Origin of the sequence: Lysobacter sp. TY2-98 (assembly GCF_003367355.1) — a bacterium.
Lineage (GTDB): Bacteria > Pseudomonadota > Gammaproteobacteria > Xanthomonadales > Xanthomonadaceae > Cognatilysobacter.
Window position 1 is genome coordinate 2,898,574 of record NZ_CP031413.1, and the last position, 57,671, is coordinate 2,956,244.

39 protein-coding genes and 1 pseudogene (2 of these 40 only partly in view) are annotated in these 57,671 nt (G+C 68.5%); 30 read left to right on the forward strand and 10 right to left on the reverse strand.

Annotated elements, in window-relative coordinates:
- From DWG18_RS14035 to DWG18_RS14045, 3 genes and pseudogenes are all read right to left on the reverse strand, one after another.
- Positions 1-927: the 5' portion of a ribonuclease H-like domain-containing protein gene (locus DWG18_RS14035; RefSeq protein ID WP_115647763.1), read on the reverse strand. The gene continues 84 nt to the left of window position 1, outside the view; the window shows 927 of its 1,011 coding nt (coding positions 1-927); the start codon lies at positions 925-927; its stop codon lies beyond the left edge, outside the window.
- A 59-nt stretch (positions 928-986) separates the two neighbouring features.
- Positions 987-3,365 (reverse strand): annotated as a pseudogene (locus DWG18_RS14040) (DEAD/DEAH box helicase); the annotation flags it as partial.
- A 169-nt stretch (positions 3,366-3,534) separates the two neighbouring features.
- Entirely contained in the window at positions 3,535-4,026 is a 492-nt protein-coding gene (locus DWG18_RS14045; protein ID WP_115647765.1) for a hypothetical protein, read from the reverse strand.
- A 227-nt stretch (positions 4,027-4,253) separates the two neighbouring features.
- Between DWG18_RS14045 and DWG18_RS14050 the strand changes: the two genes are divergently transcribed.
- On the forward strand, positions 4,254-5,021 hold the full coding sequence (locus DWG18_RS14050) for a L,D-transpeptidase family protein (RefSeq protein WP_115647766.1): 768 nt from the start codon (positions 4,254-4,256) through the stop codon (positions 5,019-5,021).
- 4 nt (positions 5,022-5,025) lie between these two features.
- Here DWG18_RS14050 and DWG18_RS14055 read toward each other — a convergent pair whose 3' ends face one another.
- Together DWG18_RS14055 and DWG18_RS14060 are read right to left on the reverse strand one after the other, a co-directional pair.
- Positions 5,026-6,927: a beta-propeller domain-containing protein gene (locus DWG18_RS14055; protein WP_115647767.1), complete on the reverse strand. Its 1,902-nt coding sequence runs from the start codon at positions 6,925-6,927 to the stop codon at positions 5,026-5,028.
- Positions 6,928-7,057: 130 nt separating this feature from the next.
- Positions 7,058-10,741 carry an indolepyruvate ferredoxin oxidoreductase family protein gene (locus DWG18_RS14060; RefSeq protein WP_115647768.1) on the reverse strand — a complete coding sequence of 1,228 codons (3,684 nt, stop codon included), beginning with the start codon at positions 10,739-10,741 and terminating at the stop codon, positions 7,058-7,060.
- 218 nt (positions 10,742-10,959) lie between these two features.
- Here DWG18_RS14060 and DWG18_RS14065 point away from each other — a divergent pair, with 218 nt between their 5' ends.
- From DWG18_RS14065 to DWG18_RS14085, 5 genes are all read left to right on the forward strand, one after another.
- The gene (locus DWG18_RS14065) at positions 10,960-11,607 is read left to right on the forward strand and encodes a tetratricopeptide repeat protein (protein ID WP_115647769.1); all 648 of its coding nucleotides are present in this window, start codon (positions 10,960-10,962) and stop codon (positions 11,605-11,607) included.
- Between the two features lie 129 nt (positions 11,608-11,736).
- On the forward strand, positions 11,737-12,111 hold the full coding sequence (locus tag DWG18_RS14070; protein ID WP_162823868.1) for a hypothetical protein: 375 nt from the start codon (positions 11,737-11,739) through the stop codon (positions 12,109-12,111).
- Complete coding sequence (locus DWG18_RS14075; RefSeq protein WP_205289365.1) at positions 12,108-12,905, forward strand: hypothetical protein; 798 nt, start codon at positions 12,108-12,110, stop codon at positions 12,903-12,905. Before DWG18_RS14070 ends, DWG18_RS14075 begins: the two co-directional genes overlap by 4 nt.
- A 176-nt stretch (positions 12,906-13,081) precedes the next feature.
- Positions 13,082-14,008 carry a diacylglycerol kinase family protein gene (locus tag DWG18_RS14080; protein ID WP_115647771.1) on the forward strand — a complete coding sequence of 309 codons (927 nt, stop codon included), beginning with the start codon at positions 13,082-13,084 and terminating at the stop codon, positions 14,006-14,008.
- Entirely contained in the window at positions 14,008-14,844 is an 837-nt protein-coding gene (locus DWG18_RS14085) for a metallophosphoesterase family protein (protein WP_115647772.1), read from the forward strand. The genes DWG18_RS14080 and DWG18_RS14085 overlap by 1 nt, the downstream gene beginning before the upstream one ends.
- Before the next feature lie 45 nt (positions 14,845-14,889).
- Here the strand turns inward: DWG18_RS14085 and DWG18_RS14090 are convergent, their stop codons facing one another.
- A complete protein-coding gene (locus DWG18_RS14090; RefSeq protein WP_115647773.1) occupies positions 14,890-15,093 on the reverse strand; it encodes a hypothetical protein in 204 nt (67 codons plus the stop codon).
- Between the two features lie 344 nt (positions 15,094-15,437).
- On the opposite strand from DWG18_RS14090, the gene DWG18_RS14095 reads away from it, so the two are divergent.
- Positions 15,438-17,177, forward strand: a complete 1,740-nt coding sequence (locus DWG18_RS14095) for a ShlB/FhaC/HecB family hemolysin secretion/activation protein (RefSeq protein WP_115647774.1) — start codon at positions 15,438-15,440, stop codon at positions 17,175-17,177.
- Between the two features lie 11 nt (positions 17,178-17,188).
- Positions 17,189-22,315, forward strand: coding sequence for a YDG domain-containing protein (locus DWG18_RS14100; protein WP_115647775.1), 5,127 nt, complete (start codon positions 17,189-17,191; stop codon positions 22,313-22,315).
- 69 nt (positions 22,316-22,384) lie between these two features.
- On the opposite strand, the gene DWG18_RS14105 is transcribed toward DWG18_RS14100, so the two are convergent.
- Positions 22,385-23,872 carry an AAA family ATPase gene (locus DWG18_RS14105; RefSeq protein ID WP_115647776.1) on the reverse strand — a complete coding sequence of 496 codons (1,488 nt, stop codon included), beginning with the start codon at positions 23,870-23,872 and terminating at the stop codon, positions 22,385-22,387.
- Positions 23,873-24,036: 164 nt separating this feature from the next.
- Between DWG18_RS14105 and DWG18_RS14110 the strand changes: the two genes are divergently transcribed.
- The 12 genes from DWG18_RS14110 to DWG18_RS14165 all read left to right on the forward strand — a co-directional run bounded on the left by DWG18_RS14110 (position 24,037) and on the right by DWG18_RS14165 (position 34,601).
- On the forward strand, positions 24,037-24,513 hold the full coding sequence (locus tag DWG18_RS14110) for a histidine phosphatase family protein (RefSeq protein WP_115647777.1): 477 nt from the start codon (positions 24,037-24,039) through the stop codon (positions 24,511-24,513).
- Positions 24,510-25,055 (forward strand): YceI family protein, encoded by a 546-nt coding sequence (locus DWG18_RS14115; RefSeq protein ID WP_162823869.1) that lies wholly within the window; start codon positions 24,510-24,512, stop codon positions 25,053-25,055. The genes DWG18_RS14110 and DWG18_RS14115 overlap by 4 nt, the downstream gene beginning before the upstream one ends.
- A 13-nt stretch (positions 25,056-25,068) precedes the next feature.
- A complete protein-coding gene (locus tag DWG18_RS14120; RefSeq protein WP_240318542.1) occupies positions 25,069-27,156 on the forward strand; it encodes a phospholipase D family protein in 2,088 nt (695 codons plus the stop codon).
- An 83-nt stretch (positions 27,157-27,239) separates the two neighbouring features.
- On the forward strand, positions 27,240-27,590 hold the full coding sequence (locus DWG18_RS14125; protein ID WP_115647778.1) for a hypothetical protein: 351 nt from the start codon (positions 27,240-27,242) through the stop codon (positions 27,588-27,590).
- A 77-nt stretch (positions 27,591-27,667) separates the two neighbouring features.
- Positions 27,668-27,856: a hypothetical protein gene (locus tag DWG18_RS14130; RefSeq protein ID WP_115647779.1), complete on the forward strand. Its 189-nt coding sequence runs from the start codon at positions 27,668-27,670 to the stop codon at positions 27,854-27,856.
- Positions 27,857-27,883: 27 nt separating this feature from the next.
- Positions 27,884-28,252, forward strand: a complete 369-nt coding sequence (locus DWG18_RS14135; protein WP_115647780.1) for a PDZ domain-containing protein — start codon at positions 27,884-27,886, stop codon at positions 28,250-28,252.
- A 31-nt stretch (positions 28,253-28,283) separates the two neighbouring features.
- Entirely contained in the window at positions 28,284-28,718 is a 435-nt protein-coding gene (locus DWG18_RS14140) for a hotdog fold thioesterase (RefSeq protein WP_115647781.1), read from the forward strand.
- Positions 28,719-28,767: 49 nt separating this feature from the next.
- Positions 28,768-29,568 carry a lysophospholipid acyltransferase family protein gene (locus tag DWG18_RS14145; protein ID WP_115647782.1) on the forward strand — a complete coding sequence of 267 codons (801 nt, stop codon included), beginning with the start codon at positions 28,768-28,770 and terminating at the stop codon, positions 29,566-29,568.
- A gap of 6 nt (positions 29,569-29,574) precedes the next feature.
- Positions 29,575-30,564: an alpha/beta fold hydrolase gene (locus DWG18_RS14150; protein WP_115647783.1), complete on the forward strand. Its 990-nt coding sequence runs from the start codon at positions 29,575-29,577 to the stop codon at positions 30,562-30,564.
- Between the two features lie 48 nt (positions 30,565-30,612).
- Positions 30,613-32,682, forward strand: a complete 2,070-nt coding sequence (locus DWG18_RS14155) for a tetratricopeptide repeat protein (RefSeq protein ID WP_115647784.1) — start codon at positions 30,613-30,615, stop codon at positions 32,680-32,682.
- 30 nt (positions 32,683-32,712) lie between these two features.
- On the forward strand, positions 32,713-33,339 hold the full coding sequence (locus tag DWG18_RS14160) for a YbhB/YbcL family Raf kinase inhibitor-like protein (protein ID WP_115647785.1): 627 nt from the start codon (positions 32,713-32,715) through the stop codon (positions 33,337-33,339).
- Between the two features lie 116 nt (positions 33,340-33,455).
- Positions 33,456-34,601: a hypothetical protein gene (locus DWG18_RS14165; protein ID WP_115647786.1), complete on the forward strand. Its 1,146-nt coding sequence runs from the start codon at positions 33,456-33,458 to the stop codon at positions 34,599-34,601.
- Positions 34,602-34,682: 81 nt separating this feature from the next.
- On the opposite strand, the gene DWG18_RS14170 is transcribed toward DWG18_RS14165, so the two are convergent.
- Positions 34,683-35,513, reverse strand: coding sequence for an undecaprenyl-diphosphate phosphatase (locus DWG18_RS14170; RefSeq protein ID WP_115647787.1), 831 nt, complete (start codon positions 35,511-35,513; stop codon positions 34,683-34,685).
- 173 nt (positions 35,514-35,686) lie between these two features.
- Here DWG18_RS14170 and DWG18_RS14175 point away from each other — a divergent pair, with 173 nt between their 5' ends.
- From DWG18_RS14175 to amt, 5 genes are all read left to right on the forward strand, one after another.
- Entirely contained in the window at positions 35,687-36,829 is a 1,143-nt protein-coding gene (locus tag DWG18_RS14175) for a GGDEF domain-containing protein (RefSeq protein ID WP_162823870.1), read from the forward strand.
- Between the two features lie 191 nt (positions 36,830-37,020).
- Complete coding sequence (gene glnA / locus DWG18_RS14180; protein ID WP_115647789.1) at positions 37,021-38,430, forward strand: type I glutamate--ammonia ligase; 1,410 nt, start codon at positions 37,021-37,023, stop codon at positions 38,428-38,430.
- A gap of 268 nt (positions 38,431-38,698) precedes the next feature.
- On the forward strand, positions 38,699-41,701 hold the full coding sequence (locus DWG18_RS14185) for a TonB-dependent receptor (protein ID WP_115647790.1): 3,003 nt from the start codon (positions 38,699-38,701) through the stop codon (positions 41,699-41,701).
- 100 nt (positions 41,702-41,801) lie between these two features.
- On the forward strand, positions 41,802-43,841 hold the full coding sequence (locus tag DWG18_RS14190) for a prolyl oligopeptidase family serine peptidase (protein ID WP_115647791.1): 2,040 nt from the start codon (positions 41,802-41,804) through the stop codon (positions 43,839-43,841).
- Positions 43,842-44,074: 233 nt separating this feature from the next.
- Entirely contained in the window at positions 44,075-45,340 is a 1,266-nt protein-coding gene (amt, locus tag DWG18_RS14195) for an ammonium transporter (protein WP_240318543.1), read from the forward strand.
- Positions 45,341-45,395: 55 nt separating this feature from the next.
- Here amt and DWG18_RS14200 read toward each other — a convergent pair whose 3' ends face one another.
- Positions 45,396-45,773 carry a response regulator gene (locus tag DWG18_RS14200; RefSeq protein WP_115648211.1) on the reverse strand — a complete coding sequence of 126 codons (378 nt, stop codon included), beginning with the start codon at positions 45,771-45,773 and terminating at the stop codon, positions 45,396-45,398.
- Between the two features lie 48 nt (positions 45,774-45,821).
- Positions 45,822-48,761: a PAS domain S-box protein gene (locus DWG18_RS14205; RefSeq protein ID WP_115647793.1), complete on the reverse strand. Its 2,940-nt coding sequence runs from the start codon at positions 48,759-48,761 to the stop codon at positions 45,822-45,824.
- Positions 48,762-49,090: 329 nt separating this feature from the next.
- Here DWG18_RS14205 and DWG18_RS14210 point away from each other — a divergent pair, with 329 nt between their 5' ends.
- The 5 genes in view from DWG18_RS14210 to DWG18_RS14230 are tightly spaced (at most 40 nt apart) and all read left to right on the forward strand, a layout consistent with a single transcriptional unit that may run on beyond the window.
- A complete protein-coding gene (locus tag DWG18_RS14210; protein ID WP_240318544.1) occupies positions 49,091-54,478 on the forward strand; it encodes a HAMP domain-containing protein in 5,388 nt (1,795 codons plus the stop codon).
- Positions 54,463-56,181: a response regulator gene (locus DWG18_RS14215; RefSeq protein ID WP_162823871.1), complete on the forward strand. Its 1,719-nt coding sequence runs from the start codon at positions 54,463-54,465 to the stop codon at positions 56,179-56,181. The genes DWG18_RS14210 and DWG18_RS14215 overlap by 16 nt, the downstream gene beginning before the upstream one ends.
- Complete coding sequence (locus DWG18_RS14220; protein WP_115647796.1) at positions 56,178-56,816, forward strand: histidine kinase dimerization/phospho-acceptor domain-containing protein; 639 nt, start codon at positions 56,178-56,180, stop codon at positions 56,814-56,816. The genes DWG18_RS14215 and DWG18_RS14220 overlap by 4 nt, the downstream gene beginning before the upstream one ends.
- Positions 56,817-56,819: 3 nt before the next feature.
- Entirely contained in the window at positions 56,820-57,230 is a 411-nt protein-coding gene (locus DWG18_RS14225) for a nuclear transport factor 2 family protein (RefSeq protein ID WP_205289367.1), read from the forward strand.
- Between the two features lie 40 nt (positions 57,231-57,270).
- On the forward strand, positions 57,271-57,671 hold the start of the coding sequence (locus DWG18_RS14230) for an ATP-binding protein (RefSeq protein WP_115647797.1). The gene runs 631 nt beyond the window's last position; 401 of the gene's 1,032 nt are visible here — the first part of the coding sequence; its start codon is at positions 57,271-57,273; the stop codon falls past the right edge of the window.

Genomic DNA, 57,671 nt, shown 5'->3' on the forward strand with positions numbered 1-57,671 from the left:
CTCGGCGACGCGGCGCAGGTTGCTCGACGCGCCGCCGCGGAGGTAGGTGAGCCATGCGGCGGGTGCCTGCGAACCCGGCAGATCGTCCTCGCGCAGGATGCGCAGCGCTTCGCGTTCGATGGTCGCGAGCCGGCAGTTTTCCCAGCGCCCGCGCCAACGGCGGCGCGACGGATGCAGCAGATCGAGATGATCGAGACCGTGCAGCGGGTCCTTCTGTCGCGCCAGCCGATAACGCGTGCGCAGCAGCGGCGCGTCGTAACTGCGCCCGTTGTAGCTGGCGAGCACCGTCGTCGGCGTCAGCCATGACGCGAACGTGCGCAGCATCGCCGCCTCCGCGGCCATGTTCGCGATCAGCAGCTGACGCACGCGCAAGGCGCCGTCGAACCAGTCGGCCGCGCCGATCATGAAGGCGCGCGTGCCGGTGCCGCCGGCGAGGCCGGTGGTTTCGGTGTCGAAGAACAGCAGGTGGTCCGCATCGACGTGGCCATCGCGGCGCGCGAACGCGAGCGGCAACGGCGCTTCGGGCTTCGCGTGCGTGACCTGCGATTCGATCAGCCACAGACCGGCGTCGATCTCGATGCCGGGCAGCGTGCGGTCGACATTGCGTGCGCGTGGACGCAGCAGTGGCGCGCGTTCGCGCAGGCCGAGCAGGCGGCGCAGTGCGTCGACCTCGGCGGCCTTCGGCGACAGGCGCGGTGCGTTGTCGACCTCGAGCGATGGCGCTGCATGTGGCGCGGGGTCGTTCGCGGCGATGCGCGATGTCGCGTCCTGATGCAGCACCGCATCCCAGGGTGCGACCGGCGCCGTGGCCGTCGCGGGCAGCGGCTCGCGCAGCGAGGACGGGACCGACGATGCAGGCGAGGCGGGTGTGTCCGTCGCCCCCGCCTGGCGTTTCAGTGCACGCAGCTTGTCCAGGGTCAGCGTCATGCGTCGCGCTACAGCGCGCGTGGCGCATCGGCGGGCGCGGTCGCAGCCGATGTCTGCGCGAGCAGGGTCAGCACGCGACGCGCCAACGCTTTCGGTGAGGTCGACGCATCGCGTTCCTCATCGGCCGCCAGCACCGGGCCGACGCAGGCGGGGCAGCCCGCCCGGCAGTCGCAGCGTTCGACCAGTTCGGACGCGCGCTCGACCAGTTCGCGCTGTCGCGTCCAGAGCGGCTCGCTCAGCCCCACGCCGCCGGGAAAGTTGTCGTAGAGGTAGATCGTCGGCACGAACTGCTGCAGCTCGAACGGCGCGAGTTCATTGCCTTCCGCGCCGCGCACCTGGCCGCGACCGTTCGTATCGGCGGTCGCGAACCACGCGCCGTCGCCGTTGCCGACCGCCTTCTGCAGGTCGCGTGCATCCGCCATCACCGCCAGCGTCGCGACCACATGCAGGGCGTAACCGGCGCCGAGGAAACCGTCGAGCGCGTCCTGCCGCGACGCGAACCAGGCGAGAAGCTGCGGTTGCGGCAGCTGCCACCACGCCGCGGTGGTGTGAAGTTCCTGGTCGGGCAGGTTCACCGGCCCGTAGCCGATGTTCTCGTGCGTGTAGTAGCGGATCTTCTTGTAGCCGGCGACGCGCCGCACCACATGCACCTCGCCGTGGTGCGCGCTGCCGTCGCCCGCCGTCGTGCGGTCGAACTCGGCAAGCACCTTGAGCTTGGTGTAGTCGATCGAGTCGGTGTAGTAGTCGACGAACGTGCGGGTGACGTAGGCCTTGCGGCCTTCCCAGTCCAAGCGCTCCACCTGGTACGGCGTCGACTGCACCATGTGGATCGCGCCTTCGTACAGCGTGAGCGCGGCGGCCGAGTAGTCGACCTCCGCGATGATCTGCTGGCGCCCATCGGTGCGGTCGACCACGACGAAGTTGCCGTCGGCGACGCTGCGCAGCGACACCGCGTTGGCCGGATAGCTGTCCGCGATCCACTCCCAGCGGTCACCCTCGCGATGCACGACGTCGGTTTCGGCGAGCGCCTCGAGATACAGCTCCGGTTCGATCGGGCCGAAGCGTTCGTCGGCCACGAACGGCAGCTCGAAGGCGGCGCAGCGGATGTGGTCGAACAGGATCAGCGGCTGGTCCGGCGCGATCCGCGCGTGCTCGGGCGTCGCGTCGATGAAGAATTCGGGATGGCGCACGACGTACTGGTCGAGCGGCTGCGAGTTCGCGACCAGCACGCCGAGCGACTGCTGCTGACGCCGGCCCGCGCGGCCGAAGCGCTGCCATGTGCCGGCGACGCTGCCCGGATAGCCGTTGAGAATCACGACATCGAGCGAGCCGATGTCGACGCCGAGTTCCAGCGCCGACGTGCTGACGATGCCGTCGACGTTGCCGGCGCGCATCGACCGCTCGACCTCGCGACGCTCCGTCGGCAGGTAGCCGCCGCGGTAGGCGCGGATGCGTGGCGGCTTGCGCGGGTCGTGGTCGAACACGTCTTTCAGGTATTTGGTCAGCACCTCGACCATCAGCCGCGTCTGCGCAAACACCAAGGTCTTCAGGCCGGACTTGATCGCGATGCGCGCGATGCGGTTGCTCTGCGAGCGCGCCGATGCGCGCAGGCCGAGGTCCGGGTTCACCACCGGCGGATTCCACAGCAGCACGTGCTTGTCGCCGGTCGGCGCGCCGGATTCGGTGATGGCGGTGACGCCAGTCTCGATCAGCGCCTCGGCGTGCTGTTTCGGATTGCCGATCGTCGCGCTGCACAGGATGAACTTCGGGTTCGAGCCGTAGAACGCGCAGATGCGCTTGAGCCGGCGCAGGACATTCGTGACGTGCGAGCCGAACACGCCGCGATAGGTGTGCACCTCGTCGATGACGACGTATTCGAGGTTCTCGAAGAACTGCGCCCACTTGGTGTGGTGCGGCAGGATGCCCTGGTGGAGCATGTCGGGATTGCTGACGACGATGTCGCCGTGCAGGCGGATCGCCTGGCGCGCATCGCCGGGGGTGTCGCCGTCGAAGGTGAACGCCTTGAGGCCGAGGTCGCCGGCGCGGGAAAGATCCAGCAACTCGGCGACCTGGTCCTGCGCGAGCGCCTTGGTCGGGAAGAGGTAGAGCGCCTTCGCGCCGCGCTGCATGGCCGCGGTGACGACGGGCAACGTGTAGCAGAGCGATTTACCCGAGGCGGTCGGCGTCACCACGACGACGTGCTCGCCGCGTCGCGTCGCGTCCCACGCCTCGGCCTGGTGCGAATACAGGCGATCGATGCCGCGCGACTTCAGCGCGCCGACCAGTGCCGCGGGCAGGTCGAACGGCAAGTCGACGTAACGTCCTTCGCGCCCCGGCACGGTGAAGTGCCCGGCGATGCGGTCGCCATAGCGCTGCGCGAGCGCCTGCGTCAGCCCGGCGCCGTCGCCCTTGCGCAGCGCGCGCGGGCGACGCGTCAGTGCCTGGGCGGGCGCGTCGTCCTCGAGGTCGATGCGCCCGTTACCGTCCTGCCGCGCCAGTTCGCGCCCCGTCGTCGCCATCGTTCGCCCCGTACTCGTGAGGGCGGTAGTGGGCCGCAGTGGCGTCGCAGCTTCTGAGACTTGCCTGCGGCTGAGACGGCGCGCGCGCTCACGCGGGAATCGGTACAGCCCCGCGCGACCACGCGCGCAGGCTGCGCGCGGTCGGAATGCCGATGCCGCGCGTCTTGCCATGCGTGTACAGCGTCACATGGGCGGGCGGCACGGCGAGCTGGCGCCCGACCAGGTCGCCGAGCCAGCGGTAGTACCAGTCGAGTGCGGGCAGGTGGACCAGTTCGATGACGCTGGCGACCGTGCCGCGCTCGCCGTCGCCGCCGGTGTCGGCGCGTTCGATCAGGCGATGCTGGCCGGTGCGTTCGCAGGACCAGTCGAGTGCTTCGAACGCGGGACGCGTGGCGACATCGAGGCGTTCGCCGAACGCGCGTCGCAGCTCCGCGCCCAATGCGCGGCCCACGAGCGTGACGTGCAGCTCCTTCTTCGCGTCGAAGTGGCGGCCGTCGAAGTCGAAGCCCTTCGTAGGCGGCGCATCGGCGAGCGGGAGCAGCAGGGTGTTGTCGTTCGACCAGCCGGGCCACGTCGTCATCGCGATGCTCCGTCGAGGGGTGGATGCAGTGGAGCATGCACGCGTGTCGAACGTGTGTCTCGAACCACGTCGACAGCGGATACGACGAACACGTTCAGCCGACGTGCGGCGAGCTGCACGTCGCATCAAGAAAAGCTTCAAAAAACGTCCCGATTTCGACGCGGTATTAAGCGAGCAGCGGGGATCATCAAAACGACGCTGATCGAGCGCTCGATAGCGTGGCTTCCATGAAAACGCCCGCCGAAATCCTCTGCCGCCGCGCTTCGCGCACCCTGCTTTCGATCGCCATCGCGTTCGGCGCATTGCCGGCGCTCGCCGCGAACGTCACTGCGCCGTCACCGGCCGCGACCGTGGACGCGGCGATCCCCTCGAGCGACGAGGTCGCGCTGCGACCGGGTACGTTCGAGTGGTCGCCGGACGCGGCGACCGCGACGGGTCCGGTGACGATCGTGGTGTCGCTGCCGGCGCAGATGGTGCACGTGTATCGCGGCGATGTTCGGATCGCGCGTTCGACGATCAGCAGCGGTCGCGAAGGCCACGAAACGCCACCGGGGATGTACGAGATCCTCGAGAAGGATCGGATGCATCACTCGAACAAGTACGACAATGCGCCGATGCCCTTCATGCAGCGCCTGACCTGGGACGGCGTCGCACTGCACGCGGGCCACATTCCCGGCTATCCCGCCTCGCACGGCTGCGTGCGCCTGCCGCTCGCGTTCGCGCAGCAGCTGTTCTCGATCACCGAGAAGGGCGGGCGCGTGATCGTTGCCGACGAAACCAATGCGAGCGAGGCGGTGCTGTATCCGGGCGTGCGCGTGCCGGTCGATCCGTGGACCGGGCTCGAGCGTGGCGCGTCGGGCGCACCGGTGATGGTGGAAACGGCGGACGCCACGATGACGCCGGCGCCGACCGTGGCGGGAACGTCCATTGATACGGCGCCGCCCAGCGCACCCGCGGTGACGGTCGAGACCGCACCGACGCTCGCGGGTTACTGAGGCCTTATTGCGCGACGGTCGGCGTGGCCGTCGCGACCGTCACGCGCGGTGCGAAGTCGACGCGGCGGCGTTCGCGGATCGCCGCGTCATCGACATGGCCTTCGACCAGTTCGTAGCCGAGCAGCGCGAATACGCGATCGCCGAGGAAGATCGGTCGCGCATTGCCGTACCAGTCGACGCAGCTGGCGCGGCAGGCGTCATCAAGGCTGCCGGTGTGCGAGTCCAGCGTGCCCAGGGGCGACAGCGACAGCGCTCGGTTGCGCAGATACAGCACCGACGCACTGGCACGCGCGCCAGTGCGCACGATCGGCAGGCCGAGCACACCGCTGTCGGCATCCTGCGGGCGATAGAAGAAGCCATGCGTGCGGTCGTCGCCCTGTTCGGCGTCGTGCCGGCGGTAACCGCCTTCGAGCGCCGCCGTGTCGCCGCGCAGGCGCAGGCCCGTGAACACTAGGTCGCCGTCGTCGCTGCCGACGAGAATGCCGTCGCCGCCGAGCGCGTCGATGCGTTCGAGGCGATGCACCAGCTTCATCGTCTGCACCGGTGACGTCGCGGCGTACCGCAGCACGTGCACCTCCTGCTGGCGATTGCCCCACACCCCGTCGCCGTAGATGAGCCAGTCGCCGATGAAGCGCTGGTGCGGGGTGTAGGCGGACGTGCCGGGCAGCAGGCGGAAGTCGGTGCGCGAGGCCTTGGCATCGAGGCCACCGAACGCCGTCAGCGGCACGCGCATCAGCGCGAGGTCCCGGCCGCCGTATTCGCTGCGCCACATGCGGTCGCCGTCGGCGTCGCGGGCGACCAGCACGTTGAGCCAGCCGTCCTTCTGCAGGAAGGCCATCTGGTCGGTCGGGCTGCCCCAGGCGCGCAGCATCGACGGCGCGCCACCGTCGAGCGGCATACGCAGCACGCTTGCCGACGGCGTGCCGCGTTCGTTGCGCTCCCCGGTAGTCCAGACGTAGACGGCATCTTCCGATACGTAGAACGTGCCGCCCGAGCCGCCGAGCACCGCGGTCGCTTCGCAGTCGAGTTCGGCCTTGCCGAGATCGCAGACCGACACCGTGTGCAACGCGATGTCGTCACCCAGTTCGTCCAGCCCACGGTAGATGCGCGTGGCCGGCAGCATGCGGTGGAAGCTGTCGGGCGTGGCGTTGCGCATCCAGCGGCGATAGGCCGGCATCGCGGCGCGCCAGTCGGTCCACGGACTCAGATCGCTCGGCGAATAGAACACGAGCTTGCGACCGACGAGGCGGCTCGCATAGTTGCGTGACGAGTAGTAGTCGCTGCTGCGCAGCTGGTAGGTGGCGCGATAACGCAGCGTGCCGTCGCGCGCGAGATCGAACAGGCCGACCTCCGTGCCGCCGCGCGCATAGCTGTAGCCGATCACCGCGACGGTGTCGGTGCTGACGAGCAACTCGTCGTACCAGGTGCCGGACGGGTCGACGTCCGGGCCGAATGCGTCCGCGCTGGCGACGGGCTCGAGCTGGTCGCCGCCGACGCGCACGGTGAAGAGGCGGCCGCGTCGCAGTACGACGAGCACGTCGCCCGCGCGCTTGACGATGTCGCCTTCGTCGACGCCCTGCACCTGGTTGTTGGTGATGGATTCGTTGGCGGCGACGCCCGTCGCCGCCGCGTCAGCCGCCTGCGCGGGCGTGGCGGAAGGCGCTTCCATCGGCGCCGGCGGCGGTGCCGGGGGCGGCACGGCGAATGCGGGCATTGGCTCGTCGCGTCGACGTCGCTCGGCCTCGCGCAGCGCGCGCGCATGCCAGCCGTCCAGCGCCTTCGCGAACTGCGCTTCGCTGCGATACGGCGTGAGCGTGGTGGGTCGACCTTCGGCAGGCGCGGCGCACGCGGTCATGGCGAAGGCAAGGGTGGCGACGAACACGGTGCGGAACGGGTGCTGCGACATGGCGGAGTCCCGGAAGGCGGTGTGCGAGGGTGAACGCGCGAGTCCGCCCGGCGGGGTTGGTCGCGCCGGCGGAGCATGCGCCAAAAAAAAGCCCCGCCGGAGCGGGGCTTCACATCGTCAGACGAGCGGATCAGGCGACGCGGACGAGCCGCAGCGGGTTGTCCCATTCGCGCAGCAGCTCGGCCTCGCGTGCCTTGGCCTTCTCGAGGTGCGCTTCTTTGACGTGCCCGTAGCCGCGGATGTGTTCCGGGATCGACGCGATCTGCGCGGCGAGGTCGACGTTGCCGGCATCGAGCTTGCCCAGCAGGCCTTCGAGGGTGCGCATGTAGTCGGCGATGAGCTGGCGCTCCATGCGACGCTCGTGGGTCTTTCCGAACACGTCGAACGCGGTGCCGCGCAGGCCGCGCAGCTTCGCGAGCAGCTTGAATGCGGTGAACACCCACGGGCCGTAGGCCTTCTTGACGCCGCGACCCTGCGCGTCCTTCTTCGATAGCATCGGCGGCGCGAGGTGGAAGCGCAGCTTGTAGTCGCCTTCGAACTGCTCGCGCACGCGACGCTCGAACTCGCCGCTGGTGTACAAGCGCGCGACTTCGTATTCGTCCTTGTAGGCCATCAGCTTGAACGCATAGCGCGCGACGGCTTCGGCGAGATCCGTGCTGCCCGGCGCCTTCGCTTCTTCCGCGCTGCGCACCTTCGCGACGAAGTCGGCATAGCGCTTCGCGTACGCCGCATTCTGGTACTCGGTGAGGAACTTCACGCGGCGCGCGATCACCTCGTCCAGCGAACGCGACAGACGCGCGTCGTCGAGCGGCATCGCGATCACGTTGTCGTCGGCGTGCGAGGGCACGTGGCGCAGGTCGTCGTGGTCGGGCATCACGCGCGGGATGCTCGGGCCGCCGGCCTCGTGGCCTTCCCACTGCGCGGGCGGCAGCATCGGCAGCGCGTGCGGCGTGGCCTCGGCGGCGGTGCGGCGGTTCGTCTTGAGGCCGGCCGCCTCCGCGACGGCCTGCGGATCGATCGCGGCTAGGCGGCCCCACGTGAACGCGGTCTTGTTCATCTCGATGGCGGCGCCGTTGAGCTCGACCGCGCGCATCAGCGCGTCGAACGACACCGGCACCAGGCCCTGCTGCCAGGCATAGCCGAGCATGAAGAGGTTGGTCGCGATGGCATCGCCCAGTAGCGCAGTGGCGAGCTGCGTCGCATCGACCACGTGCGGTTCGCCGCCGTCGAGCGCGCGACGCACGGCGTCGACGATGTCGGCGGCCGGGAAGTCCATGTCGGGACGCGTGGTGAACGTGCCGGGCATCGCCTCGTAGCTGTTGAGCACGACCTGCGTGCGGCCCGAGCGCACCTTCGACAGCGCCCAGTAGTCGTTGACGACGACCATGTCGCAGCCGAGTACGAGGTCGGCTTCACCCGCCGCGATGCGCACGGCATGGATGTCGGCGGGCGTGTTCGCGATGCGGATGTGCGTGGTGACCGCGCCGCCCTTCTGCGCGAGGCCGGTCTGGTCGAGCACCGACGCACCCTTGCCTTCGAGGTGCCCCGCCATGCCGAGCAGCGCGCCGATCGTGACGACGCCGGTGCCGCCCACGCCGGTGATGAGGATGTTCCACGGCTTGTCGAGCGCCGGCAGCTGCGGCATCGGCAGATCGTTGAGACGATCCTTCGCGCTCGACCCCTTCTTCTTGCGCAGCGTGCCGCCTTCGACGGTGACGAAGCTCGGGCAGAAGCCTTCGACGCAGCTGAAGTCCTTGTTGCAGTTGCTCTGGTCGATCTCGCGCTTGCGACCGAACTCGGTTTCCTTCGGCAGCACGGAGACGCAGAACGACTTCTTGCCGCAGTCGCCGCAGCCTTCGCAGACCAGCGAGTTCACGACGACGCGCTTCTGCGGGTCGACCATCTTCCCGCGCTTGCGGCGACGGCGCTTTTCGGTCGCGCAGGTCTGGTCGTAGATCAGCACCGTTACGCCCTTGATCTCGCGCAGGCGCTTCTGGACGTTGTCGAGTTCGCGGCGGTCGAGGAATTCGACGCCGGCGGGGAAGATGGAGTGATCGCTCCACTTCTCGATGTCGTCGGACAGCAGCACGATCGTCTGCACGCCTTCGGACCGCACCTGGTGCGCGATCTGCGGCACCGACAGCGTGCCGTCGACCGGCTGGCCGCCCGTCATCGCGACCGCGTCGTTGTAGAGGATCTTGTAGGTGATGTTGACGCCGGCGGCGATCGACTGGCGGATCGCCAGCGAACCGCTGTGGAAATACGTGCCGTCGCCGAGGTTCTGGAACACGTGCGGCGTTTCGGTGAACGCGGCCTGGCCCGCCCACGTCACGCCTTCGCCGCCCATGTGCGTGAACGTGTCGGTGTTCCGATCCATCCACGTGACCATGTAATGGCAGCCGATGCCCGCCATCGCGCGGCTGCCTTCCGGCACCACCGTCGACGTATTGTGCGGACAGCCCGAGCAGTAGTGCGGCACGCGCGGGAACGCGGCGCGCGGCAGTGCGAGTTCGGACTCCTTCTGTTCCATCCACGCGAGCACGTCGCGGATGTGCGAGGAGTCGTGGAAGCGCTGGATCCGCTGCGCGATCACGCGCGCGATGCGCGCGGGCGTCAGTTCCGACGTCGACGGCAGGATCCATTCGCCGCTTTCGTCGTACTTGCCGACGACCGACGGGCGCTCCGGCCAGTTGTACATCTGCTCCTTCATCTGGCTCTCGATGAAGGACAGCTTTTCCTCGACGACGAGGATGTCGCTCAATCCACGCGCGAACGCACGCAGACCGACGGGCTCGAGCGGCCACGTCATGCCGACCTTGTAGACGCGGATGCCGAGATCGCGGCAGGCGCGCTCGTCGAGGCCGAGGTATTCGAGTGCCTGCAGCACGTCGAGATACGACTTGCCGGTGGTGATGATGCCCAGGCGCGCATCGGGCGAATCGATGACGACGCGATCGATCTTGTTCGCGCGCGAGAACGCCTGCGCCGCCTTCACCGCGTACTGGTGCAGGCGCATTTCCTGGTTCAGCGGCGGGTCCGGCCAGCGGATGTTGAGCCCGCCGTCAGGCATCTCGAAATCGGTCGGAATGACGATGTCGAGCGCCAGCGGATTGGCGTCGACCGAGGCGGACGACTCCACCGTCTCCGCGATCGTCTTGAAGCCGACCCAGCGGCCCGTGTAGCGGCTCATCGCCCAGCCCACGAGGCCCATGTCGAGGATGTCCTGCACGCCGGCCGGGTTCAGCACCGGCATCAGCGCACTGACGAATTCGTGCTCGGACCCGTGCGGCAGGGTCGAAGAGCGACACGCATGGTCATCTGCTGCCAGCGCGAGCACGCCGCCGTGCTTCGCGGTGCCGGCGGCGTTGGCGTGCTTGAACACGTCGCCGCAGCGGTCGACGCCGGGGCCCTTGCCGTACCACATGCCGTAGACGCCATCGACCTTCGAGCCCGGGAACAGGCCCGTCTGCTGCGTGCCCCAGACCATCGTCGCGCCCAGGTCCTCGTTGAGGCCCGGGGTGAACTTCACGCCCGCGCCTTCGAGGTGCTTCTTCGCGCGCCAGAGCTCGAGGTCGAAGCCGCCGAGCGGCGAGCCGCGGTAGCCGGACACGAAGCCGCCGGTGTTCAGCCCGGCGGCCTGGTCGCGCAGGCGCTGCATCAGCGGCAGGCGCACGAGGGCCTGCACGCCCGACAGGTAGATGCGCCCGTCGACGCGGCTGTACTTGTGGTCGAGGGTGTAGTCGGGGTCGACGACGGAACGCGTCAGGCCCGTGTCGGCCGAGGCGGGCGACGAAAGTTCGGCGGTGCTGGTCATGCAGGCGGCTCCGGCGCAGCCGGATGGCCGCGGGGTGGCGTCGGGAAGGGAGGCCGGCGGAAGGATTCGACGCGCCGGCAGCGGGCGAATTCTACCAGTGGCACATGCCAGACCCCGTTCGTACGCGTACGGTCCAGGCCGTTTGGCACCAGAATTGCTTCCCGATGTCGGGCTGCCTCCGCGGCCACGTCTTCCGAACCCAGCCAGGTCCCCCGTCCATGATTCGCCGTTCCCTTCTGCCCGCTGCCCTGCTCGCCATCGCCCTTGGTGCCGCTTCGTCCGCCGCGTTCGCGCAGTCCGTCGAACTGCCGCGCCTGTCCGAGTTCTATTTCGACGCCGACGCGTCCACCGTCCGCCCGGTCCTCGAGCTCAAGGAGAAGACCCCGGCCGCCGTCGACCGTCTGACCCGCACGGTCGAGCGCAAGCCCGAGGCCGTGCTGGAAACCGCGCAGCTCGCGCACTACGCGATGCAGGGTGGCCAGACCGACGTCGGCAACAACCTCTATGCCCGTGCGCTCGCGCGCATCGACCTCACCAACGGCCTGTGGAAGCCGGTGAAGTGGAACTACGGCTGGGATCTGTTCCGCGCGGGCGCCGTCGAGGACGCGCTGGGCGAATGGGCCGAGATCGGCTCGCGCGGCGTCAACGCCAGCTGGATGCCGACCACCTACGCGCTCGCGCTCTGGAAGCTCGGCCGCAAGGACGACGCCATCCGCTGGTACGCCGCCGCCGTCCGGACGGAGCCGACCCAGTGGTCGACCACCGCGCAGTACGCGCAGCTATTGCCGCAGTGGAAGGACGACGAGCGCGCGACGCTCGCCGAAGTGCAGGCCGCGTGGGCCGCCAATCCGCCGAAGTGGCCGTAAGCGCACACCGCAACTGAGATACGGGATAGCCGCGGTGCAATGCCGCGGCGACGGCGGGCGAGCCCGTCGACACGCCTTGCACGGTCGCGCTTGCTAGATTGCGGCTCCCACGGCCGCTGCGGGCAGCGCTTGAACCGGATACGCATCGCTCTGCTGTTGCTGTTCGCCCTGCCCGCCGCGGCGCAGGAATCGCCATCGCGCGACGCCACCGCACCGTTGCCCGACATCGAGTTCGCTGCGGACGTCCACATGGACAGCATCCGCTTCGCCAGTGACCCGCAGGCGCAGGTGACGTTCGAAGGCGGTCCGAACCTGCAGCAGCGCCATGAGGTCGAACGCGAGGGCCTGCCCAAGCCGGTGCAGGGCGGCGCGACCTATCGCAACGTCACCGTGCGCACGACGATCAGCGCGACGCTGCTCGATCCGCTCGATCCGCTCGATCCGCTTGCCGCGTCATCCGACGCGATGCCTACATCGCCACCACCTCCCGAGGAGCATCCATGACCCGTCCATTCCCGCGCGCGTTCGCGTGCGCGCTGCTGTTCGCTGCCACGCCGCTCGCCTTCGCCCAGCAGTCGACCGCCTCCACGTCCGCCACGACGGCGACGCCGGTCGACCGCAGCGTCACGCCGGTAAGCCGCGTCGGCACGACGGGCACCACGGGTTATCGCGCCTCCTCGAGCAGCGACGAGCCGGATGTGCTGCTCGACATTCCCAACCTCTCCGTCGACGAGATCAAGCTCGACGTGCAGAACCTGCAGGCGCACATCGCGCTCAACGCGCAGCTCGCCAACCTGCTCAAGCTCAACGCCGGCGCCGACGTCGGCATCGAGCGCGTCAACGTGCAGATCAAGGGCGTCAAGGCGCAGGCGCTGCTGAAGGTGCGCCTGGACAATGTCGCCGCGATCATCGACCGCACGCTGACCACCATCGATCGCAATCCGCAGATCCTCACCAAGCTGCTCGACTCGGTCGACAAGACGGTCGGCACCGTCGGCGGCGTGGCGAACAATGCGATCCGTCCGGGCGGTGTGGTCGACCGCACCGTCGGCACGGTCGGCAATGTGGCGAACACGGCGGTGCAGCCGGGTGGTGTCGTCGATCGCACGGTGGGCACCGTGGGCAACGTTGCGTCCGACGCGCTCAAGCCGGGCAGCGTGCTGTCGTCGACGGTGAACTCGCTGGGCCAGACGGTGCAGCGCGTGGTCGATGCGTCCGGCAACATCGTCGAGCGTACGCTCGATGCGGGCGGCAAGGTATTGAGCTCACGCGTGGTGCAGTCGGCCGGTTCGCGCTGACCGACGGCGTCGATCGGTCTCGCGCATCGGCCTGACGATGCCGCACGCCAGGCATCCAGACGGGAAGCGTGGCGCCGTGACGCGCGGCGTCGCGACCGACCCCGGCTGAACCGCAGCGGCGCGCTCCGCCACCGCTGCACGCGTCCTGCACGACAGCGGCTGCAGCATCCGCCGCCATGATCGATGCTCACCCCAACGGCCCTGTCCCGCTGATCGTCAACATCGGCGCGCGTGCAGGCAAGGATCTCGACGCCGACGCGGTGCGCCGCGCGTTCGCCGCACACGGCGTCGCGGTCGACGTGCACCGCGTCGAGGGCGACGCGATCGCGAAGACGGTGCGCACCGCGCTCGACGGCGGCGCGCGCACCGTGATCGCCGCCGGTGGCGACGGCACGGTCAATGCGGTCGCGAGCGAGCTGCTGGAACGCGAGGATGCGGTGCTCGGCGTGCTGCCGGTCGGCACGCTCAATCATTTCGCACGCGACTTGGGCATGCCGGTCGAACTCGATGAGGCCGCCGCCGTCATCGCAGCGGGCCACGCGCGATCGGTGGACGTCGGTGAGGTCGACGACGCGCTGTTCCTCAACAACGCGAGCCTGGGTCTTTATCCGGCGATGGTGGTGCAGCGCGAGGCGCTGCAGCGCACGCATGGCCTGGGCAAGTGGCCAGCGCTCGCGCGCGCCGCGTGGTCGGTGCTGCGGCACCCGCGCTCGTTCTCGCTGGAACTGCAGGTGGACGGCCGCACCTTGCACTGCCGCACGCCGTTCGTTTTCGTCGGCAACAATCCCTACGTGCTCGAAGGGCCGCGCGCCGGGCAGCGCAACTGCCTGGACGCCGGACGTCTGTGCGTGCACGTGCTGCGCACGGCGTCGCCGCTCGCGCTGGTCGGGCTGGCGCTGCGGGCGTTGTTCGGTCGCCTCTCGGAAAGCGACGAACTCGACCAGATGTCGACCACCGAGCTCGTCGTGCAGGCGCATCACCCGCAGGTGCGTCTCGCGCGCGACGGCGAAGTCGCGATGGCCGCCGCGCCGGTGCACTTTCGCGTGCGCCCACGCGCTTTGCGGGTGATCGCACCGCCGGAGTCCGCCACGGGAGACCGCTGATGCGCACCGTCGTCCACATCTCCGACCTGCATTTCGGCCGCGTGGAGCCGACGCTGCTCGCGCCGTTGCGCCGCGCCATCGTCGATGCCAGACCCGATGTCGTCGTCGTGTCCGGCGATCTCACGCAGCGCGCGCGCAAGGCGCAGTTCGAAGAGGCGCGCGATTTCCTCGCCACGCTGCCGGGTCCGCAGATCGTGGTACCGGGCAATCACGACGTGCCGCTGTACGACGTTGCACGCCGCTTCCTGTCGCCGCTCACGCGCTTCCATCGCTACATCACCGACGTCGAAATGCCCGTCTTCATCGATGACGAGATCGTGGTGGTCGGCGTCAACACCGCGCGCTCGCTGACGTTCAAGGGCGGCCGCATCAACGTCGAGCAGGTGCGCGAGATCGAGCGGCATTTCCACGGCCTGCCCGAACATGTAACGCGCATCGTGGTCACGCACCACCCCTTCGACGTGCCCGAAGGCGGCGACGAAGACGATCTGCTCGGGCGCGCGCCGATGGCGATGGTGGAATTCGCCAAGGCCGAAGTCGATGTGTTCCTGTCCGGCCATCTGCATCGCAGCAACATCGGAACGACGGCCCACCGCTACCGCATCGAAGGCTTCGCCGCGCTCGTGATCCAGGCCGGCACGGCGACGTCGACGCGCGAACGCGACGAGGCGAACGCGTTCAACGTGCTGCGCATCGGTGCGGTGGACTCGCTGCAGGTGCAGACGTGGCGGTGGTCGGCGGAGCGTCAGGCCTTCGTGGTCGAAGCCGAACTCGACTACCGCTACGTGCACGGCACCGGCTGGCAGCCCGCGAACGACGCGACAGCGCCCGACTGACCCAGTGCGTCACCCGACCGGACGGAAACGCCCCGCACGCACGCCTCAACCGAAACGCGCGAACTCCACGTAGCCGTCGTCGTTCGCGACCATCGCGCACGTCGTGCGGCCGGACCGCACATGGAACTCGTGCGCGACGCTTTCGGCCGCGCGCTCGGCCCAGTCGCGGGTGTCGATCCATTCGGCGTGGCCGCAGGGACGACGCAGCAGCCAGCCGTCTTCAATCGGTTCGATGACGATGCGCTGCATGGCGGTTTCGACCGGTTTGGGGTGACGGCAGTGTCCGCCGCCGCCCGCAGCGAGGCAGTCGGCGCATCTGGTGCCCGTCCGTCGGATTTGTCTGATCGAGCGTGCGTCCATGGACATGGATGCCGTCCCTCGCGGGAAGGCCCGTTCCGGCCCGGCCGGCCCCCTCCGCGCCTTTAACCCCTTGGGCCGCCGGCCCGCGTTCGATGTCCGCGGCGTCACGGATTGCGGTGGCCCTGGACGATGAACCGCTCAGGGCCCCGCAGTAAGTCGCTGTACACGCTCGGATATTTCACGGAACATCGCGCCGCCCGCGGCTACCGCCCGGGCTCAACAGGGGGAAATCGATGAAGTTGGAAGCGAACACGGCCGTCCGGCCGTTGGCGCGCGGCATTGCCGTGGCTCTGGGTTTGGTGCTGGTCGCACCGGCATTCGCGCAGGTCGCGCCGATCCGTCTGCCGGGGCAGACCGCGCAGGACGTCGATCCGGCGCGTCGCACGCCAGCGGTCCCGCCGGCGCTCATCGATCCCTCGACGCTCAGCGTCGCCGGCGCCTGCCCGTTCGCCGGCAAGGGCGAGGTCACGCTCACGCGCATCGACGTGACGGGCGCGACGCTGGTCGCGCGCGACATGATCGACGCCGCCGTCGTCGACCTGCTGGGCCATCCGGCCGACGCCGCGGTGCTGTGCACCGCGCGCGATCGTGTCGCTGCGGTCTACGCGCGGCAGGGCGAGGCGCTCGCCGCAGTCGACATTCCCGAGCAGAACATCACCGCGGGCGTGCTGACGCTGCGCGTGACCGAAGGCCGCGTGCGCAACGTCGTCGTCGAGAACGCCGAGGCGATGGGCCCGTCGGCCGCACTCGCGCGCGCCTATCTCGGCGCGATCGACAACGGTGCGGCGACGCACTGGTCCGACGTCGAGCGCGCGTTCCTGCTCACCCGCGAAATTCCGGGCGCTGACATGCGCTTCGCGCTGCGTCGCACCGCTGACGGCAGCACCGACGGCCTCGAGGTCGTCGCCACCGCCGCGCCGCGCCGCGTCGTCGACATCGGCATCGGCGCGCACAACCTGGGCTCGGAAGAACTCGGACGCGAGAACGTGTCGCTTCGCGTCGACGGCAACAGTTTCACGCGCTTCGGCGATCGCAGCAGTCTGGTGCTGTCGTCGAGCCTGGGCGGCGAGCAGAAGGTCGCGCAGTGGCTCGAAGAGGTGCGCGTCGGCGCGTCCGGTTGGACGCTGTTCGGCGACTTCGCCTACGGGCGCTCGCGTCCGGGTGGTGGATTGGAAGCGCTCGAACTCGAAGGTCATTCGAGCGTGGCGCGCCTCGGCGCGCGCTACGCGGCGGTGCGCACGCGCGCATTGTCGGTCGACAGCGCGCTTCGCATCGACGCGATCAACCAGACCAACGACCTCGGCCTGTTCCGCAGCGTCGGCCTGGGCACGATCCCGCTGTTCGACGAGAAGCTGCGGGTGCTGTCGTTCGAAACCAACGCGCGCTGGCAGCGCCCCACTTCGGGCCTTGCAGCGACCGGCACCCTGGAGTTGCGCAAGGGCCTCGGCATCTGGGGTGCGAGCGAAGCCGGCGATGACCTGCTTTCGCGCGCGGAGGCGCAGCCCGACTTCGTATCGGCGCGACTCGGGCTGGGCGCGCGCTGGTCGGCGCGCGCGGCGTCGGCGAGCACGCCGTTCCTCGCCTTCAACGGTGCCGCGCAGTGGTCCAACGCGCCGCTGCCGGCGTACGAGGAATTCCAGGCCGGCAACTACACGGTCGGCCGCGGCTTCGACCCCGGCGCGGCGTCCGGCGACAGCGCCGTCGCCGGCCAGTTCGAAGCAGGTTGGGATTTCCGGCGCGACGCACTGTCGAGCAGCGTGTTCGCGTTCGTCGACATCGCGCACCTGTGGAACCGCGACGTCGCCAGTTATGACGCCACGCTGCGTTCGATCGGCCTCGGCGCACGGGCCTACACGCGTTACGGCCAGCTCGCGCTGACCTGGGCGGTGCCGCAGACCGGGACGTTCCCGGGCGACGACAAGCGCGACGCGCGCCTGCTGTTCACGTTCAACCACACCTTCTCGATCCGCTGAGGACGACGACCATGACTTCTTCGAATACCCATCGCGGGCTCACCGTCGGCGTTCTGTTCGCGGCAATGGCGCAGGTGCTGTGGCCGGCGCAGGCCGCTGCCCAGTCCTTGCCCACCGGAATCGGCGCGACGACCAACGCCAGCGTCAACACCGTCGGCAACACGATGACGGCGACGGTCACCGCGCCGCGCGCGATCATCAACTGGAACGCGTTCAACGTCGGCAACGGCTACACGTTCCAGGCCAACGGGCCGGGCAACTTCATCCTGGTCAACCGCGTCACCGGCGCGACCTTCAGCACGATCGACGGCCTCGTGCAGTCGTCGGGCAACGTGTGGCTGCTGAACAGCAACGGCATCGTGGTGGGCAGCACCGGGCGCTTCAACGTGGGCGGCCTGCTGTTGTCCACGGCGAACCTCGCCGACGTCGATATCCTCGACGGCAATTCCGCATTCGCGTTCGCGGGTTCCGGCAGCACCGGTGTCTCGATCGCGCCCGGCGCGCAGCTGACGGCGAATACCGGCGGCATCTTCGTGCAAGGCAATTTCGTCGACTCGAGCGGCACGCTCGTTTCGCCCGGCACGAACGCCCTGATCGGCTCCGGCGGCATGACGGTGACGTTCGACGCGAACCTCGCAGCGATCACCACGCTCGACCTCGGCGTTGGCAGCAGCCAATCGAATGCGCTGACCGTTCGCACCGGCGCGGCGTTCACCGGCACCCGCAACCTGCTGATCGCCGCGGGCATGACCAATACCCAGGGCAACGTGCTTCTGGCCAACCCCGGCGGTGCGAGCGACATCGTCTTCAACGCGGGCAGCGTGGAGTTGGTATCGCGCGACGCAAACTTCACGGCGCAGCGCGGGATCACCACGCCGGGCGACCTGTCCATCACTGCGGGCGAAATGCTCGACACCGGCGATGGCCCGACGGTGGGCGGCAACTATGCGGTGACGGCGAAAGACTTTACCGGCGGTGCTTTCAACCCGGTCTTCCTGAGCCCGACGGGCTCCATGTCGATCACGGACACCGCGGGCGGGCTGAGCATCGCGGGTGCGTTTGTCCACGCACCGGGTGACCTCAACATCACCACGACGAATGGCGGCTCGTTGGGCATCCTCAGCTTCGGCGCGCCGCTGTCGTCCGACAACGGCGTCGTTCGGCTGACCACCATCGGTGGCGGTTCGATCGATCTGAGCGGTGACCTCGGCAGCAGCGGCCATACGGTCATCCTCGACTCCAGTAGCAGCATCAACCAGTCAGGCGGTGCCCTCGTGGCCGGCACGCTGCAGGCCACGGCACGCGGCGGCATCACGCTCGGCGGCAGTAACGCCTGGGCGAGCGCTCAGTTCACGAATTCGATCAGCGGCGATGTCAGCGCGAACTCCACCACCGCGTGGACGCTCGGCAACTCCTCGAACAGCGCGGGTTCGCTGTCCTTCGCGGGCCCGCAGATCGGCGTCGCCGGCAATGTGCTCGCCACCGGCGACATCACGCTCACCGGCAACGTCGTGCTCAACGGCGACACGTCGATGCAGTCGGGCGGTGGCGCCGTGCTGCTCGACGGAACCGTCGACGGCAGCGGCTCGCCATCGAACCTGACGGTCAGCAGCGCGAACGGCACCACTATCACCGGCAACGTCGGCGCGACGACCCGGCTGTCGTCGCTCACCGTGAACGGTGCAGCGCAGTTCGACGGCGGCAGCGTGCGCACCACCGGTGCGATCGACCTCGACGCGGTCACGCTCGGCGCGGTCAATCCGTTCGTATTCAATTTGACCGGCGGGTCGTTCACCGCGGCGTCGGTGAATTCGCCCAATTCGACGCTGCAGGTCACGGCGAACGGCATCCAGATCGGCGACCTCACCGTCGGCGATTACAACGGCGGCGTCTTCCGTTCGGCCTTCCTCAACGCCGGCGCGGGTGCGATCACGCTGGGCAACGCGTACACCGGCGCGCTGCAGGCCAACGCGGGCAGTGCGTTCACCGTCACCGGTGCGCTCGACACCATCCGCCTCTCGGGCACCGTCGGCGGCGCCGCGACGCTCAGCGGCAACAACCACATCAACTCGATCGGCCCGTTCTCCTCGAACGGTCTGGTGCTGCGCGATCTCAACAGCCTGACGGTCGACAACGTCGTCAATGCAGGCAGCGGGGACGTGCGCATCGAGGTGGTCGGCGACAACGCGCAGATCGATGCAGGCGGCCAGATCATCGGACGCGATGTTGCCCTGTCGTCCAACAACTTCTACAACCAGTCGGGCAGCGACGCCGTCGTCGCGAGCGGGCACTGGGTGATCTACCAGCAGTCCCCGTCGCCGTTCCCGTCGTACGACAACCTCGACAGCGGGCAGACGGCCATCTGGGGCAAGACGATCAACACGCTGACGCCGTCGTCGGTGGCCGGCAACCGCTACGTCTTCGCCTTCGCGCCGACGCTGACCTTCACCACCACCGACACGACCAAGACCTACGGCACCGACCTCACCGGTTCGGCCGGCAGCTTCTACACGGTCACCGGCTTCCGCCCGGGCGTGGCGGGCGCGTACCTCGGCGACACCGCGGCGAACGTGTTCACCGGTGCGCCGACGGTCGCGTCCGGCGGTTTCGCGACGCGCGCTCCTGTCGCGGGCGGCCCGTACGCGATCACGATTGCGAACGGCTCGCTGGTGAGCACCAACGGCTACACCTTCGCGTTCAACAACGCGGGCCGGGTGACGGTCGATCCGAAGGCGCTGACCGGCACGCCGACCGCCACCACCAAGACCTATGACGGCACCACCAACGGCAGCGGCACGATCGCGCTCTCCGGCCTCGTCGCCGGCGACACCGTCGGTGCGACCGGCACCTTCACCTTCCTCGACAAGAACGCGGGCGTCGGCAAGACGGTGAACATCAGCGGCGCCACGCTCAACGGCACCGACGCCGGCAACTACACGCTGACGCTGCCCGCATCGACGATCGGCGACATCCTGCAGAAGGCGATCACCGGCACCGGTACGGTCACCACCAAGACCTACGACGGCACCACCAACGGCAGCGGCACGATCACGCTGTCGGGCGCCATCGGCGGCGACGACGTCGCTGCGGGCGGCACGTTCACCTTCGTCGACAAGAACGCGGGCACCGGCAAGACCGTCACGCTGTCGGGCGTCACCCTCAGCGGCGCGGACGCGGGCAACTACACGCTCACGGTGCCGTCGTCGCTGCTCGGCGACATCCTGCAGAAGGCGATCGCGGGGACGGTCACCGTCGCCACCAAGACCTACGACGGCAACGCGAACGGCAGCGGCACGGTCACGCTCGGCGGCGTGCTGGGCGGCGACGCCGTGAACGGTTCGGCCACCTTCACCTTCAGCGACAAGAACGCGGGCACGGGCAAGACGGTCACCGTGTCCGGCGCCACGCTGTCGGGTGCGGACGCGGGCAACTACACGGTCACTCTCCCCGCCTCCACGCTCGGTGACATCCTGCAGAAGGCGCTGACGGGCACGCCGGTCGTCACCACGAAGACATACGACGGCACGACCGCCGGCAGCGGCACGATCGGTCTCACTGGCGTCGTCGCGGGCGACAGTGTCGGCGCGACCGGCACGTTCACGTACGCCGACAAGAACGCGGGCACCGGCAAGACCGTTACCGTCTCGGGCACCACGCTCAACGGTGCGGATGCGGGCAACTACACGCTTACGGTGCCCGCCAGCGTGCTCGGCGACATCCTGCAGAAGGCCATCAACGGCACCGCCACGGTCGCGACGAAGACCTACGACGGCACGACCAATGGCAGCGGCACGATCGCGATCACTGGCGTCGTCGCAGGCGACGACCTCGGGGTCTCGGCGACGTTCACCTTCGCCGACAAGAACGCGGGCACGGGCAAGAACGTCACCGTCAGCGGCGTCACGCTGAACGGCGCGGATGCCGGCAACTACGTCGTCAACGTGCCGGCCTCGGCGCTCGGCGACATCCTGCGCAAGGCGATCACGGGCACGGTGACGGTCACCACGAAGATCTACGACGGCACCACGGCCGCGACCGGTACGTTCGGTCTGGCCGGCACGGTGGCCGGCGACAACGTGGGCGCGACCGGCACGTTCGCGTTCGCGGACAAGAACGCGGGCACGGGCAAGACGGTCAACGTGTCCGGTACCGCGCTCACCGGGACCGACGCGGGCAACTACACGCTCACCGTGCCGACGACCGCCACCGGCACGATCCTGCAGAAGGCGCTCACCGGCACGCCGACGGTCGCGACCAAGACGTACGACGGCAACACCGCCGGCACCGGCTCGATCGCGTTGAATGGTGTGGTCGCCGGTGACACGGTGGGCGCGACGGGCACGTTCGCCTATGCCGACAAGAACGCCGGCACCGGCAAGCTCGTCACCGTCAGCGGCGTCACGCTGAACGGTGTCGACGCGGGCAACTACACGATCGGCGTGTCGGCCTCCGCGCTCGGCGACATCCTGCGCAAGTCGATCACCGGCACCGCGACCGTCAGCAACAAGACCTACGACGGCACGCGCACGGGCACCGGTTCGATCGCGTTGAACGGTGTGGTGGCCGGCGACACCGTCGGCGCCACGGGCACGTACACCTTCAGTGACGCGAATGCCGGCACGGGCAAGACCGTCGCCGTCGGCGGCGTGGCGCTGACCGGTGCGGACGCGGGCAACTACACGATCGTGGTGCCGGGTTCGACCGTCGCGGACATCCTGCGTCGTGCCATCACGGTCACCGCGAACCCGCTGAACAAGCTCCAGGCCACACCGGATCCGGCGCTGACCTACGGCGTCACGCAGGGCGCGCTGGTGGCCGGAGACACGCTGTCGGGCAGCCTCGTGCGCGCACCGGGTGAAACGACGGGCCAGTACGCGATCGGGCAGGGCACGCTCAACGCGTCGGCGAACTACCAGCTCACGTTCGTCGGCTCCACGCTGACCATCGTGCCTCTGGCGCTGGACCCGAGTGATGGCGCGGCGCTCACCGCGAGCGTGGGCGAGGTGGTGCGTTATCTCGACGAGACCAACGCCTCGTCGGAGCGCGACGCTGCTCCGCTCGAGATCGTCGACGACCGTCGCCCGTGCGATCCGACCGACGATCGCGCGAACGCATGCGGTGCGGGCCGCCCGTACTGAGTCATCGGTTCCAACCGCAGTGAACGACGAGCCCGGCCCCGCGCCGGGCTCGTCGCATTCGGGGTGCGGTCAGTCCGCCGGCACCGTGCGGCCCTGCGCCCACTCCCGCAGCGCGGCCACGCGCTCACCCATCACCACCGACAGCGGGCGCGTGCTGCGCAGCTCGCCACGCAACGTGAAGTCCGACAGCGGCACGCCCGCGGCATGTGCGGCGTAGAGGCCCGACACGATTGCCTGCTCGATCTCCGCGCCGGAGAAGCCGTCGCTCGCATTCGCCAGCGCAGCGATGTCGAATGCCGCGGCATCGAGTCCGCGCTTCTTCAGGTGCACGCGAAAAAGCTGCTCGCGCATCTCCGTGGTGGGCAGGTCGACGAAAAAGATCTCGTCGAAGCGCCCCTTGCGCAGGAGTTCGGGCGGCAGCGCGTCGATCTGGTTCGCGGTGGCGACGAGGAACACCCGCGACTTGCGCTCGGCCATCCACGTCAGCAGGAAACCGAGCACGCGGCGCGAGACCCCACCATCGCCGTTGCCTTCGTCGGTCGACAGGCCCTTCTCGATCTCGTCGATCCACAGCACGCAGGGCTCGAGCTGTTCGACGGACTCCAGCGCCTGGCGCAGGTTCTTTTCCGTCTCGCCGTGGAACTTGTCGTAGAGCGTGCCGAAGTCCAGGCGCACCAGCGGCACCGCGAAACCCGCGGCGACGGCCTTGGCCAGCATCGACTTGCCGCAGCCCTGCACGCCGAGCAGCAGCACGCCCTTGGGCGGATCCAGCCCCGGCGGCGGTTCGGCGGCGAGGAACACGTTCTTGCGCTGGCCGACCCAGCGCTTGAGGCTGCGCGCGCCGGCAACGTCGTCCATCTGCGCGGCGTCGTATTCGTAGTGCAGGTGGCCGCTGCGGTTGAGCAGTTCGAACTTGAGCTTGGCGAGCTCGGGCAGGTCGTCGGCGTTGAGCGCGCCGTCGCGGAAGATCAGGTGGCGCGCGATGCGGCGCACGTCGACCGGATCCAGTCCGCGCAGGTTGCGGACAATCTGCTGCGCCGCCTCGGCGTCGACCTGCACGCGGCGCCCGCCGTTCTCGCGCGCATAGGCGTCGGCTTCCTCGCGCACGATCTTCAGTCGCGCGTTCGCGTCCGGCATCTGCGGGCGGTAGCGCACCGCCAGCGATTCGATATCGGGCGGCAGCTCCACGTTCTGTCCGACCAGCACGATCACGTGCGGCTGGCAGTCGCGACGCTGCACCAGGTCGCGCAGCATGCGCTGGCTACCGGCGTAGCCCAGGTAGGGATGCATGTCGAACAGCACGTAGATGCCGCGCTGCTCGGCATCGCGCATGGCCTGGAACGTGCTGCTCGCGTCCGGCGCGATGTGCGGCGGATCCTCGCGGTCGAAATCGAGCCGGCGCAGGCCTTCGGTGATCGACCACCGGTACAGCTCGCGCCAGACGTGCATCAGCGCCTGCCGGAACAGCTCGACGACGCGCGCCTCGTCGCGGGTCTCGATGACGATCAGCGGGGTGTTCGCGCGGATCAACGCGACGAGGTCGTGCAGTTCACTCATTGCGGACACATCGGAGCCGGGCGTCCCGCGCCGGCGGAGCGCGAATGATACGGGTCGTGCGCGATACGCCGCCGACGCGCCGCGCGGTGTAGCCTCGATGGCAAGCGTTCACTTCGCGGCGACCGCGAAGCCCCAAGCTGATCCCCGACCGGAGCCCGTCGACCATGCGCCATCTGATCCTGCTGCGACACGCCCACGCCGAAGCCCTGCAGTCCGGGCAGACCGATGCCGACCGTCCCCTGTCGGCCGTCGGGCATGCCGAGGCCGAGGCGGTCGGGCGCTGGCTGGTCGAGCACGGTGGCGCGCCCGACTGCGTGCTGCTCTCGCCGACCGTGCGCACGCGGGAGACGCTCGAGGACGTGATGCGCGTGACCGGCTACATCGACCAGCGCATCGAACCGGAGATCTACGAGGCCACGCCCGGCCAGCTGATCGAGATCGCCGACCGCTACCGCGACAAGCGCAACGTCATGCTGGTCGGCCACAACCCGGGCCTCGAACAGCTCGTCGCGCTGATGGCGAGTGGGCAGTCGGGCGACTACCGCGGCATGCCGCCCGCCGGCATCGCCGTGCTCTCGATGCCGGCCGACGCCGCGCTCGAACCCGGCGTCGCCGAGCTCACCCAGTTCTGGTGGCCGTGACGCCGCGCATCCTCCTATCCGCGCTGCTCGGCCTCGCCTGCGGTCCGGGCTTCGCGCAGGCGCTCGACACGGCGCGCTCGCGCATCGATTTCGATCTGCATACGCGCATCGGTTCGCAGGTGCGTGGGCAGTTTCCGCTGGCCGAAGGCCGCGTCGACACGCTGGCCGACGGCCGTCGCCAGGTGCACATGCGCCTGGACGCACGTGGCCTGCGCATCGGCAGCTCCGACTACTACACGCGGCTGGCGCGTGGGCCGGCGCTGTTCGACGTCGAGCGCTATCCGGCCATCGAGTTCACGTCCGACCCGTACCCGGCGACGTTCGCGCACGTCGGCGGGGTGATGGAGGGCGTGCTGCGCATGCATGGCGTCGAACACCGCGAACGTTTCGAACTGGCCGCCGCGACCTGCACGCGGCCGGGGTACGACTGTCCCATCCTCGCCTCCGGACGCGTGAGTCGCGATGATTACGGTCTCGACGGTTGGCGCTGGGCGCTGGCCGACCGCGTCCGGTTCCAGCTGAATGTCCTGTTCGTCGACTGACACCTCCCTCCTGATGCGCCTGGCCATGGCGGTGCTGCTTGCGGCCGCGCTGGCAGGCTGCGCCGGGCTGTCGTCGCGCGAGATGCGCAAGGTCGATGCCGTGGTGGAAGCCGCGCGTCCCGCCGCGATCGACTGCGACCGCCCCGACGCCTGCGCGCGGCCGTCGCCGCTGCACGAACTCGCCGGTCGCGCGTTCGCCGAGTCGACGCCCGACAAGCCGCGCCACTACACGCTGTTGCTCGACCGCGGTAGCGACGCGTTGCTCGCACGCATCGACCTGATCCGCACGGCGACGACCAGCATCGACCTGCAGACCTACATCTTCGACGAGGACGACTCCGCGCGATTCGTGCTCGACGAACTGATCAAGGCGGCGAAACGCGGCGTGCGCGTGCGCATCCTGATGGACCAGCTCTCCGCGCTGAAGCGCGTGGAGACGCTGGCCGCGCTCGCGGGGGCGCATGCCAACCTCGAAGCGCGCGTCTACAACCCGGTGCTCAGCCGCGCGCGCATCAACTATCCGCAATACGCGCTCGCCGCGGCGTGCTGCTGGCACGACCTCAACCGGCGCATGCACACCAAGCTGCTGCTGGTCGATGGCGCGATCGGCATCACCGGCGGGCGCAACTACCAGGACGACTATTACGACTGGAGCAGCGCGTACAACTTCCGCGATCGCGACGTGCTCATCGCCGGCCCGGCCGCGCGTCAGATGCACGACAGCTTCGAAGGCTACTGGGGCGATCACCGCGCCGTACCGATCGAGCATCTCGCCGACGTCGGGCATCTGCTGATGAAGGACGGCGTTCCCGCGCTGCCACAGGGCGTCGAACATCCCGAACGGCTTACTGCGGCGAAGGCGCTGGTCGACGATCCCGCCTTCGTCAGCTCGCGCCTCATGCAGCACGTGCTGCCCGTCACCGACGTCGAATACGTCGCCGATCCGCCGGGGAAGGTCACCGCCGAAGGCGCGACGTCGCCGGCGACGACCACCCTGCGCGACCTGATCCTCGGCGCCAAGGATCGCGTGATGCTGCAGACGCCGTATCTCGTGCTGTCGGAGCCCGCGCGCGAGATGTTCCGCACGCTGCACCAGCGGCCCGACGCGCCGCGCGTGATCATCTCGACCAACAGCCTGGCCGCGACCGACGCGTTCATCGCCTACGCGCTTTCCTACAAATACAAGCGCCGCTACCTGCGCGAGTACGGTTTCAACATCTACGAGATGAAACCGTTCCCGCAGGACGTGCCGATCGATGTCGCGACGACGGGCGCGGTGCCGGTGGATGTCGTCGCGTCGAGCGCCGTCGCGCCGACCGCGGCCGCCGGCGTAGCGTCCACCTCGAGCACGACCGGCGAACACAGCGTGCAACCGCTCTCGGGCGCGACCGCAGTGGCCTCGGGTGCGCCGAGGTCGCCGTCGTCGACCATCACGCCAGCGGCCCCGTCGCCTTCAACGCCGCCCACGAAGTCGCAGCGCATCGAATGCAATCGCAACAGCGTGGTCGACTGCGAGCTCGCGCGCCAGAACGCGCGGCGCGCGAAGCCGCGTCCGCTCGAAACGGAGTTCGCCGCGCTCGCCTACGGCAGCCCGCGCAGCAATGCGCCGGTGCCGCTGGAGCGCGCCGGCGTGCGCATGGGCCTGCACGCGAAGTCGGTGGTGATCGACGAAAGCGTCGGCATCGTCGGCACGCACAACTTCGATCCACGCGGCGATCACTACAACACCGAGTCGATGGTGGTGATCCGCGACCCCGCCTTCGCGCGCGAACTCGCCGCGAGCATCAGCCGCGACATCTCGCCGGCGAATTCGTGGGTGATCGCGCCGCGCGACAAGGCGCCGGTGCTGTCGGGCGTCGACTATTCGGTGACGAAGGCATCCGAGCAATTGCCGATCTTCGACCTGTGGCCGCGCCGCTACGGCACCAGCTACGAATTCAAGCCGTCGCTGCAGTGCACGCATCCGCTGTATCCCGACGATCCGAAATTCCGCGACTGCTACGAACCGGTGGGCGATTTCCCCGAAGTCGCGATCGGCTTCAAGAGCGTGATGACGCGCATCTTCACCGCGTTCGGCGCGGGGCTGGCACCGATTCTCTGAATCGCTGACGACGCGGGACTCGGCATGTCGCGTCGTCGCGCAGGGCATCCGCCGTCGCGCCGTACCTGATCGTCCGCGACGCCGTGGCGCCGATCGGCTTCATCGCCTTCATCGTCGACGTCTTCGGTGCGGTCGAGCGCGTGCGGCATCGCGCGCACGAGAGGGGCATCCGTCATGCGGAAGTCGTGATTGGGAAATCGGTCGCGATGATCGGCGAGCGCGATGACGTGGCGATGCAAGGTGCCGTGCACGTCGACGTACGCGACGTCGATGCGTGCCATGCGCGCGCGGTAAGCCTGGGCACGCGACGTGGTCTGCCTAGCGGTACTGCAGTGCCGTGTCCGCGACCCGTCGAGCACCGTGGGGTGCCCGGCCACTTACCGGAAAACCGCGGTTTGAGCGGGCTCGACCGGTCTAGTCCGTCGGTGGGGTGACTTCTGGCCCATGTCCAATCGTTTAGGTGTTGTACTCTACCAACACACCGATTCACCAACTCACCAGGGACACCGCCATGAACGCCACCACCCACACCCCGAACCCGACCCCGGTCGAAGTCGCCCGCATCGTCCAGTTCGCCGCCCCCGCCCGCCAGAACCCGTTGGAACGTGACTTCGGCACCGGCTACGGCAAGAGCAGCGGCTACGCCAGCAACCGTCGCTACACCACCGACTGGGCCGGCCCGCGCTTCCGCGTCGCCTGATCCGCCCGCTGACGTCCTGACCGTTCCATGTTCCGACCGACCGCCCTTCGCGCCGCCACCGCCGCCGGCCTCGCCTGTGCCCTGGCCGTGACTCCCGCGAGCGCCGCGAAGGGCCACCTCGGCTTTGCCGTCGAGGTGGAAACGGCGGGGTTCTTCCTGACGCCGAGCCTCGAGCGCGTCCAGGTCACCCGCGTGATCGCGGCGTCGCCCGCGGCCAATGCCGGCCTGCGTGCCGGTGACGCGGTGATCGATATCGACGGCGTCGCCATCAAGGGCGCGCCGGCCAAGCCGCTGGCCGAAAAGCTCAAGTCGGTCGAGCCTGGCGATCATCTGCGCATGACCGTGCGCCACGCCGACGGCCGCGTCGCAACGCTGGATCTCGTCGCCGGCCGCTGAGCCCCGCGACGCCCCGCGCTATCGTGGCGCGATGACCGATTCCCCCTTCCGCGGCACCTCCACGCTCGACGACCTCAACGCGCTGTCCGACGGGACGGCGATGATTCCGCTGGGCATCCGCTTCACCGAGCTCGGCCCCGACTTCCTGCGCGGCACCATGCCGGTGGACGAACGCACACGGCAGCCTTACGGCCTGCTCCACGGTGGCGCGTCGGTGCTGCTCGCCGAAACGCTGGGCTCGACCGCCGGCAACCTGTGCGTGCCGGCGGATCGCATCTGCGTCGGCATCGAGATCAACGCCAACCACGTGCGCGGCGTGCGCGATGGCGTGGTCACCGGCACCGCACGGCCGCTGCACGTCGGCGCGAGCACGCATGTCTGGGAAATCCGCATCGAGGACGCGCGCGGCAAGCTGGTGTGCATCTCCCGCCTGACCCTCGCGGTGGTGCCGCGCGCGCCGGTTTGACCGCCATTCGCGTTCCCCCGGCGGGCGTGCGTCCGGTATCGTTCCACCGATGATCGCGCCCTCGTCCCCCGCAGGCGCCGCCGTGCCGGGCGCCGTCCTGCGCGCGCCGCGCTACCTGATCCGTGTGCCCGCGCTGCTATGGCATGCGCTGGTCCACCTGCCGCTGACCCTGCTGCTGCTGACGCCGCTTACCCGCCGCTGGCGCTGGGGCGACGAGCCGTTCCAGCACCGCGTGATCCGTGCCTGGTCGGCCGGGCTGATGCGCATTTTCGGTTTCCGCCTGCGGCGCAGCGGCACCCCGCTGAAGGGCGCGACGATGTTCGTCGCCAACCACGTCGGCTGGGTCGACATCTCCATGCTGCACAGCCAGCGGATGATGGGCTTCGTCGCCAAGGACGAGATCTCGCGGTGGCCGGTCGTGGGCTGGCTCGCGTCGCGCGGGCAGACGATCTATCACCGTCGCGGCAGCACCGAATCGCTGGGCGGCGTGCTCGGCGAAATGGTGCGACGCCTCCAGCGCGGCGACTCGGTCGGCGTGTTTCCGGAAGGCGGCACGCGGGGCGGCAGCGAACTCGGACCGTTCCACGCGCGCATCTTCACCGCGGCGGTGGAAGCCGGCGTGCCGGTGCAGCCGGTCGCGCTGATCTACGGCGAGAACGGCGACGCGCAGCAGGTCGTCGCCTTCGGCAAGCGCGAGAGCTTCGCCGCGAATTTCTTCCGCCTGCTCGGCGAACCCACGCGCACCGCGAACGTGCATTTCCTCGAGCCGATTCCGGCGGGCACGGAGGACGGTCGACGCCGCATCGCCGAACTGTCCCGCACGCGCATCCTGGCGGCGATGGGCGGCTGAGCCGCGATGCAGGCCGCCGATTTTGCGCCGCCGTGGTGGCTGCGCGACGCCCACCTCCAGACCGTCGTCGGCACCAGCCTGCTGCGAGGTCGACTGGGTGAAAAACGACTGGCCGCGCGTGCGGCGCGCACCACGCCGCACATCATCGACGCCGGCGACGGCGTGCGCCTGTCCGGCCTGCACGACGAGCCGGCGAACGGCGCATCGAAAGGCCTCGCGCTGCTGCTGCACGGCTGGGAAGGCAGCGTCGATTCCAGCTACATGCGCCTCACCGCGGCCGAGCTGCTCGGCCGCGGGTGGTCGACGTTCCGCCTGAATTTCCGCGACCACGGCGACAGCCATCACCTCAACGAACAGATCTTCCACTCCAACTGCATCGACGAAGTCGTGCGCGCCGCGGTGGAAGTCGCGCGACGCTTTCCGGCGCCGCGCATGCTCGCCGCCGGCTACTCGCTCGGCGGCAACTTCACCTTGCGCCTCGCATTGCGCGCGCCCGACGCGGGACTGCGGCTGGAGCGCGTCGCCGCCGTGTGTCCGGTGCTAGATCCGGCGCACACGATGCACGCGATGGATCGCGGCGTCGGCCTGTATCGGCGCTACTTCGAGCGCAAGTGGCGCGCCTCGCTGGTGCGCAAGCGCGCGCTGTTTCCCCACCTGCTGCACCTCGACGACCGCACGCTCGCGCAGCGCCTGCGTCCGCTGACGCAGTGGCTGGTCGAACGCCACACCGATTTCGGCACGCTGGAAAACTACTTCGACGGCTACACGCTGGCGGGCGAGCGCCTCGCCGCGCTCCAGGTCCCTGCCGAAATTCTGACCGCCGCCGACGATCCGGTGATCCCGGTCGAGGACTTCGAGCATCTGGTGCTGGCCCCAGGAACGCGCCTGACCATCACCCCGCACGGCGGCCATTGCGGGTTCCTGCGCAATGCGCGCCTGGATGGCTTCGCCGAAGCCTGGGTGGCCGACGTGCTGGACCGTCCGGCCGGCGCGTAGCCCCCGCTACAATCCCGGGTCGCCTTTCGCATTTCCCCGGGAATTTCCATGTACGACACCGTGATCGACGCGCTCCGCCGCGGCGCCGCCGGCGAAGCCCTCGCCGCCGCGCAGACGCTCGCCGACCAGCAGCCGGACGACCTGCGCACATTGCGCCTGCTCGCGGCGGCGCAGCGCCTGGCGGGCGACAACGCCGCCGCGATGGCGACGCTCGATCGTTCGCTGCAGCTGGAGCCGGAGAACGCGGACCTCCACCTCGAGCGCGCCGGCCTGCTGCTGCAGTCGCGCGATCTCAGCGGCGCCGAAACCGCGCTCGCCAAGAGCGTCGGACTCGATCCCAACCAGTTCCCGGCCTACATCATCCAGGCGCAGCTCGCGGTCGGCCGCGGCGATCTGGACGAAGCCGAACGCCTCGTGCGCACCGCGGCGCGCATCGCGCCGGAGCATCCCTACGTCGCCGCGGTGGAAGGCGTCGTCGCGCTGCGTCGCGGTCGCGCCGACGAGGCCTTGGACGTGCTGTCGCGCGCGTCGCAGATGGCGCCGGACGAGCCGATGCTGCGCAACTCGCTGGGTTTCGCCTACCTCGCCAAGGGCCACCTCGCGTTCGCCGAACAGGCGTTCCGCGGCGTGCTGCAGTCGACGCCCGACAACGTCGCGCTGCGCGCGCTGATCGCCGACATCGTGCGTCAGCAGGGACGCCCGGGCGAAGCCGCGGAGGAGCTGCAACCGCTGCTCGACGACGACACCATGTCGCCGGCGCTTCATCGCCTCGTCGGGGAACTCGAAATCGAAGCCGATCGCCTCGACAGTGCGCTGCCCCGCCTCAAGCACGCGCTCGCGCGCATGCCGGGCGATCGCCGCACGCTGTCGGCACTGCTCACCGCCTGGCAGCTGCGCGAGGATCGCGACGACGCGCGCAATACGCTCGACGCCGCGCTCGCCACGCATGCGCAGGAACACGACCTGTGGCTCGCACGCCTCGGCGCCGAAGCGTTCGGCAGCGACGAAGCGCGCGCCGTGATCGATCGCTGGCTCGCGGCCATGCCGGATGACGTGCCGGCGCTGCTCGCGCGCATGTCGCTGCACGACCTGCGCGGCGAAAGCGAGCTTGCCGAAGCCGCCGCGCAGCGCGTCGCCGACCTCGAGCCGGGGCATACGCAGGCCGAGATGCGCCTGCTCGACGGCTTGATGACGCGTGACCCCGAGCAGGCGGTCACGCGGCTGCGCAGCCTGATCGAACGCGTCAGTGATCCGCAGGTCGCGCGCGGCCTGCGTCAGCTGCTGGGTTTCGCGCTGGATCGCGCCGGTCGCCCGGCCGATGCGGCGTCGACGTGGTTGGCCCTGCAGCAGGAGATCGTCGACGAACGCCTGCCGCTGCCCTCGGCGACCGGCTTCGTCGGCCCGTGGCCCGAGCTCGCGCCGCTGCCGGACAACGCGCCCGGCGTACTGCTGATGTGGGGCGCGCCCGGTGCGATGGTCGAGCGCCTCGTTCGCACCTTCGAGCTCGGTGGCGCGCCGATGCTCACCGATCGCTTCGGGCCGCAACCGCCGAACGACCCGTTCCAGCGCTTCGACACCGCGCACGCGCTGGTCGCGAAGCAGATCGACGGCGCGTACCTCGCGAGCCAGTGGCGCGCGGGATTGCCGGCGCGCGGCATCGCCGATCGCAACGTGTTCGACTGGCTGCTGCACTGGGACAACGCGTTGCTGCTCGCGCTGCGCCCGTATATGCCCGAAGCGATGCTGATGGTGGCGTTGCGCGATCCACGCGACATGCTGATGGACTGGCTCGCCTTCGGTGGCGCGCTGCCGCTGCGCTTCGAATCGCCGCTCGCCGCGGCATCGTGGCTGGCCGGCGTGCTGTCGCAGATCGCCGACCTGCATGAGCAGGATCTGTTCCCGCATCGCCTCGTCCGCCTGGACGGCATCGAGAACGACCCCGCCGGCGTCGCGCAGGCGCTGGCCGAGTCGATGCAGATCGAAGTGCCGGTGCCGCCGCTGACCTCGTTCGGTCCGGGCCGCTTGCCGTCGGGTCACTGGCAGCGCTTCGCCGGCGTGTTCGACGACGCCTTCGCCGTGCTCGGCCCGGTCGCCGCGCGCCTGGGTTACACCGCCTGATCGATCCGTCCCCTTCCACCGGAGACCGCCATGCGCCTGACCAGTGACAGCTTCGAGCATCGCCAGCGCCTGCCCGCCGAGTTCGCCGCCGGCGTGCGCACGGGCGACAGCGTCGGCTTCGGCCCGAACCGCAATCCGCACCTGCGCTGGGACGACGTGCCGGCGGGCACCAGGTCGTTCGCGCTTCTGGTCGTCGACCCCGACGTGCCGACGGTGCCGGAGATGGTCGGCAAGCCGGGCGTTGAGATCCCGGTCGACCAGCCGCGCTGCGATTTCACGCATTGGGCGATGGCGGACATCCCCGCCGACCTGCGCGAGATCACGGCAGGCAGCGCCAGCGACGGCGTCGTTCCCCACGGCAAAGCGGCGCCCACCGGCCCCGCCGGCAGCCGCCAGGGACTCAACGACTACACCGGCTGGTTCGCCGGCGACGACACGATGAAGGGCGACTGGCGCGGCTACGACGGCCCGTTCCCGCCGCCGAACGACCTGCGCCTGCACCGCTACTTCTTCCGCCTCTTCGCGCTGGACGTTGCCACGCTCGACCTGCCCGAACGCTTCACCTCGGGCGACGTGCTGCGCGCCATGCACGGCCACGTGCTCGGCGAAGCGACCTTGCAGGGCACGTATTCGCTGCATCCGGACGTCAAGGGCTGAGCGGTTCCCGCCGTTAGACTGGGAAGGCGGCCCAGCCGGGGTTCATCGGCCGGGCGCCACGATGCAGTCAAGGTCGGGATGTCGGAGGGCGAGCGGTGCGGCAGTTGGGACGGGTAATGCGGACGGGCCTCGCGGTCGCCATCGTGCTGCTGCTGGCGGCCTGTGACGCGGCACCGCCCCCCGCGACGCATGCCCCGGTCACGCTGGGCGACAACGCCGTCGCGCCGATGCCGGCGGGCGACGACCCGCTGCCGCAGCCGAACGACGACCTCACCGGTACGCACTGGCCCGCCGCCCGCGTCGAGCGGGGTCTCGCCGAAGTCAGCTGCGAACGCGACGACAGCGACGACGCACCGCGCGCCCTCGATTCGCTCGAGTTCTATCCGCTCTACGACGCGCTCGCGTCGTGTGCATCGACCGGTCTGGTGCGCCTGCACTACAGCGGCCGCATCGATGGCGGCTTCACCGAACTGATGCGCCGCGTCTCCGCGATGGCGCAGCGCATGGATCTGCCGGAACGCCTGCTCGACATCGATTCCGCCGGCGGTCACGTCGAAGAGGCGATCCGCGCCGGCGATGCGCTCGCCGACGCGAAGTGGACGGTGCGGGTCAAGAAGGACGCGAACTGCCTGTCGGCCTGCGTGCTCGTGCTCGCGGCGGCGGACGATCGCATCGTTCACGGCAATGTCGGCGTGCATCGCCTGATGCGTGATCGCTCGAATGCCACGTCGCGCAGCGAACTCAACGACGAACTGCGCAACGTCAATGCCATGGTGCGCGACTACTTCGAACGTCACGGCGTCGCGCTCGCCGTCGCTGACCTGATGATGACGGTGCCGAATCGTCGCCTGCGCCTGCTCACGCCGGACGAACTCGACGAATACGGCCTGGTCGGTCGCAACGCCGCGCAGGACGATCTCGATCGCATCGTGATCCGCCGCAAGTGCGGCGAGGATTTCATGCGCCGTCGCGACGCCTTCCAGCGCCAGTTCGAGGCGCGCTGCGGCGTCGACGAAAAGCCGTGGGACGAAGTGACGCGTTGCGGCCTCGACCTGCGCGAGGCCTACGGCTTCCCGGATGCGAAATGCCCGGACGAGACGCCGCTCGCCGATGCGCAGCGACGTCTCGATCTCGAAGTCGCGCGACAGGCGGAACTGGCGGCGGCGACCGCGCGGACGGAATCGACCGCGGCCGCCGAAGGGCCGACAGTCGCCGAGACCACGCGGCCTGCGCACGGCGTCCCGTCGCGCGGCGCACCCTGATCGCTCCGATCTTGGAGGCTCAAAATATCGAAGGCCACGAGGCTTGCGCGTCGTGGCCTTCGTCATTGCGGATTCCGGGGATCAGCTGCCGGTCGGCACCAGTGCGAGCAACGCGATACCGAGCACCACGCGGTAGATCGCGAACGCGGTGAAGCGATGCGTCTGGATGTAGCGCAGCAGCCACTTCACCGACACGAAGGCGGTGATCGTGGACACCACGAAGGCGATGCCGAGCGCACTCCAGTCTTCGCCGGCGACGCCGCCGTCCTTGATCAGGTGCAGCAGCTCGTAGCCCGTTGCCGCGAACATCGTCGGAATGCCGACCAGGAAAGCGAATTCCGTCGCCGCCGCGCGCGACGTCGTGCCGGCGAGCAACGCGACGAAGATCGTTGCCGCCGAACGCGACGTCCCCGGAAATACACCGGCGACGACCTGCGCGACGCCGACGAGCAAAGCGACCGTCCAGCTGATGGTCGTGCGCTCGCCGATCGCCGCCGCGCGCTTCGCCGCGAACACTTCCGCGATCACCATCCACACCGCGCCGATCACCAGTGCCCACGCGACCGGCGTGACTTCGTCGGGCAGCTGGAAGCCGAGCTTCTTCACCACCAAGCCCAGCACGGCGGTCACCAGGAAAGCCGCGCCGAGCTTGATCGCATAGTCCCGCGCCGGCTGGCCGTGCACGTCGGCATTGCCGCGGCCGACGAACGACATCGCGAGCTGCCACAGCCGTTCGCGGTAGATCGCGACCACGGCGAGGATTGCGCCGGCCTGGATCGCGATGTTGAAGAGATCCGAGCGATGCCCGAGCCAGCGCTCCGCGATCAGCAGGTGGCCGGTGCTGGAGATCGGCAGGAACTCAGTGACGCCCTCGATCACGCCGAGCAGGAGGGCTTGCAGGAAGTCGGGCATCACATGCGCCTGGCGAAATGGAGGAGCGATGGTACGGGGCGGCCACGGGGGACGTCAGCCAGAGCACGATGGCGGCCGCACGCGTGTGAACGGTTGGGCGCCGGCATGCGCCCGCCGCTCCAGCGCCTCGTGCCGGTGCCGATACCGGTAGCGGAATGCGTCCGGCTGCCGCCATGAACGACGCCGACCGCCCGCGCGATCCGCGGACGAGCGGACGTCGCCTGATCGATCTCGTCGCCAGCGGCGAGCGTCGTCGTCGCCTGCGTCTCGTGCAATGGCTGATCGCGACACTGGTCTACGCCGGCACGGCGATGCTGCTGCTCGCCGGCGTCCATCAGGGCTGGATGTGCGCCGCCAGCGTGCATGCGTGGATGGGGTTTATCGCCGCCGTACAGCTCGCCAGCTACATCGCGCTGCGCAGCGGTTGGAGCGAGCGCTCACGCGATCCCTCGCTCACCATCTGGCAGCTCGGCCTGGGCGTGGTGGCCGTCAACTGGGGCTACCTGATCTGCGGCCCGATGCGCACGTCCGCACTGTTCCCGCTGATGGTGATCTTCGCGTTCGGCGCGTTCGCGCTGCGCTGGCGGCAGATCGCGATGCTCACGGCGTTCGCGGTGGCCAGCCTCGTCGCCGCGGTGGCGCTGCGCACCGTGCATCCGGAGTGGGCGACGTCGGAGCACGTGGTCGATCCGTTCCGCGTCGACGTCAACAACGTGCTGATGATCCTGGTCGTGCTGCCGGCGCTTGCGGTCATCGCGGCGCGCCTGTCGAGCCTGCGCCAGAAACTGCGCGACCAGCGCACCGCATTGGGCGCCGCGCTCGCGCAGGTCGAGCGCCTCGCCGTCAGCGACGAGCTGACCGGCCTGCCCAATCGACGTTCGATGCAGGCCGAGCTGGAGCGCAGCATCGCGACGTCCGAACGCGGCATCGCCCCGTTCTGCGTCGGCATCCTCGACATCGACCACTTCAAGGCGGTCAACGACGAACTCGGCCACGCCGCCGGGGACGCGGTGCTGCGCAACGTCGCCTGTCTCGGCCGCGAGCAGATGCGTGGCACCGACGTGCTCGGGCGCTGGGGTGGCGAGGAGTTCCTGCTGGTCACGCCGGGCGGGACGGATGCGATGACGGCGGTGCTCGCGCGCATCCGCAAGGCCGTAGCGGCGGGGGCGCATCCGCGCCGACGCGTCACGCTCTCGGCGGGCGTCGCGGTGCATCGCGCCGGCGAAGACGCCGATGCGCTGTTGGCGCGCGCGGACCGCGCCCTCTATCGCGCCAAACACGCGGGACGCGACCAGGTGGCGATCGACGGCGACTGAAGCGACTGCACCGTTGTGGTGCAAACGCGCTCATCTGGTGCACCGGTCTGAAGCAGCGGTTTGCCCGGCCCGTCCTCCGACCCTTATCGATCAATGGCTTGCGCGGCGGCTGCGGTTGGCATCGTCCTTGCTGTGAAAGCCGCGTCTGCGCACTCCCGCGCCGCGACCCCCTGCCATCCCTCGGAGCCGCCATGTCCCTCGAGAACGTCGAAAAGCTCATCCGCGACCACAAGGTCGAATTCGTCGACCTGCGTTTCACCGACATGCGCGGTGTGCAGCACCACGTGACGTTCCCGGCCAACATCATCGAGCCCGGCCTGTTCGAGGACGGCAAGATGTTCGACGGCTCGTCGATCGGCGGCTGGCGCGGCATCCAGCAGTCCGACATGGTGCTGCTGCCCGATCCGTCCACCGCGTTCCTCGATCCGTTCACGGCGGACCCGACGCTGGTGCTGATCTGCGACATCCTCGATCCGACCACGATGCAGGGCTACTCGCGCGACCCGCGCGGCATTGCCAAGCGCGCCGAGGCGTTCCTGAAGTCGAGCGGCATCGCCGACACCGCGTTTTTCGGTCCGGAACCGGAGTTCTTCATCTTCGACTCCGTTCGTTTCGCGAACGAAATGGGCCACACCTTCTTCCACGTCGATTCGGAAGAGGCGCACTGGAACTCCGGCACCGAATACGCGGGCGGCAACACCGGTTACCGCCCGATGGTGAAGGGCGGCTATTTCCCGGTCGGCCCGCTCGACTCGCTGCACGACCTGCGCGCCGAGATGTGCAAGACGCTCGCCGCCGTCGGCCAGGAAGTCGAAGTGCATCACCACGAAGTCGCGAACGCCGGCCAGTGCGAGATCGGCGTCAAGTTCAACACGCTGGTGAAGAAGGCCGACGAACTCACGACGATGAAGTACGTCGTCAAGAACGTCGCGCATCGCAACGGCAAGACGGCGACCTTCATGCCGAAGCCGCTGGTGGGCGACAACGGCTCGGGCATGCACGTGCACCAGTCGCTCGCGAAGGGCGGCACCAACCTCTTCAACGGTGACGGCTACGGCGGCCTGTCGCAGATGGCGCTGTGGTACATAGGCGGCATCTTCAAGCACGCGCGCGCGATCAACGCGTTCGCGAACTCGACGACGAACTCGTACAAGCGACTGGTGCCGGGTTACGAAGCGCCGGTGATGCTCGCGTATTCGGCGTCGAACCGTTCGGCGTCGTGCCGCATTCCGTATGTCGCGAATCCGAAGGCGCGCCGCATCGAGATCCGCTTCCCCGATCCGATGAACTCGGGCTACCTCACCTTCGCCGCGCTGATGATGGCGGGCCTTGACGGCATCAGGAACCAGATCGATCCGGGCGCGCCGAGCGACAAGGATCTCTACGACCTGCCGCCCGAAGAAGAGAAGAACATTCCCACCGTCTGCCACTCGCTCGACCAGGCGCTCGAAGCGCTCGACAAGGATCGCGACTTCCTCAAGGCCGGCGGCGTCTTCACCGACGACTTCATCGATGCGTACATCGCGCTGAAGATGAAGGAGGTCACCGCGTTCCGTGCGGCGACGCATCCGCTCGAGTACCAGATGTACTACACGATCTGATCGCTTGGGCGATCAGTCAGTTGTCCCCGAACGGCCCGGCACGCGAGTGTCGGGCCGTTTGCGTTGGCTTTTGCTGTTGCATTGCACAAAGAAAATCAGCATTCGCGCGCTAACTGACTGATTTAGCTGCGAGACGCGTAGCACGCGCACAGCTTTGTTAAAGCGCAGTGACTTTGCCTTTAACAGCGTGTTAACGTCGGGTCGTGGCCGCTTCCGGCGCATTTCGCCGTGCAGGGCGCCACAACTTCCACTAGGGGAAATAAACACAATGACCGCACCACGCTACAGCTTGCAGCGCAATGCGCTGTCGGCGGCGCTTGTGACCGCCCTTGCGTTCACCGCCACCTCTGCTTTCGCGCAGGACTCGAACACCGCGTCGGCCACCGCCCAAACGGCTGCTAAGGACAGCGCTGACAAGGCGACGACCGACAAGCCCAAGGAACTCGACAACATCGTCGTCACCGGTTCGCGCATTGTCCGTGACACGTACAACTCCGTGTCGCCGGTGCAGGTGATCACCCGCGAGGAAACCACGCTTGCCGGTTTCAACTCGACCACCGGCGTGCTGCAGAGCACCGGCGTGACGGGCGGTGCCGCGCAGGTCAACAATGCGTTCGGCGGCTTCGTTACCGACGGCGGCCCGGGCGCGAACACGATCTCGCTGCGTGGCCTCGGTGCGACGCGCACCCTCGTGCTGCTCAACGGCCGTCGCGTCGCGCCGGCTGGCTCGCGCGGTTCGGTCGGCTCGGCCGACCTCAACGTGCTGCCGAACTCGCTGATCGACCACATCGAAGTCCTGAAGGACGGCGCGTCGTCGATCTACGGTTCGGACGCGGTTGCCGGCGTCATCAACATCGTGACCCGCAAGAAGGTCGACGACTTCCGTTTCGAAGGCCAGTACAACGCGACGGAAGACGGTGGCGGCGACCAGTCGCGCTACTCGATCGCGTGGGGCACCAGCGGCGACAGCTTCGACGTGTCCGGTTCGTACGAACACTACAACCGCAACGAGCTGACGCTCGGCGACCGTGAGTGGACGCGTTGCAACACCGACTACCGCGGCAATGGCATCGGCGGTCTGTGGGGCAGCGGCGACACCATCGACCCGCTGACCGGCAAGCCGAAGTGCTATCCGATCACGGGCACCGGCTCGAACGGCGTCACGATCAACACCATCGGTACCAACACGCAGACCGGTGTCGCCGCACAGGGCGCTACGGGCACGACGTTTAACCGCTGGCGTCCGAACTCGGCAGTCACCACCGGCCTCGTTGGTTTCGAAGGCGTGGGTGGCGGTCAGACGACCAACACGAACATCCGCGACACGTTCGATCCGCGCATGCTCAACCGCTCGCTGATCTCGCCGGTCGAAGTCGATACCCTGTTCCTGCAGGGCAGCAAGGACCTCGGCTTCCTCGGCGGCGCGACGGCCTACTTCGAAGTGTTGGGCAACCAGCGCAAGTCGTCGCAGACCGGCTTCCGTCAGCTGTCGCTCGACTACATCAAGGGCAGCCCGCTGATCCCGACGAACCTGCAGTCCAGCACGTTCTCGGGCCCGACCAACACGTCGGGCGGCCGTAACGTCGGCGTGCGCGCCTTCATCGGCTTCGGCAATGACACCAGCAGCCAGGACGTCGACTTCTGGAAGGGCCTGGGTGGCCTGCGCGGCAACTTCTTCTTCGCCGACTGGACCTACGACGCGTCGATCAGCAAGTCGACCTCGGACGCCACGTACACGCAGCAGTCGTTCCTGACCGATCGCCTGGCGCAGAGCCTGAACGTCGTTGCGTCGGGGAGCGGTTTCGCCTGTGTCAATCCGGCCAATGGCTGCGTTGCCGCTCCGCGTCTGACCACGGCGACGATCGCCGGCCAGCTGCCGCAGGATTGGGTGAACTTCGTGTTCCGCCCGGTCGTCGGCACGACCAAGTACGAAGAGAGCACGGCGAACTTCAACGTCACCGGCCCGCTCTTCAACATGCCGGGTGGCAAGGTGCAGGGCGCGTTCGGTCTCGAGTACCGTCACGCCAGCATCAACGACACCCCGTCGATCGATTCGCAGAACGGCAACCTCTACAACCTGACCTCGTCGGCGATCACGCGCGGCTCGGACTCGGTGTGGGAAGCCTATGGCGAAATGGAATTCCCGCTGCTGGCCCACGTGCCGGGCGCTGAAGAGCTGAGCGTCAACGTGTCGGGTCGCTACACCGACTACCATTCGTACGGTTCGGACACGACCTACAAGATCGGCGCGCTGTGGACGCCGGTGAAGTGGTTCTCGTTCCGCGCGTCCTACGGCACCTCGTACCGCGCCCCGGCGCTGTTCGAGCAGTTCCTCGGTGCGACCAGCGGCTTCCTGAGCAACCAGAACGATCCCTGCAACAACTACGGCACCGATCCGACCTCGATCCGTGCGAAGAACTGCGCCAGCGAAGGTCTCGCGCCGAACTTCGTCGCGACGCAGTCGGTCGCCGTGCTGACGGCAGGTGGTGCGGACGCCGGTCTGAAGGCGGAAACGTCGAAGAACCTGACCACCGGCATCATCCTGCAGCCGGAGCTGCCGACGGCCTGGGGTGATCTGTCGTTCGCGGCGGACTACTTCGACATCGTCGTCGACAACGGTGTCTCGCGCGCCGGTGCCACCAACATCCTGCAGCTCTGCTACGACGATCCGCAGTTCCGCAGCGGTGGCGGCTTCTGCCGTCTGGTTGATCCGCGCAATCCGACCAGCCAGGCGCTGACGGTGCACGACAGCTACGTCAACCTGTCGCAGGACAAGGTGCGCGGCTGGGACTTCACGCTGCGCTACTCGCACGACATCGGTCCGGGCACGCTGCGTGCCACCACGCAGCTCACGCACTTCCTCCAGCAGGCGAACAAGCTGTTCGCGGACGATCCGCTGGATGACGTCAACGGCACGCTCAACAACCCGGCCTACGCCGGCACGATGGACGTGACCTATAAGGTGAAGAACTGGCAGGGTCGTTACGGCCTGGAGTGGATCGACAACATGGACAGCGCCGACTACCTCGGCCTGACCGCGGCCCAGCGCCAGGTCTTCAACTTCAGCGTGCCGAACTACTACCTGCACAGCGTGTCGCTGCAGTACACGGGCGACAAGTGGCAGGTGACGGGTGGCGTGCGCAACCTCGCCAACAAGACGCCACCGGTGATCTCGTCGGGTGCGTACAACCGCGTCGGCAATGCACCGCTGTACAGCGGCTACGACTACGTGGGTCGTACGTACTTCGTGAACATCCAGAAGACGTTCTGATGCAGTAGCGGTAACCGGGTCCCGTCGCCGCGTGGCGGCGGGACCTTTTTTTTGCCCAGATCGCGCGCCACGCACGGACGCGCCTCGCTCCGGAGCATCCATGAAAGCAACCTCTCTCGCGCTTGCGCTGGCTCTTTCGCTTGCCGCGCTTTCGCCTGCACACGCTGCCCCCACGCCGCCCACCATCGCGCAGCTCGCCGCCTATCCGGCGATGTCGGGCTTCTCGCTATCGCCCGACGGCAAGCATCTCGCCGCCCTGCAGGCGCGAGGCGAAGACCGCGTCATCCTGGTGTGGGACACCGACGCGCTCGACAAGGCGCCGATGGTGATCGGCACGAAGAACATGAAGTTCAAGTCGGTGTCGTTCATCAAGAACGACCTGCTCGCGGTCCAGCTCTGGCAGCCGTACGACCTGCGCGCGGACGGCGTCATCAAGACCTTTATCGACAAGCTCTACATCACCGACCTGCAGGGCAAGCAATGGCACGAGCCGATGCCCGCGCTCAACACACAGAGCCGTGAGCTTCAGCTCGCTGCAGCGCGGAGCAGCCCGAGCATCCTCAATGTGCTGCCGAACGATCCCGACCACGTGCTCGTAGTCAATACGGTCGGCATGGACGCGGGCGATGTCTACAAGGTCAACCTGCACACGTTCAAGGCCGACCGCGTCCAACGCAGCGAGGAAAACGCCGCGGGCTACGTCACCGACTTCAACGGCAACATCCGCGCGCGTCTGCGCAGCGACATCGATGGCAAGGGCGCTTACGTCGCGGCCGAATTCCGTGACCCCGAGACCGACGCCTGGAGCGAGCATTTCCGTTCCTACGTCAAGGCGCGCGACCACGTCGAGGTCGTGGGCTTCTCCGAAGACCCGAACATCGCGTTCGTGCTGAGCAACGAAGGCCGCGACAAGGCGGCCATCTACGAATACGACATCAAGGCGCGCAAGAAGGGCGAGGTGCTGTTCGAGCACAAGTTCTTCGATGCCAGCAGCGTCATTACCAATCATTACTCGAGCGGCGGTGGCGGCCGTCCGGGCGAAGTGCTCGGCATTGCCTACGAGGGGCCGCGCGAGGGCGATATCGAATGGACTGCGCCGCAGCTCAAAGCCATCGACGCTGGCCTGCGCCAAGCGCTCGGGCTGAAGGAAGCGCCGACGCAGTTCGTCGACCCCGCGACCGGCGACAAGGCCACGACCGGCTATGACGGCGACGCCACCGTAAGCCTGGTCGACTACAGCCAGGACCTCAAGACGGTGATCGCGAGCGTGCACGGCCCGTCGCGTCCGCCGGAAACCTATCTCTTGAAGGACGGCAAGCTGTCGCTGCTGGCGAAGGCGTATCCGGACATCGATCCGGCGTCGCTGGGCCAGACGCGCCTGGTCTATTACAAGGCGCGCGACGGCCTCGATATTCCGGCGTTCCTGACCACGCCGAACGAAACGATGTGCGGCGGCGGTCCGTGGAAAGCCGTGGTGCATCCGCACGGCGGTCCGTGGGCGCGCGACGCCATGGACTTCGACGGCTCGATGTGGATCCCGCTGATGGCATCGCGTTGCATGGCGGTGCTGCGTCCGCAGTACCGCGGTTCGCAGGGCTGGGGTCGCAAGCTGTGGACGGCCGGGGACGCCCAGTGGGGCAAGGCCATGCAGGACGACAAGGACGACGGCGCGAAGTGGTTGATCGACCAGAAGATCGCGCAGCCCGGCCATATCGCGATGTTCGGCTTCTCATACGGCGGCTACGCGTCGATGGCGGCGGCAGTGCGACCGAATGGTCTCTACAAGTGCGCAATCGCGGGCGCCGGCGTGTCCGACATCCACCGCATCTGGTCGAAGTTCTATACCAACCCGTTCTTCCGCCAGGCGCAGGCGCCGACGGTCGATGGCCTGAACCCGCTCGACAAGGCCGACCAGATCCAGATTCCGATCATGGTCTACCACGGCGAGCGCGACCGAACGGTGCCGATCGAGCAGTCGCAGTGGTTCGTGTCCAAGGCCAAGGCGTCGGGGCGTCCGGTCGAGTACCACGAGCTGCCCGACTACGCGCACGGTCCGGCATGGACCCGCGCGATCTTCGCGGACCAGCTCAAGCTGATTGACGACTACCTCACGACGGGGTGCGGCGGTGGCGGTCTGTAAGACCCTCGTTTCGTTCTGACACAGGGGCCCGGCATGCGTCCGGGCCCCTCTGCTTTCGCGCATCTCGCGTACGAAAAGCCGTTGGTCGCCGCGTTGCGGCAGCGCAGCATTTCCTGTCGTATAACCGGGTCATCAAGGTGCACGGGGCTGCGATGATGGTCCAGCGAAGTGCGTTCGGAAGGCGATTCCGGATCAGCTCCCGCCATGTCGCGAGTTTGGCCGGGATGACGGGCATGTCCGCGTCCGCGCATGCGTCGGCGTCGGCCTCTGCGGTCGACAAGGGCGACACCGCCTGGATGCTCGTCGCGACTCTGCTCGTCGTGCTCATGATCGCGCCGGGGCTCGCGTTGTTCTACGGCGGTCTCGTGCGCGGGAAGAACGTGCTGTCGGTGCTCGTGCAGGTGCTGGTCGTCGCCGCGATGGCGTGCGTGCTGTGGATCGCGTACGGCTATTCGCTCACTTTCGACGGCGGCGGCGCGTTCGTCGGCGGGGTCGGCAAGGTGTTCCTGCGCGGCGTAACCCCCGCATCGACGGTGCCGACGTTCACCGCGGGCGTCGCAATTCCCGAGTTCGTCTACGTTGCGTTCCAGGGCGCGTTCGCCGCGATCAGCTGTGCGCTGGTCGTCGGCGCGATCGCCGAGCGGGCGCGACTGCGTGCGGTGCTGCTGTTCAGCGCGCTGTGGTTCACGTTCGCCTACCTGCCGCTTGCGCACATGGTGTGGGCATCGAGTGGGTGGCTGTTCGCGCGCGGCGCGCTCGATTTCGCGGGCGGCACCGTCGTGCACATCAATGCGGGTGTCGCCGGATTGGTGGCGGCATGGAAGCTGGGGCCGCGGATCGGTTTCGGTCGTGAACGTCTGTCGCCGCATTCATTGCCGCTGACGCTGGCCGGCGCGACGCTGCTATGGGTGGGCTGGTTTGGCTTCAATGCAGGCTCCGCACTGGAAGCGAACGGCACCGCGGCGCTGGCCTTCATCAATACGCTGGTGGCCGCCGCGGCGGGTGTGCTCGGCTGGAGCGCGATCGAGGCCGCGCGTCGCGGCTACGCATCGATGCTCGGCGCTGCGTCCGGGCTGGTGTCGGGTCTGGTCGCGGTGACGCCGGCGTGCGGCACCGTGGGCGTCGGCGGCGCGCTGGCGATCGGCGCCTGCGGTGGTCTCGCGGGATTCTGGGGTGTCGGTGCGCTCAAGCATCGCTTGCGCGCGGACGACACGCTCGACGTCTTCGGCATCCACGGCGTCTGCGGCATCGTCGGCGCGCTGCTCACCGGCGTTTTCAGCCTGCCCGCGCTCGGCGGCACGCTGGGTGCGGATGTGACTCTGGCGCACCAGCTTGCGATCCAGGCGATCGGGATCGTCGTGACGCTCGTGCTATCCGGCGCCGTGGCGGCGATATCACTCGCGATCGTCGCGCGCGTCGTCGGACTGCGCGTGGACACCGATGCCGAGCGCGAAGGGCTCGACATCACGTCGCATGGCGAGTCGGCTTACGCGCCGTAGCGCGTCATCCACGCCAACGTGAAAACGATCCGCAACGCCAGCCCGTGCAGAAGCCCTACTCGAAGAGCCTGGTCGCGATCGCAGCGAGATCGAACGGCCTCTCGCAACACGGGATGCCGCGGTACGCCGCCGGCATCACCGGCCCGTCGTAGCCGGTGGCGAAAACAAAGCGGATGCCACGCGCGATCAGCGCATCGGCGACCGGTACGACCGCCTCGCCGCCGAGGTTGACGTCGAGAATGGCGACATCGGGTGCATTCGACGACGCGAGCAGGTCGAGTGCGAGTCGAACCGACGGCACCGGCCCCAGTACGTGCGCACCGGCCATCTCCAGTCCGCGGCGCAGATCGTCGGCGACGAGATATTCGTCCTCGACGACCAGAACGCGCAGTCCGCGCAACCGCGCGATCGGTGCGTCGCATCGGGGCGTCATTGCGCGCGTGTGTGGCGCGCGTTCCGGCAGGCAGGTCATGCGCCGCGGTCAATTCGCCGCGACGAGTTCGACGCGACGGAACGGCATGCCATCGCGCGTACGCTTGGTCTCGTACATGGCCTCGTCGGCTTCGCGCATCAGGCGCGCGCCGTCGACGGCGCCGTCGCGCTGCACTGCGATGCCGATGCTGCCGGCCATCGACAGGCGCAGCTCGCCGATCTCGAACGCCGGACGCATGGCGATCGCGATCGACGCGGCGACGTGTTCGGCGACTGACCCGACGTCGTCCGCCTGCTGCAGCAGAATGACGAATTCATCGCCGGACAACCGCGCGACGAGATCGCCCCCGCCGACGCAGCGGCGCAGGCGTGCCGCGAACTCGCGCAGCACGGCGTCGCCGACCTCGTGGCCGTGTGTGTCGTTGACACGCTTGAAGCCATCGAGGTCCAGGAACATGACCGCGGTACCGACGGCTTCCCGCGCCGCGCGCTGTGAGGCCTCGTTCAATGCGCGCGTCCACGCGGCGCGGTTGGGCAGGCCGGTGAGTTCGTCACTGAGTGCGCGGTGTTCGAGCACCTGCGCGAGGCGCTTGTGCATGCTGACGTCGTGCGCGGCGACGAAAAAGCCGCGTCCGCCGTCGATAGTCGAGGTGCCGTCGGGAATGTAGGTGAACGTGACATGGCGTTCGTCGCCGTCCGGCGAGATGCGCACGCGATCGAAGTTCACCTGCTCCCCCGCGAGTACGCGGTCGACGAAGGGCTGCGCCATGCGCATGTTCTCGTCGCCGAGTACGTCGCGCATGTGCAGACCGGCGATGTCGGCGTCGTCGCGGCCGAACCAGTCGGCATAAGCGCCGTTGGCAAAGCGGTAATGCAGGTCCGGGCCGACGTACGCGATCATCGCGGTGACGTTGTCGGTGATGGTGCGCAAGCGCGCTTCGCTTTCGCGCAGCTGACGCTCGGCGGCGACGCGTTCGGAAATGTCGTGCAGGAATGCGGTGAACAGGCGGCGGCGACCGAGCCGCACCAGCGAGATCGTCATCTCCACCGGGAATTCGTGGCCATTGCGATGACGCGCTGGCAGCTGCAGGCGCTGGTCGAGCACGCGCGCGTCGCCGCCGGCGAGGAACCGCGCCATGCCGGCCTCATGGGGCTGGCGCAACGCCGGCGGCACGATCATCTCGCCCAGCGAACGGCCAATGACTTCGGTGCGTCGCCAGCCGAACACCGCTTCGGCGGCGCGGTTCCATTCGGCGATGCGGCCGTCGTCCTCGCAGGCGATGAACGCGTCGTGCGAGTTCTCGAGGATGGTGCGGATACGCAGTTCGCTTTCGCGGAGCGCGCTTTCGGCGTCGCGGCGCTGTTCGACTTCGACGGCGAGCGTGAGGTTGGTGCTCTCCAACTCCCGCGTGCGCTCGATGACGCGCACTTCGAGTTCGTCGCGCGCGTCGCGGATGGTCTGCTCGGCTTCGACGGTCGCGGCGATGTCCTCGACCACCGAGATGAAGTGCAGGGGGCGACCCTCGGCGTCACGACGCAGGGATACCGTGAGGTGCGCCCACAGCACGTGGCCGTCGCGGTGCAGGTAGCGCTTGCGAATCTCGTAGCGCTCGAGCTGGCCGTCGAGCACCTGCTGCACCAGGGCGAGATCGCGATCCAGATCGTCCGGATGAGTGATGTCCTGGAACGACAGGTCGAGCAGCGTGTCGACCGGATGGCCGAGGAATTCACAGAGGGTGCGGTTGACGCGCAGCCAGCGCCCATCGAGGCCGACGTGGGCGATACCGACCGGCGCCTGTTCGAAGGTGGCGCGGAACAACGCTTCGCGCTCCGCGGCTTCGGCTTCCGCCTGCACGCGCGCGGTGACGTCCTGCGCGAACGCGAGCATCGACAGCAGGTGCCCGGCGTCGTCGAACACCGCCGACATGAACCATTCGCAATGCACGACGCGGCCGTCGCGCGTGTAGTTGCGGTTGCGCACGATCTGGCTCGGCGCTTCGCCGGTCACCAGCGACAGCATCGCGGTGGCGACGATGTCGGCGTCGTCCTCGTGGATGAAACGCCACTGGTCGGGGCGGTCGCCGATCACTTCTTCCTCGGCCCAGCCGAACAGCGCTTCGGCGCGAGCGGACCAGCGGCGCACGCGCAGGCGCGCGTCGAACTCGACGACGGCGAGCGGCGTGTTGTTGACGTGCACGTCGAGGCGTTGCTCGGCCTCGTCGAGGCGCTGGCGGCGACGCTTCATCTCCGCCTCGAAGATGATCATCGCCTGCTGCTGTTCGGTGACGTCGCGGGCGATGGCGTGCATGCGGCCGTCGCCACCGAGGCGCACCTGCCATTCCAGCCAGCGGTAGCCGCCCGACTTCACTTTGTAGCGATTGCGGAAGCGCGGCGTTGCCTGTCCAGCGAACGTGCGCTCGGACTCGGCCGCCGTGCGTTCGCGGTCGTCGGGATGCACGAGCTCGATGAACGGCTGCGCGCGCATTTCTTCGCTGGACCAGCCGAGCGCGACTTCCCAGGCACGATTCACGCGCTGGATCACGCCGTCGTGGGTGGCGATGGCCAGCGGATCGGGGCAGAGGTCGAAGAACGCATCGCGTTCCTCGCGGGCGCGGCGTTGCTCGGTGACGTCGTGCAGCGTGGCGGCGAGGTAGCCGGGCGCGCCGCGGGGGTCCGGAATGACCGACGCCTGCAGGCGCAGCCAGCTGCGCGAGCCGTCCAGGCGCGGCATCCGCAGTTCAAGATCGAACGCGCGCGGGCCGCCGTCGATCGCCGACTCGATGTGGTGGATCAGCGTCACCGCGTCCTCTAGTTCGCAGGCGCCGGCGGCGAAGCGCCCCTCCAGGTGCGTGCGTGACCGGCCGAGCAGGTCGCAGGCGGCGTCGTTGATCGCCAGCCAGCGTCCGTCCATCCCGATCAGCGCGAGGCCGCCCGCGGCGTCGTGGAAGGCGCCTTCAAACGACCAGCGGGGAGCGAGGACGGCGGACATCAACAGTTCCGGTACGGCGTGTGTGAACGAGTCATGCAACCCGCATGCCGGCCGCGAGACGTAAGCGTGACGCGCATCACAGGCGAATGTCGACGCTCCTCGCGCAACGATCGCGCACGAAACCGTGCGATTGGCCCCGTGAACGGAATGAACGATGTGAACGCTGCGTCGACACGGCCGCCCCTATGCTCGCGCGACCCTGCCCATGGGGATGGGCGTATTTCGAGAATCACGTGACTGAAGCCACTGCGCGGCGCTCCCGTTCCGCCGCCAAGACTGCGCCCCGTCCACCCGTCTACGACGACCCGCTACAGGCCCTGCTGGCCGCCATGAGCGCCGTCGGTGAAGGCAACTTCGACGTGCGGCTGCCGGGCCACTGGGACGGTATCGAGGGCCGCCTCGCCGCGGCCTTCAACGAAATCGTCGTGCAGAACCGTACGCTCGCCGAGGAGCTCGCCCGCGTGGGGCAGGCCGTCGGCCGCGACGGCCAGACCCGTCAGCGCGTCGCGCCGGCCGCGCGCCGCGGCCAGTGGGCGCAGATGGAGCGGTCGGTCAACGAACTGATCGACGACCTGGTGCGTCCGGTCGAGACCATCACCGAGGCGATCGCCGGCGTGTCGAAGGGCGACCTCACGCGCCTGGTGCCACTCGATGCCGAGGGCCGCCCGCTGCAGGGCGAGTTCCTGCGCTCGGCGACGATCGTCAATCGCATGATCGAACAGATGGGCGAGTTCTCGTCCGAGGTGACGCGCGTGGCGCTGGAGGTCGGTACCGCCGGCCTGCTCGGCGGCCAGGCGAAGGTGAAGGGCGTGTCGGGCGTCTGGAAGGACCTCACCGATTCGGTGAACCAGATGGCGTCCAACCTCACCGCGCAGGTGCGCAACATCTCGGAGGTGACGATCGCGGTCGCGAACGGCGACCTCTCGCGCAAGATCACCGTCGACGTGCGCGGCGAGATCCTGCAGCTGAAGGAAGCCATCAATACGATGGTGGACCAGCTGCGCGGCTTCGCTTCGGAAGTGACGCGCGTCGCCCGAGAGGTCGGTACCGAAGGCAAGCTCGGCGGACAGGCGATCGTGCCGGGCGTCGCCGGCACGTGGAAGGACCTCACCGACTCGGTGAACGCGATGGCGTCGAACCTGACGTCGCAGGTCCGAAACATCGCCGAAGTGACCACCGCGGTGGCGAAGGGCGACCTCTCGCGCAAGATCACGGTCGACGTGCGCGGCGAAATCCGCGAACTCAAGGACACCATCAACACGATGGTGGACCAGCTCAACGGCTTCGCCGCGGAAGTGACGCGCGTGGCCCGAGAAGTCGGCACCGAAGGCAAGCTCGGCGGCCAGGCCGACGTGCCGGGCGTCGCCGGTACCTGGAAGGACCTGACCGACAACGTGAACCTGATGGCGTCGAATCTGACGCTGCAGGTGCGCAACATCGCCGACGTGACCACCGCGGTGGCGAAGGGCGACCTCTCGCGCAAGATCACCGTGGACGTGCGCGGCGAGATCCTGCAGCTGAAGGAAACCATCAACACGATGGTCGACCAGCTCAACGGCTTCGCGGCGGAGGTGACGCGCGTGGCGCGCGAAGTCGGTACCGAAGGCCGACTCGGCGGTCAGGCGGTGGTGCCGGGCGTTGCGGGTACCTGGGGCGATCTCACCGACTCGGTGAACGCGATGGCGTCGAACCTGACGTCGCAGGTGCGCAACATTGCCGAGGTGACCACGGCGGTGGCGCGAGGCGACCTCTCGCGCAAGATCACGGTCGATGTGCGCGGCGAAATCCGCGAGCTGAAGGACACCATCAATACGATGGTGGACCAGCTCAACGGCTTCGCCGCGGAAGTGACGCGCGTGGCGCGCGAAGTCGGTACCGAAGGCCGACTCGGCGGCCAGGCGCAGGTGCCGGGCGTCGCGGGTACGTGGAAGGACCTCACCGACTCGGTGAACTCCATGGCGTCCAACCTCACCGCGCAGGTGCGAAACATCGCCGAAGTGACGACCGCGGTGGCGAAGGGCGACCTCTCGCGCAAGATCGCGGTGGACGTGAAGGGCGAGATCCTCGAGCTCAAGGTCACCATCAATACGATGGTGGACCAGCTCAACGGCTTCGCCGCGGAAGTCACGCGCGTCGCGCGCGAGGTCGGCGCGGAAGGCAAGCTCGGCGGCCAGGCGCAGGTGCCGGGCGTCGCGGGTACGTGGAAGGACCTCACCGACAACGTCAACTCGATGGCGTCGAACCTCACGACGCAGGTGCGAAACATCGCCGAAGTCGCGACCGCGGTGGCGAAGGGCGACCTCTCGCGCAAGATCGCCGTCGACGCGGAAGGCGAAATCCTGCAGCTGAAGAACACCCTCAACACGATGGTGGATCAGCTCAACGGCTTCGCGGCGGAAGTGACGCGCGTGGCGCGCGAAGTCGGTACCGAAGGCAAGCTCGGTGGCCAGGCGTCGGTGCCGGGCGTCGCCGGTACGTGGAAGGACCTCACCGACAACGTCAACTGGATGGCGGCGAACCTCACCACGCAGGTGCGCGGTATTGCCAAGGTGGTGACCGCGGTCGCGAACGGTGACCTGCGCCAGAAGCTGACGGTGGAAGCGAAGGGCGAAATCGCCGAACTCGCCGACACCATCAACTCGATGACCGACACGCTCGCGATCTTCGCCGACCAGGTGTCGACGGTGGCGCGCGAGGTCGGCGTCGAAGGCCGTCTGGGTGGCCAGGCGAACGTGCCGGGTACCGCGGGCGCGTGGAAGGACCTCACCGCGAACGTCAACGAACTCGCGGCGAACCTCACCACGCAGGTGCGCGCAATTGCAGAAGTCGCGACGGCGGTGACGCAGAACGACCTCACGCGATCGATCACGGTCGACGCGCGTGGTGAGGTGGCCGACCTGCGCGACAACCTCAACGTGATGATTTCGACGTTGCGTGCGACGACGGAATCCAACCGCGAGCAGGACTGGTTCAAGACCAACCTCGCCGCGTTCGGCGCGATGATGCAGGGCCAGCGCGACATCCTCACGCTGGGCCAGCAGTTGCTGTCCGAACTCGCGCCGCTCGTGAATGCGCAGCAGGGCCTGCTGTACGTCGTCGAAGTGGACGAGGACGAGGAAGGTTCCGCGCCGCGTCTGCGCCAGCTCGCCGGCTACGCCGATGCGCCGGTCGCGGCGGTCAACCACACGCTGGAATTCGGTGACGGCCTGATCGGCCAGTGCGCGGCCGAAGGCCGGATGATCCTGCTGCAGGACATCCCGGGCGATGTCGTCCAGATCCGTTCCGGGCTGCTCAGCGTGTCGCCGCGCAACGTGATCGTCATGCCCGTGCTGTTCGAGGACGAGGTCAAGGCGGTCATCGAGCTCGCGTCCATCCACGAGTTCAACGACGTGCACCGCACGTTCCTCGAACAGCTGTCGCGCTCGATCGGCATCGTACTCAACACGATTGAAGCCGGCATGCGTACCGAGCGCCTGCTGCAGCAGTCGCAGCAGCTTGCCGCGGAACTGCAGTCGCAGCAGAAGGAGCTGCAGCAGACCAACGAGGAAATCGCACTCAAGGCCGCGCTGCTCGCCGAGCAGAAGGCGGAGGTCGAAACCAAGAACAACCAGATCGAACAGGCGCGTCGCGAACTCGAAGCGAAGGCGGCCGAGCTCGCGCTCACCTCGCGCTACAAGTCCGAGTTCCTCGCGAACATGTCGCACGAGCTGCGCACGCCGCTCAACTCGATCCTGATTCTCGGCCAGCAGCTGGCGGAAAACCCGGAGAGCAATCTGTCCGGGCGTCAGGTCGAATTCGCGAAGACCATCCATGCGGCCGGCACCGACCTGCTGCACCTCATCTCCGACATTCTCGATCTGTCCAAGATCGAGTCGGGCACGGTCACCATCGAGACCGAGGACATCACGTTCTCGCACCTGCGCGAAAACATGGAGCGCGGCTTCCGCCACGAGGCGGAGCGTCGCGGCCTCGACTTCTCGGTGGACTTCCAGAACGAGCTGGGGCGGTCGCTCACGACCGACCCGAAGCGCCTGCAGCAGATCCTCAAGAACCTGCTGTCGAACGCGATGAAGTTCACCGAAGTCGGCAGCGTACGCATGGCCGCGCGTCGTGCGACGGGGGGTTGGTCGCCCGGCCACGCGGTGCTCGATTCGGCACCGATGGTGGTGGCGTTCGAAGTCACCGACACCGGCATCGGCATCTCGTCGGACAAGCAGCGCATCGTGTTCGAGGCGTTCCAGCAGGCCGACGCGGGCACCTCGCGCAAGTACGGCGGTACGGGTCTCGGCCTGGCGATCTCGCGCGAAATCGCCGGCCTGCTCGGCGGCGAGCTCACGCTGTCGAGCCAGCCCGGCAAGGGCTCGACGTTCACCCTGTTCCTGCCGCTGCGTTACGCGCAGTCCGAAGCCGAGGCCGCGACCGCCGCACGCACGGTGCGTCCGACGTTCGTGCGCACATCGGCGAACGACGCCGAAGCCGAGGCGGCGGCTGCACAGCCGGTGCCGGAGAGCATCGACGACGATCGCGATCACCTCGATCCGGGGAGGCCGACATTGCTCGTGGTCGAGGACGATCCGCGCTATGCGGCGGTCATGCGCGACCTGGCGCGTACGGGCGGCTTCAACGTGCTCGTGACCAACCGTGGCGCGGAAGCGCTGCGCCTGGTGCGCGAGTACACGCCGGACGCGGTCTCGCTCGACATCTTCCTGCCCGACATGCTCGGCTGGACGGTGCTCGCGCGCCTCAAGCAGGACGCATCGACGCGGCACATCCCGGTGCAGATCGTCACCGTCGAGGAAGACCGCCATCACTCGCTCGAACGCGGCGCCTTCAGCTACGTCGCCAAGCCGTCGAGCCCGGATCTGATCGGCGCGGCGCTGGAGCGCATGCGCGACTTCACCAAGCCGCGCGTGAAGCGGCTTCTGGTGGTCGAGGACGATCCGGCCGAGCGCATGTCGATCGAGGAGCTGATCCGCCACGACGACCTGGAGATCACCAGCGTCGGCACCGGCGAGGATGCGCTCAACGTGCTGCGCGACGGCGGCATCGAATGCGTGGTGCTCGACCTGCGCCTGCCCGACATGACCGGTTTCGACCTGCTCGACAAGCTGCAGGAGGAAGAGGCGCTGCGCGACATCCCGGTGGTGGTGTTCACCGGCAAGGACCTGTCGCGCACGGAAGACGCCCGCCTCAAGCGCGTGGCCAAGAGCGTGGTGATCAAGGGCGTGGAATCGCCCGAGCGCCTGCTCGACGAGACCTCGCTGCTGCTGCACCGCGTGATCGCCAACCTGCCCGAGCACAAGCAGAAGATGGTGCGTCGCCTCACCGAATCGGACGAGGTGCTGCAGAACAAGCGTGTACTCGTCGTCGACGACGACATGCGCAACATCTTCGCGCTGTCGATCGTGCTGGAACGCCACGGCATGGAAGTGCTCACCGCCAACAACGGCCGCGAGGCGGTGACCAAGGTCACCACCGACCGTGACATCGACATCGTGCTGATGGACATCATGATGCCGGGCATGGACGGCTACGACACGATGCGCGCGATCCGCAGCGACCCCGAAGCGCGTGCGATCCCGATCGTCGCGCTCACCGCGAAGGCGATGAAGGGCGACCGCGAGAAGTGCCTGGAGGCCGGCGCGTCCGACTACCTCGCCAAACCGGTCGTCACCGACCAGCTGCTCGGAGTGCTTCGCCAGTGGCTGCATCGTTGACCGACGGCATCGCCACACCGCCGGCGACCGCGCCGGCCACGATCCTGCTGGTCGACGACCAGCCGGGACGCCTGTTGTCGTACCGCGCGATCCTGGAACCGCTGGGCGAGAACCTGATCGAGGCGCGATCGGGCGTGGAAGCACTCAAGCTGCTGATGGAGCACGAGTGCGCGCTGATCCTGCTCGACGTCAACATGCCGGGCATGGACGGCTTCGAGACGGCGAGCCTGATCCACCAGCATCCGCGCTACGAGAAGACGCCGATCATCTTCGTGACGGCGGTGAACGTCTCCGACCTCGATCGCCTGCGCGGCTACAAGCTCGGTGCGGTCGACTACGTCATGGTGCCGGTGATTCCGGAGATCATGCGCAGCAAGGTCAGCGTGCTGGTCGAGCTGTATCGCAAGCGGCGCGAGCTGCAGAGCGCGAACGAGCAGCTGGCGCAGGCCAACGAAGACCTACGCGTGCAGAAGGCGCGCGAGCTCGAAGCGCTCAACGAATCGTTGCGCAATGCCAACGTGGCGCTGGCCCAGCGCAACATTGAGCTGCAGGCGCAGATCGGCGAACGCGAACGCGTGCAGGCACGCCTGCTCGAACACGACCGCCGCAAGGACCAGTTCCTGGCGACGCTGGCGCACGAGCTGCGGAACCCGCTGGCGTCGCTGGCGAATGCCGTCAACGTGATGAAGCTCGGAGGTACGGCCGGCCCGACGCTGTACGAGGCGATGGACCGCCAGCTCGCGCTGCTGGTGCGGCTGATCGACGACCTGCTCGACGTCGCGCGCATCAGCCAGGACAAGCTCGTGCTGCGGCATGCGGTGACGACGATCGATGCGGTGCTGAACTCGGCGGTCGAAAGCGTCGCGCCGCTGCTGCATTCGGCCGGCCACCGTCTGGAAGTGCATGCACCGTCCGCCGCGGTGCCGCTGGATGCCGATCCCGAGCGCCTGTCGCAGGTGTTCGCCAACCTCGTCAGCAACGCCGCCAAGTACTCCGATGCCACGCAGCCGATCCGGGTCGAATGCGAATGCGAGGGCGACGACGTGCTGGTGCACGTCAGCGACCGCGGCATCGGCCTCGCGCCAGAACAGGTGGATGCGATCTTCGAACCGTTCGCGCAGGTCGACACCTCGATCGAACGCGCGCGCGGTGGCCTCGGTATCGGTCTGACGCTGGTGCGCCGCCTGGTCGAAATGCACGGCGGCAGCGTCACCGCGACCAGCGAAGGCCTCGGACACGGCAGCCGGTTCACCGTGCGCCTGCCCATCGGCCGCGGCACCGCGGTGCCGGACGCCGAACCCGCGCCGCTGCCCGTCGCGTCGTCGCGCCGCGTGCTGGTGATCGACGACAACTGCGACTCCGCCGACACGCTGGCGATGATGCTGGAGATGCTCGGTCACCAGGCGCAGCGCATCTACGACCCGCATGCGGCCGAGCAGGCGCTGAACTCGTTCGAGCCCGACGTCGTGTTCCTCGACATCGGCATGCCCGGCATCAGCGGCTACGACGTCGCGCGCCGACTTCGGGCCTCTCCGCTGGGATCGGCGGTCACGCTGGTAGCGGTCACCGGCTGGGGCCAGCCCGAGGATCGACAGCGGACGGCGGAAGCGGGTTTCGACCATCATCTGGTCAAGCCGCCGGAGATCGACGCGATCTGCCGGATCCTGGGCGGACTGCCGCCCTGCGAAGCGAAGGTGCCATGAGCGAGCGACCCTTGTTCGAACGCCTGGTGCACGACCTCAAGGGTCCGCTGTCGCCGCTGCAGACCGCGGCCTACCTGCTGCGTCGTCCCGAGTTGCCGGACGAACGCCGCGTCGAACTCGCGGAAACCATCGAGCGCCAGTCGCGCCGCATGGCCGGCATGATCGAGGAGCTCGGCGACTGGGTGCGCGTGCAGGAGAACCGGCTCGTGCAGCGCATGCGGCCGATCGACATCCAGATGCTGCTCGACCTCGCGGTCGGCGCGGTCGCCGGGTCCAGCGCCGTGGGCGAGGTCGCGCCGGACCTCGACGGCCATCACCTGCTGGGCGACGAATCGCGCCTGCAGCAGGCATTGACGAGCCTCGTCGCGTTCGCGCAGTGGCGATCCCCCCTGCCGCCCGGCCTGCGTGCCTGGCGCGACGGCGACACCGCGCTGATCGAAGTCAGCGACAGCGGGGATACGCCGGACAATGCGCAGGCGCTGCTCGTCGATCCACTGCCGGAGCCGCATGACCTCGGCCTCGGCCTGCGGCTGGTGGTGGCCGAAGGCATCATCCGCGCGCACGGCGGCACGCTCGCCGCGCATGCGCTGTCGCCGGGCCTCGCGTTCCGCATCGCGTTGCCGCTGGCGGACTGAGGCGTGCGTGCGCGTACTTTCGTCATCGCCCTGTTGCTCGGCGGGTGTGCGATGACGCCGGTGAAGTCCGCATCGATCGACGACCCGATCGCCGTCGTGCAGCGCCAGCTCGACGCCTACAACGCGCACGACCTCGATGCGTTCATGGCGACCTACCGCGACGACGCGAAGGTCTGGCGCATGCCCGCCAGCGCGCCGACCCTCGACGGCGCGGACGCCATCCGCACCTACTACCGCGACCAGCGCTTCAACATTCCGACGCTGCACGCCGACCTCGTCGCGCGCACCGCGTCCGGGCACAAGGTCGTCGACCACGAGCGCGTGACCGGCCTCGGCGATGCACCGGTCGAAGCGCTCGCCGTGTACGAGGTCGTCGACGGCCGCATCGCCACCGTCTGGCTGTTCAAGCCCTGACACCGCCGGCGCGACGCCGCGTCTGCACTACCATGGTGCAATGACGCCGGCCGCGCCCGACCTCGACCAGCTGACCACGCCCTTCGCGTGGACCACGGCCGACGCGCGCATCGCCGGCTGCAACCTCGCGTTCGCACGCTGGCTTGGCGTGGGCGCACGCCGCCTGCTCGGCCTGCCGCTCACGGCGCTCGCCAGCGACGGCGGCCTCGACGCGGTACTCGACCGCGCGGCCGAACCCGCCGACGCGCCGCTGCGCCTGCGTCGCCTCGGCCTGCGGTTTTCCGACGGCGCCGAACGCTTCTGCGATGCCTGGCTGAGCCGACGCGACGAGGGCTGGCTGCTCGAAGCGCATCCCGTCGACGAATTCCCCGACGATGATCCCGCGCGCCTGCCGTCCGCATTGAGCGCGGCCTTGCGCGGCCTCGCGCACGAGCTGCGCAA

Excerpts from the sequence above, each read along its gene's own strand:
- DWG18_RS14045 (WP_115647765.1), bottom strand. The coding sequence starts at position 4,026 with ATGACGACGTGGCCCGGCTGGTCGAACGACAACACCCTGCTGCTCCCG.
- DWG18_RS14050 (WP_115647766.1), top strand. The coding sequence starts at position 4,254 with ATGAAAACGCCCGCCGAAATCCTCTGCCGCCGCGCTTCGCGCACCCTG.
- DWG18_RS14055 (WP_115647767.1), bottom strand. The coding sequence starts at position 6,927 with ATGTCGCAGCACCCGTTCCGCACCGTGTTCGTCGCCACCCTTGCCTTC.
- DWG18_RS14060 (WP_115647768.1), bottom strand. The coding sequence starts at position 10,741 with ATGACCAGCACCGCCGAACTTTCGTCGCCCGCCTCGGCCGACACGGGC.
- DWG18_RS14065 (WP_115647769.1), top strand. The coding sequence starts at position 10,960 with ATGATTCGCCGTTCCCTTCTGCCCGCTGCCCTGCTCGCCATCGCCCTT.
- DWG18_RS14075 (WP_205289365.1), top strand. The coding sequence starts at position 12,108 with ATGACCCGTCCATTCCCGCGCGCGTTCGCGTGCGCGCTGCTGTTCGCT.
- DWG18_RS14080 (WP_115647771.1), top strand. The coding sequence starts at position 13,082 with ATGATCGATGCTCACCCCAACGGCCCTGTCCCGCTGATCGTCAACATC.
- DWG18_RS14085 (WP_115647772.1), top strand. The coding sequence starts at position 14,008 with ATGCGCACCGTCGTCCACATCTCCGACCTGCATTTCGGCCGCGTGGAG.
- DWG18_RS14090 (WP_115647773.1), bottom strand. The coding sequence starts at position 15,093 with ATGCAGCGCATCGTCATCGAACCGATTGAAGACGGCTGGCTGCTGCGT.
- DWG18_RS14095 (WP_115647774.1), top strand. The coding sequence starts at position 15,438 with ATGAAGTTGGAAGCGAACACGGCCGTCCGGCCGTTGGCGCGCGGCATT.
- DWG18_RS14100 (WP_115647775.1), top strand. The coding sequence starts at position 17,189 with ATGACTTCTTCGAATACCCATCGCGGGCTCACCGTCGGCGTTCTGTTC.
- DWG18_RS14105 (WP_115647776.1), bottom strand. The coding sequence starts at position 23,872 with ATGAGTGAACTGCACGACCTCGTCGCGTTGATCCGCGCGAACACCCCG.
- DWG18_RS14110 (WP_115647777.1), top strand. The coding sequence starts at position 24,037 with ATGCGCCATCTGATCCTGCTGCGACACGCCCACGCCGAAGCCCTGCAG.
- DWG18_RS14120 (WP_240318542.1), top strand. The coding sequence starts at position 25,069 with ATGCGCCTGGCCATGGCGGTGCTGCTTGCGGCCGCGCTGGCAGGCTGC.
- DWG18_RS14130 (WP_115647779.1), top strand. The coding sequence starts at position 27,668 with ATGAACGCCACCACCCACACCCCGAACCCGACCCCGGTCGAAGTCGCC.
- DWG18_RS14135 (WP_115647780.1), top strand. The coding sequence starts at position 27,884 with ATGTTCCGACCGACCGCCCTTCGCGCCGCCACCGCCGCCGGCCTCGCC.
- DWG18_RS14140 (WP_115647781.1), top strand. The coding sequence starts at position 28,284 with ATGACCGATTCCCCCTTCCGCGGCACCTCCACGCTCGACGACCTCAAC.
- DWG18_RS14145 (WP_115647782.1), top strand. The coding sequence starts at position 28,768 with ATGATCGCGCCCTCGTCCCCCGCAGGCGCCGCCGTGCCGGGCGCCGTC.
- DWG18_RS14150 (WP_115647783.1), top strand. The coding sequence starts at position 29,575 with ATGCAGGCCGCCGATTTTGCGCCGCCGTGGTGGCTGCGCGACGCCCAC.
- DWG18_RS14155 (WP_115647784.1), top strand. The coding sequence starts at position 30,613 with ATGTACGACACCGTGATCGACGCGCTCCGCCGCGGCGCCGCCGGCGAA.
- DWG18_RS14160 (WP_115647785.1), top strand. The coding sequence starts at position 32,713 with ATGCGCCTGACCAGTGACAGCTTCGAGCATCGCCAGCGCCTGCCCGCC.
- DWG18_RS14165 (WP_115647786.1), top strand. The coding sequence starts at position 33,456 with ATGCGGACGGGCCTCGCGGTCGCCATCGTGCTGCTGCTGGCGGCCTGT.
- DWG18_RS14170 (WP_115647787.1), bottom strand. The coding sequence starts at position 35,513 with ATGCCCGACTTCCTGCAAGCCCTCCTGCTCGGCGTGATCGAGGGCGTC.
- DWG18_RS14175 (WP_162823870.1), top strand. The coding sequence starts at position 35,687 with ATGAACGACGCCGACCGCCCGCGCGATCCGCGGACGAGCGGACGTCGC.
- glnA (WP_115647789.1), top strand. The coding sequence starts at position 37,021 with ATGTCCCTCGAGAACGTCGAAAAGCTCATCCGCGACCACAAGGTCGAA.
- DWG18_RS14185 (WP_115647790.1), top strand. The coding sequence starts at position 38,699 with ATGACCGCACCACGCTACAGCTTGCAGCGCAATGCGCTGTCGGCGGCG.
- DWG18_RS14190 (WP_115647791.1), top strand. The coding sequence starts at position 41,802 with ATGAAAGCAACCTCTCTCGCGCTTGCGCTGGCTCTTTCGCTTGCCGCG.
- amt (WP_240318543.1), top strand. The coding sequence starts at position 44,075 with ATGTCCGCGTCCGCGCATGCGTCGGCGTCGGCCTCTGCGGTCGACAAG.
- DWG18_RS14200 (WP_115648211.1), bottom strand. The coding sequence starts at position 45,773 with ATGACGCCCCGATGCGACGCACCGATCGCGCGGTTGCGCGGACTGCGC.
- DWG18_RS14205 (WP_115647793.1), bottom strand. The coding sequence starts at position 48,761 with ATGTCCGCCGTCCTCGCTCCCCGCTGGTCGTTTGAAGGCGCCTTCCAC.
- DWG18_RS14210 (WP_240318544.1), top strand. The coding sequence starts at position 49,091 with ATGAGCGCCGTCGGTGAAGGCAACTTCGACGTGCGGCTGCCGGGCCAC.
- DWG18_RS14220 (WP_115647796.1), top strand. The coding sequence starts at position 56,178 with ATGAGCGAGCGACCCTTGTTCGAACGCCTGGTGCACGACCTCAAGGGT.